Here is a 57,548-nt window from a genome sequence, read left to right as displayed (position 1 = left end):
TGTCGGGGCCGGTGTCCGCGTCCGCCAGTTCGACCGCGATCCGTTCGGTCACGTTCTGCAATTCACGCACGTTGCCCGGCCATGCGTAACGGCGCAATGGCTCGGCAAGCTCCGCAAGCGTGCGTCGAGCGGCCTCCGTATCGGGCAGGCGCGCCGCGAGCCTCGGTTCGCGCGCCGCGGCTTGCAGCAGCAGTTCGGCGGCGAGCGGCAGCAGGTCGGTGGGCCGCTCGCGCAGCGGCGGCAGCGCGATGCTCAGAATGTTGAGCCGGTAGTACAGGTCCGCGCGAAAACGGCCCGCCGCGATGCCCTCGGTCAACGCGCGATGCGTCGCCGCGACCACGCGAATGTCGACGCGCGTCGGCTCCGTCGAACCGAGCCGCACGACTTCGCGTTCCTGCAGCACGCGCAGCAGCCGGCTTTGCAACGACAACGGCATCTCGCCGATTTCATCGAGAAACAGCGTGCCGCGATGCGCGACTTCGATCAGTCCCGCCTTGCCGCCCTTGCGCGCGCCGGTGAACGCGCCTTCCTCGTAGCCGAACAATTCGCTTTCCAGCAAGGCCTCGGGAAACGCGCCGCAATTGATCGCGACGAACGCGAAGTCGCGCCGCGCGCTCAGTCGATGCATGCTCTGCGCGACCATTTCCTTGCCGGTGCCGCTCTCGCCGAGAATCAGCACGGTGGCGTCCGATCGCGCATAGCGCCGCACGAGCGAGCGCACCCGTTCGATCGATGCGGATGCGCCGACGATGTCGTCGAGCCGGTAGCGCGCGCTGAACTGCTGCACGCGTTGCCGCGAGCGCAGCGTGCGGTCGAGTTTTTCGACGGCGCGCGATTCCTGAAACGTCAGCACGGTGCCCGCCGCCGCGCCGCTGCTCGCCAGCGGTCCGCGATGCACGACGTAGCTCGCGCCGCGCACCGTGCAGAAGGAGTCGCCGTCCGAGTCCGGCAAGCTGCCCGCCAGGTCGGGCGCGAGTTCCCGTAGCGGGCGGCCCGCCGCCTTTGCCGCGTCGAGGCCGAGGACGTCGGCGAGGCGTTGATTCATCGCTTCGACGCGGCCTTGCGCATCGAGCGCGACCACGCCGTCGCGCAGATGTTGCAGCAGATTGTCGAGCCGTTGACGGCGAAGCGTTTCGCGGCGAGTGGCCTGCGCGACTTCGAGCGCGGTATCGAATGCGGCGCGCACCGACGCGCGCGAATAGAGAAACACCGCGCCCATGCCGGCGCTTGCGGCGAGATCGGTCACGAGTCCGGGGCCGACCACCACGTCGATGCCGCGATCGCGCAGATCGAGCACGACGCTCTCGGCGTCCTGCGCCGACTCATAGGAGGCGAACGTCACGTCGAGTTCGTAAGCGGCCGTGAAGCGGCGCACTTCGTCGGGCGTGTCGCCGTGCGTGACGAGCGCGACCCGCGCGCCGTCGCGGCGGGCCCGCGCGAGCGCATGCATCACGTCGAAGCCGGTCGGGTTGATCAGCACGACGGGAACCGCGACACGCGTTTTCAGATACGCGCCGCTGGAGCCGCCGGCGATCACGACATCGGGACGGCCCGCGCCCGCGGCGTCGATTTCGCGCACCGCATCCTCGAAGCCCTGCGCGACGATGCGCAGGTCCGCGATTTCGACATATTCGCCGGCGATGTCGAAAAACAGATCGCGCAAGCGGCTGATGCTGACGGCCCAGATGCGCGGGCGCTGGGGAGAGTCGAAATGGGGCGTGCTCAAGGTCGGACGGCTCCTGCGAGGCTGCTTACGGGTGCCGTCATTATGCGCGCATCGGTTTCTGATTTGAAATTTGAATTTCATTTGTGAAATTCGGCGCGGCGCGCGGCGGCCTGCTCTTTTTTGAGAAATCAGGCACTTAGCCCGCTCGGCGCCGCCTGGCCCGTTCTTTGCAATTTGGACTTCCATCCAAAACTTCCCCCATGCATCTGGAGACGAACTCATGAGCGAAGCAGACAACAGCACGCCGAACGCGGGCGCGTTCAAACCGAAAAAGTCCGTGGCGCTGTCCGGCGTGACCGCGGGGAATACGGCGCTGTGCACGGTCGGCAAGACCGGCAACGACCTGCACTACCGGGGTTACGACATTCTCGACCTCGCCGGCGCGTGCGAATTCGAGGAGATTGCGTATCTGCTGGTCCACGAGAAACTGCCGACCCAGGCCGAACTGGGCGCCTACAAGACGAAGCTCAAGGCGCTGCGCGGCCTGCCCGCGAACGTGAAGGCCGCGCTCGAATGGATTCCCGCCGCCGCGCATCCGATGGACGTGATGCGCACGGGCGTCTCGGTGCTCGGCACCGTGCTCCCGGAAAAGGACGATCACAACCTGCCGGGCGCGCGCGACATCGCCGACAAACTGATGGCCTCGCTCGGCTCGATGCTGCTCTACTGGTATCACTACTCGCACAACGGCAGGCGCATCGAGGTCGAAACCGACGACGACTCGATCGGCGGCCATTTCCTGCATCTGCTGCATGGCGTGGCGCCGTCGAAGTCGTGGGTCGACGCGATGCATGTGTCGCTGAACCTGTACGCGGAGCATGAGTTCAACGCGTCGACCTTCGCCGGCCGCGTGATCGCGGGCACGGGCTCGGACATCTATTCGGCGATCACCGGCGCGATCGGCGCGCTGCGCGGCCCGAAGCACGGCGGCGCGAACGAAGCCGCGTTCGAGATCCAGTCGCGCTACCCGACACCCGACGAAGCCGAGGCGGACATCCGCCGTCGCGTGGAGAACAAGGAAGTGGTGATCGGCTTCGGCCACCCGGTGTACACGATCTCCGATCCGCGCAACAAGGTGATCAAGGAAGTCGCGCGAAAACTCTCGAAGGAAGCGGGCAACACCAAGCTGTTCAGCATCGCGGAGCGACTTGAAACAGTGATGGCTGAAGTGAAAAAGATGTTTCCAAATCTCGACTGGTTCAGCGCGGTTTCGTACCACATGATGGGCGTGCCGACGGCGATGTTCACGCCGCTCTTCGTGATCTCGCGCACGGCAGGCTGGAGCGCGCACATCATCGAGCAGCGCATCGACAACAAGATCATCCGGCCGAGCGCGAATTACACCGGACCGGACGATTTGCCGTTCGTGCCGTTGGCGAAGCGGGTTTAAGGGCGTTTGAAAAACGCGCAAGCCGCGAACGTTGAACGCGTGAAAGCCTGGCTGCCAGCTTTGCTCCTCCATTGCGTCCAAAGAGCGCGACGCGATGAAGTTAAGCCTTGGTTCGCCCATACCCCGAGCCAAGGCTGTTTTTTGCAGCGCGTTCACGAAGCCGCCCGCAAACCTGCACGCTACGCGAGCTACACTCCACTTACTGTTTGACCGACCCGCCAGCGAAGCGCCGCGTTGAAAAGGCGTGGCGGATCGTGACCCACGGCCGCCGCCACCGTCCCCGAATCGATACTGTTTTTCTCAAGCCATGAATACTGCAAACCGCAAACGCCTTCCCGGCACCCGGCTCGATTTCTTCGACACGCGCGCCGCCGTCGACGCGATCCAGCCCGGCGCTTACGACACGCTGCCGTACACGTCCCGCGTGCTGGCCGAAAACCTGGTGCGCCGCTGCGATCCGGTGACGCTCGTCGCGTCGCTCAAGCAGATCATCGAACGCAAGCGCGAGCTGGATTTCCCGTGGTTTCCGGCGCGCGTGGTGTGTCATGACATTCTCGGTCAGACCGCGCTGGTCGACCTCGCCGGTCTGCGCGACGCAATCGCCGCGCAAGGCGGCGATCCGGCGCTGGTCAACCCGGTGGTCCCCACGCAACTCGTGGTGGATCATTCGCTCGCCGTCGAGTGCGGCGGCTTCGATCCCGACGCGTTCGCGAAGAACCGCGCGATCGAAGACCGTCGCAATGAAGACCGCTTCGATTTCATCAACTGGACCAAGCGCGCGTTCAGGAACGTCGACGTGATTCCGCCGGGCAACGGCATCCTGCATCAGATCAATCTGGAGCGCATGAGCCCGGTGGTGCAGGTGAGCGACGGCGTGGCCTTTCCCGATACGCTGGTGGGCACCGATTCGCATACGCCGATGGTCGACGCGCTCGGCGTGATCGCGATCGGCGTGGGCGGTCTCGAAGCCGAAAGCGTGATGCTGGGCCGCGCGTCGTATATGCGCCTGCCGGACATCGTCGGCGTGGAACTGACGGGCAAGCCGGGCGAGGGCATCACGGCGACCGACGTGGTGCTCTCGTTGACCGAATTCCTGCGCAACGAAAAAGTGGTCGGCGCGTATCTGGAGTTCTTCGGCGAAGGCACGGCGCGGCTGACCTTGGGCGACCGCGCGACCATCGCCAACATGGCGCCCGAATTCGGCGCCACCGCCGCGATGTTCTACATCGACGGGCAGACCATCAAGTACCTCAAGCTCACGGGCCGCGACGACGAACTGGTCAAGCTGGTCGAGACTTACGCGAAGGAAACCGGCCTGTGGGCGGATAGCCTGAAGAACGCCGACTACGAGCGCGTGCTGAAGTTCGATCTCTCCAGCGTGGTGCGCACGCTGGCCGGTCCGTCGAATCCGCATCGCCGCTTGCCGGTGTCCGAACTCGCCGCGCGCGGCATCAGCGGCAAGGTGGAGAACGAGCCGGGCCTGATGCCGGACGGCGCGGTGATCATCGCCGCGATCACGAGTTGCACGAATACCAACAACCCGCGCAACATGATCGCCGCCGGGCTGCTGGCGCGCAACGCGAACCGGCGCGGACTCACGCGCAAGCCGTGGGCGAAGACTTCGCTCGCGCCGGGCTCGAAGGCGGTCACGCTGTATCTGGAAGAAGCGGGGCTGCTGCCGGAACTGGAGCAACTCGGCTTCGGCGTGGTCGCGTATGCGTGCACGTCGTGCAACGGCATGTCGGGCGCGCTGGACCCGGCGATCCAGAAAGAAATCGTCGAGCGCGATCTGTATGCGACCGCCGTGCTGTCCGGCAACCGCAACTTCGACGGCCGTATTCATCCGTATGCGAAGCAGGCGTTTCTGGCTTCGCCGCCGCTGGTGGTGGCGTATGCGATCGCGGGGACGATCCGCTTCGACATCGAAAAGGACGTGCTCGGTATCGACGCCGACGGCCATGCCGTCACGCTGAAGGACATCTGGCCGTCGGATGAGGAGATCGACGCGGTGGTCGCGTCGAGCGTGAAGCCGGAACAGTTCCGCAAGGTGTACGAGCCGATGTTCGCGGTTTCCGTCGACACCGGCGAGAAAGCGAATCCGCTCTACGACTGGCGGCCGATGAGCACCTACATTCGCCGTCCGCCGTACTGGGAAGGCGCGCTCGCCGGCGAGCGCACGCTTAAGGGCATGCGCCCGCTCGCGGTGCTCGGCGACAACATCACCACCGACCACCTGTCGCCGTCCAACGCGATCCTGGCGGACAGCGCCTCGGGCGAATACCTCGCAAAAATGGGCTTGCCGGAAGAGGACTTCAATTCGTACGCGACGCATCGTGGCGACCACCTCACCGCGCAGCGCGCCACCTTCGCGAACCCGACGCTGAAGAACGAGATGGTGCTGGAAGACGGCAAGGTGAAGGCCGGCTCGCTGGCTCGCATCGAACCGGAGGGCAAGGTCACGCGCATGTGGGAAGCGATTGAAACCTACATGGAGCGCAAGCAGCCGCTGATCGTGATCGCCGGGGCCGACTACGGCCAGGGTTCGTCGCGCGACTGGGCGGCCAAGGGCGTGCGTCTTGCCGGCGCGGAAGCGATCGTCGCGGAAGGCTTCGAGCGCATTCACCGCACGAATCTGGTGGGCATGGGCGTGTTGCCGCTGGAGTTCAAGCCCGGCGTGAACCGCATCACGCTCGCCATCGACGGCACGGAAACCTTCGACGTGATCGGCGAGCGCAAGCCGCGCGCCGACCTCACGCTGGTGATTCATCGCAGGAACGGGGAGCGCGTGGATGTGCCGGTGACGTGCCGGCTCGATACCGCCGAGGAAGTCTCTATTTACGAAGCCGGCGGCGTGTTGCAGCGCTTCGCGCAGGACTTTCTCGAATCGTCGAAAGCGGCGGCTTGATCAACAAGACGCCAACCAGGACACCATCAACATGGCCCACCAGCCTCAGATCAAGATTCCGGCCACCTACATGCGTGGCGGCACCAGTAAAGGCGTGTTCTTTCGCCTGCAGGATTTGCCCGAAGCCGCGCAAGCGCCGGGCGCGGCGCGCGACGCGCTGCTGCTGCGCGTGATCGGCAGCCCCGACCCGTACGGCAAGCAGATCGACGGCATGGGCGGCGCGACGTCGAGCACCAGCAAGACGGTGATCATCGCCAAAAGCAGCAAGCCCGATCACGACGTGGATTACCTGTTCGGCCAGGTCTCGATCGACAAGGCGTTCGTCGACTGGAGCGGCAACTGCGGCAATCTCTCGGCCGCCGTGGGACCGTTCGCGATCGGCGCGGGCCTCGTCGACCCGAGCCGCGTTCCGCGCGACGGCGTGGCGGTCGTGCGCATCTGGCAGGCGAATATCGGCAAGACGATCATCGGCCACGTGCCGATGACCGACGGCGCGGTGCAGGAAACCGGCGACTTCGAACTCGACGGCGTCACGTTTCCCGCCGCCGAGGTGCAACTCGAATTCATGGACCCGGCCGCGGAAGAAGAAGGCGCGGGCGGCTCGATGTTCCCGACCGGCAATCTGGTCGACGACCTCGAAGTGCCGGGCGTCGGCACGCTGAAGGCGACGATGATCAACGCCGGCATTCCCACCATCTTCGTGGAGGCGGCAGCGATCGGCTATCGGGGCACCGAGTTGCAGGACGCCATCAACAGCGACGAAAAAGCGCTGGCGATGTTCGAGACGATCCGCGCGCACGGCGCGCTGCGCATGGGCCTCATCGAGCATCTCGATGAGATCGCGACGCGTCAGCACACGCCGAAAATCGCCTTCGTCGCCAAGCCCGCCGACTACGTGGCGTCGAGCGGCAAGCGCATCGGCGCGGGCGATGTGGATCTGCTGGTGCGGGCGATGTCGATGGGCAAGCTGCATCACGCGATGATGGGCACGGCCGCGGTGGCGATCGGCACGGCGGCCGCGATTCCGGGCACGCTCGTGAATCTCGCCGCCGGCGGCGGCGCGCGCGAGGCGGTGCGCTTCGGGCATCCGTCCGGCACGTTGCGCGTGGGAGCGCAAGCGAGCCGCAACGGCGACGAGTGGACCGTCACCAAGGCCATCATGAGCCGTAGCGCGCGGGTGCTGATGGAAGGGTGGGTGCGCGTGCCCCCGCCGGCTTGACGGACACGCGACGCCGCAACTGAGCCGGCTTGCACCGGCCAGCAGGTGCAAGCCGGCCGCGACGACACGATTCGCCGTCGCGTGGGGCACGCACTGTCCCGCTCAAATCACGTTGATGACCACGTCGATATTGCCGCGCGTCGCCTTCGAATACGGACACGTTTGATGCGCGGTGTTCGCGAGCGCTTGCGCGACCTCGCGGTCCAGACCCGGCAGGCTGACGTTCAAGCGCGCCCGCAGGAAGTAGGCGTTGTCCGCCACGACGAGATCCACTTCGGTGTCGACGGCGGTGTCCGCGGGAACGGCGACTTTCATTCGCGCAGCGGCCAATCCGATCGCGCCGAGGAAGCAGGCGGACCAGCCCGCCGCGAACAACTGCTCGGGATTGGTGCCGGCGCCCGACGCGCCCGGACTCGTGAGCTTGATGTCGAGACGGCCGTCGGAACTGCGCGATGCGCCGTCCCGGCCGCCGGTCGTGTGGGTCTTGCCTGTGTACAGCACTTTTTCTTGCGTCATGACGATGCCTTCGTGAAGTTGAGGGGCGACAGTCCCTGAACGGACTGACAAAAAAACGGAAATAAAACGCCCGGATAGCCGCGCCGCGCGTGGCGTTCGTCTGCTATCCGCCGTTGCCTGATTAAAGCGCGCCGAGGTATCCGGCTCGTGTCGGCCGGCTCGTGTCGGCATAACGGACTATTGCAAGGTTCTGTGTCCGTACAACCCGCCGATACGTTGCGATACGAATCCGCGCTCGAACCGCGCACGCGCGGTCACTTTTGCGCCAGCAATGCCTTGATCGCCGACTCGGTTTCGGCGTAATCGCCTTCGCCGAAGTGTGTGTAGACCACCCGTCCTTTCTTGTCGATCAGGTAGAGCGCGGGCCAATACTGGTTGTGATAGGCGCTCCACGTCGCGTACTCGTTGTCCTGCGCGACCGGGTACGTAATGCCGAAGCGCTTGATGGCGGTCTTGACGTTTTCCGTGCTGCGCTCGAACGGATACTCGGGCGTATGCACGCCGATCACCGCAAGACCCTGATCCTTGTATTTCTGATTCCAGCTTTTGACGTAAGGCAGCGTGTGAATGCAGTTGATGCAGGTGTAAGTCCAGAAGTCGACGAGCACGACCTTGCCGCGCAACTGCTGCAAGGTCAGCGGCTCGCTGTTGAGCCATGTGTCGATGCCGGTGAATTCCGGCGCGGGGAGGCTCGTGGCGGGCGTGTCGGCCAGCGCGGCGCCGCTGCTGGCCGCGGCGGCGGCCAACACGGCGGCGGCGGTCAATGTCTTGAGCGTGGTGACCATATCAAAGTCCTTAAAGTGCGCAAGGGTCGAAGGGAGTGGCATGGCTGCTATTGAAACGCCCGCACGTATCCGGCTTGTGTCGGCGAAACCCCGCCTGTGCAATGTTTTGTGTAGCGCGGCAGGCCGGATACATTGGGACACAATTCGCGCGTGACGCTCCGCTATAACGCAGTCATCGCTTATCGAGGGGAGCCGTATGAGTCACGAAAGCCACGAACCGCTGAAGGGAGCCTGTCATTGCGGCGCCGTCCGATTCGAAGTGCGCACCGCCGTCACGCCTGCCGCCCGCTGCAATTGCAGCCTGTGCCGGCGCAAGGGCGCGCTGATGACGCCGCCGTTCGCGGCGGGCGCGCTGAACATCCTGAGCGGTGAGGACGCGCTCACGCTGTATCAGTTCAATACGCGCGTCGCCCGGCATTACTTCTGCAAGCATTGCGGCATCTATCCGTTTCATCAGACGCGCAAGGACCCGCACCTGTGGCGTGCGAACATCGGTTGCCTTGAAGGCGTCGATCCGTATACGCTGGATGCCGGCGTCAACGACGGTGCGAGTCTGTCCGTCGTGGAGGACGCATGAAGCGGCTGCTTGCGATCCTCGCCTTCCTCGCGGGCGGCGTCGCGGCGGAAATGGCGCACCCCGTGCAGTGCGAACTGGTCAATGCGAGCCGGGTGCAGATGAAACGCAGGAGGCAATGAGCTGTCGATGGAAACCACCGACCACGTGCTGATCGTCGACGACGATCGCGGCATCCGCGAACTGCTCGCGGGCTATCTGGAGAAGAACGGCATGCGCGTTTCGCTGGCCGCCAACGGCCGGCAGATGCGCGCCGTGCTGGAGCACGGCGCGCCCGATCTGATCGTGCTCGACCTCATGATGCCAGGCGAGGATGGCCTCGTGCTGTGCCGCGAACTGCGCGCGGGCAAGTTCCGCGCGGTGCCGGTGCTGATGCTCACGGCGCGCAACGAGGAGGCGGACCGTATCGTCGGGCTCGAAATGGGCGCGGACGACTATCTGCCCAAGCCCTTCGCCGTGCGCGAACTGCTGGCGCGGATTCGCGCGGTGCTGCGCCGCGCGCGCATGCTGCCGCCCGGCATGGAGGTCACGGAATCGGCGCAGATGCTCGCTTTCGGCGACTGGCGGCTCGACACCACCGCGCGCCATCTGCTCGACGCCGAGAACACGATGGTCGCGTTGAGCGGCGCGGAGTACCGTCTGCTGCGCGTGTTCCTCGATCATCCGCAGCGCGTGCTCACGCGCGATCAGCTGCTCAATCTCACGCAAGGCCGCCAGGCCGATGCCTTCGACCGCTCCATCGACCTGCTGGTGAGCCGGCTGCGTCAGCGTTTGCGGGACGTGGCGCGCGAGCCGCGCTACATCAAGACGCTGCGCAGCGAAGGCTATGTGTTCAGCGCCGCCGTGACGCATATCGAAGGCCCGCAATGAACGCGCGTTCGCTGTTGCGCTGGCCGCGCAGCCTGTTCGCGAGGCTCGCGCTGATCCTGTTCGTCGGCCTCGCGCTCGCGCAGACGCTGTCGTTCTGGTTGACCATGACCGAGCGCGATCAGACCATGACCAATGTGATGATGGGCTATATCGAACGCGAGGTCGCCAGTTCGGTCGCGCTGCTCGATCATTTGCCGCCCGCCGAGCGCGACGCCTGGTTGCCGCGGCTCGCGCGGCGCAGTTACAGCTTCATGCTCGAGCCGGGCGTGGGCGGCGGCCCGCCCGATGCGCGGCTGTCGGCGCGCGCGGCGGAATCGATCGCCGAAGGCATCGGCAAGCGCTATGCGTTGACGGCCAACGCCGTGCCCGGCGAGGCCGAGCATCTGCAGGTGCACCTGAAGCTGAGCGACGGCGCGCCGCTCACCATCGACATGCACCCGATGTCCGGCGCGCCTTTGTCGCGCTGGCTGCCGCTGGTGCTGGCGCTGCAACTGGCGGTGCTCGCCGCGTGCTGCTGGCTGGCGGTGCGGCTCGCCACGCGTCCGCTCGAACGGCTGGCGCGGGCGGCCGATACGCTGGGCCCCGACCTGAAAGCGGAGCGCCTGCCGGAGAACGGACCGGACGAAGTGGCGCGCGCGGCAAGGGCGTTCAATGCGATGCAGGACCGCGTGGCGACCTACATGACCGAACGCATGCAGATTCTCGCGGCGATCTCGCACGATCTGCAAACGCCGATCACGCGCATGCGTTTGCGGGTCGACGTGATGGACAACAGCGCAGAGGGCGCGAGACTGCAGCAGGATTTGCAGGAGATGGAAACGCTGGTGAAGGAGGGCGTGACCTACGCGCGCACGCTGCACGGCGCGACCGAGGTGCCTTGCCGGATCGACCCCGACGCGCTGTTCGACAGCCTCGTGTGCGATTACGTCGACGCGGGGCAGGACGTGTCGCTGAACGGCCGCATTTCGACCGCGCTGGTCACGCGGCCGCAGGCGCTGCGCCGGATCGTCGGCAACCTGGTCGACAACGCGCTGAAGTTCGGCGGCGCGGCCGAGATCGGGCTGGCCGCGGCGGGGAACGGGCAGGTCACCGTGTCGGTGCTCGACCGCGGGCCGGGCATACCGGCTGAATCGCTGGAGGCGGTGTTCGAACCGTTCTACCGGCTCGAAGGGTCGCGTAACCGGCACACGGGCGGCACCGGGCTCGGCCTTGCGATTGCCCGCCAACTCGCGCTGGCGATGGATGCGACGCTGACCTTGCACAATCGTCCGGGCGGCGGGCTGGAAGCGCGGCTGGTGTTGAAGAACCTCGGGTAGTGGCGGGGGGCCAGGACGGTCGATGTCGGGACGGCGCGCGAAGGCGGCCCGGCTTTCTAACCGCGCTGGCCAAGCCCCGCGAAATCGACGCTCCTCGCTTCGCAAGCCTGGGTGAACACCGCGTCGTAGCTCGAGAAAAACACCGTGCGCGTTCGGGCGAGCATCCTGAACAGATCGACCAGCGCGGCGCGCGCGGCGGCGTCGAGCCCGCCGACCGGTTCGTCCGCGATGAGCACCCTGGTCTCGCCGAGCGCGGCTGCCGTGAGGAACATCTTTTTTCTCGTGCCGAACGACATCTGTTCGAAGCGTTTGTCGAGATGCGGCGTGAGACCGAAGCGCTCGGCCAGCGCCAGGATATCGCCGCCGACCGCCGCGTTTCTCGCCGAAGCCACCGCGTTCAGATACGCGCGACCGGTTTGATCGGGGTACGTCATGCAGTCTTCCGGCACATACGTCAGCAACGATTTCGCCGCGGCCGGCGCGGTGCGCAGCGAATGCCCGCCGATCCAGACTTCGCCCGCGTCGGGCTCGATCGTGCCGGCGATAATGCCGAGCAAGGTGGATTTGCCGCTGCCCGATTCGTCGTCGAGGGCCACGCAGCCGGACGTGCTGTCGTAGCGCAGTCCTTCGAAGAGGATGCGATCGCCATAGCGCTTGCTGAGGTTGTCGAATCGAAGCATGGGTTGGAGCGGGCTCGGCGAAGAATTGCGATGGTGCGCAGTGTAGCAGCGCGAGTTTTTCGCCTGCGGATCGGGCCGATCCAAGGGCGGCTAAAGTCGCGTGTTTCAAGACCGTTAATGCGGAGAGGCCGGCACGGAAGCCGGGTCTCTTCCGTCATCTTCCCGAACCCTTCGACAGACGCTTCAAGCGCCCCTCATGCACACTGCCGCCGGAAACACGGCTACGCCGTCCCGCGCCGAACTTCGACGTATCGTCACGGCGATCGTGATCGGCAACGGCTTCGTCGCCTACGACTTCACCGTCTACAGCTTTTCGGCCGTCATCATCGGCAATCTGTTCTTTCCGTCGGACGATCCCGGCTCGTCGCTGCTGCTCTCGCTCGCCACCTTCGGCGCGGGCTTCGTGATGCGCCCGCTCGGCGCGCTGATGATCGGTCACATTGCCGACAGCCACGGCCGCAAGGCCGGCCTCACCGTCTCGCTCGCGCTGATGACGCTCGGCACATGGCTGATCGCGTGCCTGCCCGGCTATGCGTCGATCGGCCCCGCCGCGAGCGTGCTGATGGTGCTCGCGCGCCTGATGCAGGGGCTCGCGGCGGGCGGCGAGATCGGCCCGGCGTCGGCCTCGCTGATGGAGTCGGCGGGCCGTGGGCGCCGCTGCTTCATGGCGAGCTGGCGCGGGGCCAGCCAGGGGGCGGCCGCCTTCGCCGCCGCGCTGGTCGGCGCCGGCACCACCGCGCTGCTGTCGCCCGCCGCCATGCACGACTGGGGATGGCGCATTCCGTTCGTGCTGGGCGGGCTGATCGGTCCGGTGGGCTGGTATTTGCGCCGCCGCATGCCGGCCGGCGCGCCGCCGCGCCGCGCACGGCTGAATCCGCGGCGCATGTTCGCCGAGCACACGCGCCCGCTCGTCTGCGGAATTCTGATGATGGCGGCGCCCTCGGTGAGCATCTACCTCACCGTGTTCTATATGCCGGCCTACCTCGTTCGCACGCTGCATCGGCCGCCGGTGGTCAGCCTGCTGACGGCGTGCCTGTCGGGCGTCGCGATTCTCGTGGCGACACCGCTCGTCGCACGCGCGGCCGACCGGCTCGCGAGCCGCAAGACGCTGCAATACGTGTCGCTGGCGGCGTCGCTCATCGCGGCCTGGCCGGTGTTCTGGGCGCTGACTCACGGCGTGAGCGATCTCGCCGCGCTGGTCATCATCACGGCCTACGTCGCGCTGGCGGTCAACAACGCGGGCGCGAGTTCGGTGCTGATGATGGAGGCGTTTCCCGCGCATCGGCGCGCTAGCGGCGTGTCGGTGATCTACAGCTTCGGCGTCGTGCTGTTCGGCGGATTTTCGCCGTTCCTCGTGACGTGGCTCATCAATCTGACGGGCGATCCGATGATTCCGGCGTGGTATCTGATGGGCGCGACGGCACTCGCGCTGGCCGCGCTGAAGCAGTTCCCCGAGAGCGCGGCGCCGCAGGCGCGCACCGCCTGCGCCGTGCCCCGGCCGCCGCTCTGATTGCTACGCCGGGGTGCCTGCTTGCAGGGCGAGTGCGCGCCCGCGCATGTCCTGCGGACTCATGTCGAAGGCGCGCCGGAACGCGCGCGTAAAGTCGGACGCGCTGTGAAAACCCAACCCATAGGCGATTTCCGCCACCTGCAACTGCGGGAAGCGAACCAGTTCGTCCGCGGCTTCCCGCAGCCGGCGATTGCGGATATAGGCGCCGAGTCCGCCCTCGTGCTCGAACCAGCGATAGATCGTCGCGCGTTTCAGTTGCAACGCCTGAACCACACGTGTGGGCGTGAGTTCGCCGTCGTGCAGATTGGCTTCGACGTAGCGGCGCACGCGGCCCATCAACGCCGCCTGTAGCGCGGCGCGGTCCGCGCCCGTCAGGCGCGCCTCCTGGCGAAACACGGCGGTCAGCAACTGCGCGCCGGCGTGCAGGGCCTCGCTCGCGCTACCCGCGTCGAGCCTGGGGATTTCCCTGGCAAGCGCGGCCAGATGATCCAGCGCGAGGCCGGCGAGCGGCGAGCCTTGCTGAACGATGCGGCCGTGAAGCGCCGCGCCGTCGCGCAATTCCTGGTGGATCATCGCGGCCGGTACGAACACGCTCAGCAGGCGGCACCGGGGGCGTTCGACGCGAAACGGCTGGTTCAGATCGAACGCGACGATGCCTTGCACGGAGCCCGGCGCACTGCGCTTCCTGTGCATGCCCTTGACGTGGCCGATTTCTCCTTCGAGAAAGAGCTGGAAGACGTAATCGCGCCGCGCGTCGGTGGAGACGCGGGCCACCGAGCGTTCGAGCAGCATCGGGTCGGTGCGGCAGTCGGTAAACACGATGCCGCCGACCGCATACAAATCGATTTCACCGCGAAATCCCCCGGCGATCTGCTCTTTCGACGGCGGGGCGTCGACCACATGGCCCACGCGCTGGCGCCAGGCCAGAAATTGCTCGCCGGGCGCGAGTTCGTGCGTGCTGAAACGGTTCACCGAGACGATGGAGCGCGAATCGGCCGTGGCGGCCGCGGCCAGATGTGGCGGCAAGGTGCGCTGGTTCATGGGTCCGATGCGGCAAGCGGGGGATGCGGCGGCGGGCCGTATTTCGGCTGCCGTCGCCGGAATTTGAGACGGATGGTAAAGCCTAACAAAAAACCTACGTTAATGTCACACGATTAGATGCAGATCGTTTTCGCCGACGGCGCGGCCGAAATCCACTGCCCGGTCACGTGAAATCGCAACTGCGCGCTCACAGAGCGTTGGTTCGCCGCGGCGCGGGGGCGAGGTCCACGCTCGGCCAATCTGGCAACTCACCGGGGCATGGAACGATGAACGGCACGAAGCGGCAACCGGGCGGGCGGTATCCGGCGAGCCTGGCGGACATACAGTTGGAGCATCTGGAGAACATGGTCGAGTACCTGTCGCGCGAGGGCGGCGCCGGCGTGACGCATCCGCTCGGCCAGGACTACTGGGAAAAGCGCATCCGCGCGCTCGAAGAGACGCATGAGCTGATTGGCAGCCAGCGGCAACGTCTCACCAGACTTCTGACGAGACTGGGCAACGAAGCGCCGGTCGCGAACCGTGGACGCGAAGGTTGAACAGCAGATTGACAGCGCGAGACCAGATCGATGCCGGCCTGCATCGAAAATAAAAACGAAGAGCCTGGGAGAGAAGCGGCGATGATGCGAACGGGCCCGAAGAGGCCCGTCGCTCATTGGTGCGGGCGTCGAACGCACGCCTTCGAATAAAGCGGCTTCGCGAGCGCGGCCAAGCAGCCGTTTTCCTCGATCCCAATCGACTCCAATCGAGTCTATGTGCCGTAAATCTGACCGCTTTTAAATAGGGCGCGGCTAATTGTAGGTATCCAAAGTACACAGCGAATAGAGGGCTGCTAAACTGTGCCCGGAGCAGCGTATCTCGTATTTCAACCGATCGCTCGTTCCCTAAAAATTCCGGCGGGCGCAAATCCCCGGATAGACGGTGGAAATGGGCTTTTTCCGTGATTTGGAAAGAGCGGCGCCACGGCATACTCACCTGCATGAGTGCCGCTAAAAGCGCGCAGGCCTGGGGCGCTCTTCAGGCTGCAGGGTGTCGCAGCAGTCGATCCCCACACATCTCTACTCCTCTGACTTTTACAAGTATTGGGGCTCGCTTTGAGCCCGTTTTTGGAAGTGACTCATGAAGCCGGGAAAGAACTCGCTTGGGAAAAGACGCGCACGCAAACTCGCGATTGCGGTAGGTGCGGCGCTCATCGCCGCGTTGCTCGCATTCAGCTTCTGGCATCACCAGCAGCGCAACGCGCAAGCCGCACCGGCGCTGACCGGCGTCGCACAGGACATGCGCCACGATCCGTCGGCGTGGACGCGCGAAGAGAAAGACGCGTCGCAAATGATGCGTGATGTGCGCGGCGCCAACGTCGCGGCGATCGGCGTGAGTCCGAACGCGATCCTGGTGTCGAGGCGCGACGGCTCGAAGTACTTCGTCACCGATAACAATGCGGCGTTCTCGCATGCGCTGCTGCTCGACGAACCCAAGTCCGGCGAGGCCGCGCCGTATCAACTCGTCTGGCTTCCCGATGCGGATATCCGCACCGGCGGCGCCACCTGGATTCGCGTATTCGAGCAGACCCGCGACGCGATCAGCGTGCTGCTGCCGCTGCTGCTGATCGGCGGCATGGTGTGGTTCATGCGCCGCGAGATGCGAGGCGGCGCGCAGTTGCTCAGCAAGGCGCCCACGCTGCGTTTCGACGACGTGATCGGCGCGGGCGAAGCGAAGGCCGCGCTCGCGGATATTCGCGGCTATTTGTCGGACCCGAAGCAATTCACGTCGATGGGCGTGCGCGCGCCGTGCGGCATTCTGATGGTGGGCGGTCCGGGCGTCGGCAAGACGCGGCTCGCGCAGGCGCTCGCGGGCGAGTGCGGCGCGAGCTTCATCTCGATCACGGGCAGCTACTTCAGCGCGAAGTACTACGGCGTCGGCATTCAGAAGGTCAAGAATCTGTTCGAACTCGCGCGCAAGAACGCGCCCACGGTGATCTTCATCGACGAGGCCGACGGTCTCGCCAAGCGCACGGATACCGGCGGCGGTCCGGTGGAGGCCGAGAGCAATCGCATCATCAATCAGCTGCTCGCGGAAATGGACGGCTTTGCTTCGAACGAAGGCGTCATCATCGTCGCGGCGACCAACCACCCCGACAATCTGGATGAAGCATTGCGCCGGCCGGGCCGTTTCGATCGCACCGTGCAGGTTCGTTTGCCCGACCGCGAGGACCGCGCGAAGATCTTCCGCTTCTACGCGGAAAAGCTGAAGTCGAAATCCGCCGACATCGACTACGATCAACTCGCTCGCCTCACCACGGGTCTGTCTCCGGCGACGGTCGCGATGGTGGTGAATCAGGCGGGGCTCGTCGCGCGCAAGGCCGGCGACACGGAGATCGCCTCGAAGCACTTCATGGAAGCGATCAAGATCGCGCGCATCGGCGACGTGAGCGGCGCCGAGCGCGCACTGAGCGAGGATGAACGCACGCGCATCGCCGTGCACGAAGCAGGGCACGGTCTCGTCGCGGCGCTGCTCGGCACCGGCGTGCTGGAAGAGGTCACGATTCTGCCGCGCGGCGGCGCATTGGGCGTGGCGCTCATCACCAAGGCGCAGGACAAGCATCTGTACCGCGAGACCGAGATTCGCAACGAAATCCAGGTGTTGCTCGGCGGGCGCAATGCCGAGATCCTCACCTTCTCCGAGGCATCGAGCGGCGCCGCGTCGGATTTGCAGGAGGCGTCGCGCATCAGCCTCGACATGGTGTCGAAATTCGGTTTCAACAGCGACGGCGACCTGTTCAGCCTCGCGGCGCTGCCCTCGCAGTACGCGGGTCTGCAGATGAAGAGCGCCATCGAGCACGCGAACGTGCTGCTCAAGGAGTTGAACGAACTCTGCTACGGTCTGCTGCACGCTTACGAACCGGTGCTGCGGGCCATCGCGGACGAATTGCTCGAACAGGAAACGGTGCCCGGAGAAACGGTCTATCGGTTGATCCGGGAACACAAGAACTCGCTCAAGATCGTCCACGAGCCGGCCGCCGCCTGAAGCGGATTTTGTAGCGCGCGGGTCTCACTCACGCGAAGTCGGAAGGGCCGGGCGGCGGCACGCCCGGCGGCGTTTCGGTTTCGCCTAACGGGTTGTGTTTGGCCTCGTCGTCGTGCGGCGGGGTTTCGCCTTTTTCCGGCAACGGCTGATCGAGGCCCGGCTCGACTGGCGTGGGAAATGCGTCGCCAACGGGCTTGGAGACCTCGGTGGGCGGGCCGCCGGGGTCTTCATCAGGCTTCTGCTCCTGTTCGTTCGGGGGATTGGGCATGTTTGCCATGACGAATCTCCGGTTGATGTGATGCCCTCATTCGTCAGCAACGCCTGTGCCACCCTCGCCGCATAGGCGGTTTTATCAAACGGCGTCCGAAGCGGCGCCGTCCTCCCTCAACGTGGGCTCATTGCGAGCCGCGCGCGCGATAGGTGCTTGCGCCGCAGCGGGATTTGTCGCGTCAGCCGGCGCACGCCGCGTCTTCAGGCGAAGGATCGGCTCTTCGATCAGCCGCCACGACAGCAGCGCTATCGCCAGCGAAATCGCAAACGACGCGATGATGCCCGCGACATGCGCCCACATCGGCACCGCGCCGCCGAAGAACGCCACCGCATGATGGTTGCGGGTCAGGTCGGGAATCAGGTTGTGATAAAGATAAAAACCGTAGCTGACACGCCCGAAGCTCACCAGCCAGCCGGTTTCGAGCAAGCCGATCACCACCGCGTTGCGGCAGCACGCAATCGAACAGACCAGCGCGGCAATGCAGAGGCCGTATAACGCGCTCACGGCGGTGAAGGCGAATGAACTGTCGAACTCGCTCCACGCCGGTTCGGTCGCGCAAAAACCCACGAGGCACAGACTCAACACGAACAGCGTCGCGCCGTGACCGAGCCAGGCGCGCAAGCGGCTCGCGTTGCCCGCGATCATCAAGCCGCCGATGCCGCCCAGCGCCAGCAGCCAGAAATTGGTCAACGGGTGCGTGTAGATCGTGATTTCCTGCCAGTGCGCCGCGCGCATCGCGAAGAGCGACACCAGTCCGGCCGCGACGATCGCGAGGCACACCGCGCGATGCCGCCGCGCCGCGAGCAGCAGCAATAGCGGCGCGAACACGAGATAGAACTGCTCCTCGATCGCGAGACTCCACAAGTGCGAGTAACGCCCCGGCCAGTAATGCAGCACGGAGCCGATCCAGAAGTTCGACAGATACGCGAAGTGAAACGGCATGCCGCTCGCCAGTTCGGGACTCGCGATGCCGAACGCCATTAGCACGCACATCACGATCAGCATCAGGTAGTAAATCGGAAAGATGCGCAGCGTGCGGCGGAACAGGAAACGCTTGAGCTCGGCGCCGAACCGGCTGGCGTTTTTCTCGATGCGCGCGCGCTGTGCGGAGAGGATGCCGATGATCAGAAAACCGCTCAGCGCAAAGAAGATCCATACGCCGAGATGGCCGATCTCGCCGATGTCGCCGAACAGGCGGTGCTGAAAAAATACCATCAGGACCGCGATTGCGCGCAGTCCGTCGAAGCCGGCAATTCTGTTGTTCATGTGGTCTTCTTCCAGAGCGAAGGCGGCGCGCGCGGCGCTGCGCTTCAGGGCGGTAGTGGAAGGACCGGCGCGCATCGGTGACGGCAAAGTCAGCGGCGGCGAATAGAAGGCGTCGCAATGACGCTCGGCGAGCCGGCTGATCGCGGATCAGCGGCAGCGTGTCCGGTCCACATGAGTGGCCGCCGTCGAAGGGTGGCATCGCTCGCACTGCGCGATGTCCGACGGGCGTGCGTGAATTCATCCTACGATGAAAAAAAGCGAAAAAAATCGCATAGGCGGTTCAGGGATTTTTTTTTGCGGCTATTAGCGGCGGCATTGGCGTTTTGAACGTCGAAAGCCGCAAATCTTTCCGCAAACCGGGTGCGTGAAGCCCCACTCTTACCGCACGCCGACAGTTGAATTTCAACTCGCCGCCACGCGGTTCGACGTGTCAGGCGAGTTGTCAGCGAGCGCCGCGACGCTGCACGGCGCCGGCGGAAACGTTCTATTCTGGTCGCTTCGTATGACAAACAGCGAGCGACATGTGCGGCTCTCACGGCGCGCCGCATGCGCGCGCGATCCAGCGAGAACCCGAATGGAAACACGCCACGGGCGCCCCGAAGGAAGTCCCCGAACGGGACGTTCGATCGAAGTGGATTTCTTCCGCGGCATCGTCCTGCTCGTGATCGTGCTGGATCACATTCCCGGCAGCACGCTGTCGCATCTGATGTTGCACGCCTACGCGTTGTGCGACTCCGCCGAAGTGTTCGTGTTTCTCGGCGGCTATGCATCGGCGGCGGCGTATACGGCGGTGCTCGCGGGTCGCGGTGAGAGCGCGGCGAGAATGCGCTTCGTCAAACGCTGCTGGGAAATCTATCGCGCCTATCTGTTGACGGCGGTATTGACGCTGCTCTCCGGCGCGGTGCTCGCGCTGCTGCGCCTGAATCAGCCGATGGTCGAGCTCACCCATTGGCAGCCGTTCGCGGCCCAGCCGCTGCGCGAAGCGTTCGATATCGCGTTGCTGCGGCGTCAGCCGTATCTGTCGAGCGTGTTGCCCATGTATATGCTCTACGCGCTCTGCGTGCCGTTCGCGGTGCCGCTCGCGCGCCGCTCCGCGCTCCTGGCGCTGGCCTCGAGCGCGGCGATCTGGGCGCTCGCACGGCCGCTCGCCGCGCTCTTCGCCATTGACGACATGGCCGAGTGGGCTTTTAATCCGTTTGCGTGGCAGTTGGTGTTCGTACTCGGAATCCTGTGCCGCGTGCAGCCGATCAGCGAGCGCTTTCACGCAGGCGGCACCGCGCGCTGGTTCACGCGCGTCGCGGTGATCGCGGTGCTGGCGTTCGCTATCATCCAACTCTTCGTGCTGACGCAACCGCTGCCCGGCGCCTTTAAACAGAACCTGTCCATCTACCGCGTGATCAACTTCATCGTCATTGCCTGGCTTGCCGCGCAGTTCGTGCGCATGGGCAGCATCGCGCGGCTCGCACGGCGGCTGCCCGCCGTGGTGGCGGTCGGCCGCACCGGGCTCGTGTGTTTCGTCATGGGCACGCTGGTGTCGTTGGTCGTCGATACGGCCACGCCGCATGCGTTGCACGGTTTTCGCGGCGTGCTGATCGGACTCGGCGGCGATCTGGTCGCGATCGGCGCACTCCTGATGATCGCGCGTGGCTGGAGCGGCTGGAAAGGGCAGCATGCGCGGGCGGTCGCCAGCGGCGCGGGTTGCGGATGAGCGCGTATCGGCGCGGTGCGCGCGGTAGGCGGGATTCGCGCACGGCCCGCTGGGTCGTCGGCGCGCTGTCGTGGCTGAGCCTGAGCTTGAGCCTGGGCGTGCAGCCCGCGCTGGCCGCGTCGACGGAAGCGCCGCTCGCGCTGCGTTGCGCTGGATTCGCGGGCGCGGTGCTGCCGGCCGAACTGATCGCATTGCCGACCGCCGGCGCGCTGATCGAGAGCGCGGTGATGGTCGGCGCCACCGCGCCCGGCAATCAGCAAGGCGGCGAGTTTTGCCGCATCACCGGCCGCATCAAGGGGCTGAAGGCCGACACGCCCGATATCCGTTTCGATCTGAATCTGCCGCGCCGCTGGAACGGCCGCGCGCTGCAAATCGGCGGCGGCGGCTACAACGGCGTAGTGGTGAGCGGCACCGGCGTGATGCCGTTTTCGCCGGATCGCGCGCCGCTCGCCCAAGGCTATGCGACTTTCGGCGACGACTCGGGGCACGTCGGCGATTCGTCGCTCGCGGTGTTCGGCCTCGTCGACGAAGCCGTGACGAACTTCGGCTACGCGCACCTGAAGAAAACGCACGACGTGGCGGTTGCATTGATCGCGCGCGCGTACGGTCAGCCGCCGCAGCGCATGTACTTCGCGGGCGGCTCGACCGGCGGGCGCGAAGGCTACACGGTCATGCAGCGCTTTCCCGACGACTACGACGGGGTGATCGCCAATTCCCCCGCGCTCAATTTTTCCGGCGTGCGGCTGCTCGGCGTGAAGCTCGGCCATGCGGAATACGCGACGCCGGGCGGCTTCATTCCACCGTTGCTGCTCGAACGCGTGTATCAACGAACGATCGCGGCTTGCGACCGGCTCGACGGCGCGGCGGACGCCATCGTCAGCGACGTCGCCGCTTGCCGCGCGCACGAAGCGGAGATCATCGCGTCGTTGCGCTGCGCGGGCCGCGCGCCCGCGACCGACGAATGCCTCACGGACGCGCAACTCGCCACCTTGCTCGTGATGCGCGACGGCCTTTCGCTGCCGTACCGGCTGGCGTGGGACGTGACCGGCTATCGCGGCTACAACATTTTTCAGGGCACGCGTTTGAACGGCACGCTCGGGCTCGGACATCAGGCGGCGCGTTTGCCGGTGCCGACGTTCCTCGCCAACGGCTACCTGTTCGCGCAAGGCGACGGCTACGTCCGCTATTTCGTCGCGCGGGACGCCGGCTTCGATTCACTCAGGTTCGATCCGCAAGCTCCGGGCAAGTATCGCCAGCAACTGGTCGCCTTGTCGCAGACCATCGGCTCGATGAACCACGACCTCGCCCGCTACATTGCGCGCGGCGGCAAGCTCATCACGCTGCAAGGCCTCGCCGACGAAGTCATCAGCCCCAATCAGACGATCGCCTACTACGACGCATTGGTCGAGCGCTTCGGCATCGACCAGGTCAACGGGTTCATGCGGCTCTACATGGTGCCGGGTTTTCAGCACGGCGGCGGCGCGTTCATTCCCTCGGTGGATCTGTTGGGCGCGCTCGACAATTGGGTCACGCGCGGCGCGGCGCCCGAAACCTTGACGGCGACCGACATCGCCGCGGCCACCAATGGACGCTCGCGTCCGTTGTGCCGCTATCCGCTGTTTCCGCGCTACGCCGGCAAGGGCAACGTGAATCTCGCCGCCAGTTTCGTGTGCGCGGAACCGTGATGCGTCTCACGCGTAGTGCTTGAAAAAACCACAAGGGCGTTGAAAGGGAAAACCCGTCGCGGTTGCCGGCGCCGACCGTTCGTTTGCGCCTCGACGAAAGAGGGCGGCGACGCCCGTTTTAGGCGCCGCCGCCCCGGTTGCACGGGATCGGCTCGATAGAGCGTCGCTTGCGGTTACTGGCTGCCTTGCGTCGCGCCGCTCGTCCCGCGATTCATGTCGTCGCTGGTGCCGCTGCGCGTACCGTTCTTCATGCCTTTGTGCATGCCGCTGTTCGAACGGTCCGTCGGCAGGCTGTTGGGCGTGGCGCCGGTGCCGGTGCCCATGCCGCCGCCGGTGCCGGTCACGCCCGGCGAGCCATAGCCCGAATCGCTCGGGCTCTTCATCGTGCCGGGGCCGACGCCAGGTGTCGCGGTGCCGCCCGCTCCGCCCGTCGTGCCGCCGCCCGCGCCCACGCCGGTGCCGCCGCTGCCGGTCCCGCCCGCACCGCCGCCGGCCTGTGCATACACGCCGCCCGACAGCGCCATCACGAGCGCCGAAGCAAGGATTGTCCTGGTCATGTGTTTCATGGTTCACCTCCATGGAGTCGGATTGATGCCACGCAAGCGCATGTCGCTCGCATGGACGAACTGCCGCAAGCGATGTGCCCCGGACCGAACGGTGCGTCGCGGACAACGCGGCGGCGCGGCCCCGCACGCGCCGCTTGCGCGGGTTCGAATCGAATCCGGGGCTGCGCGGCAGCGTGTCTTGAATCGAGCATGGCGCGTTCCCGAAACGGTGCTTCGGAAGCCATTGAACCGCTGTGGCAGGCGCGTGGCCGCGACGTGTTCCGGCACCAGAGAGCGCTTTTCGGGCGCGCCGCGATGTCGCGCTGCACGCTTTGCCACTTTCCATTACATTGCGGGTGCGGTCGCGTGCTCGCGACGCTTTTTCCAATCAAATTACGGTGTCTGCCATCATCGAATCCATGCAGCCAATCGTCTCGGTCACCAATCTGTCGAAAACCTATGCCAGCGGTTTTCATGCACTGAAGAACATCGATCTGGCCATCAACCGAGGGGAAATTTTCGCCTTGCTCGGGCCGAACGGCGCGGGCAAAACCACGCTCATCAGCATCATCTGCGGCATCGTGAATGCGAGCGAAGGCCGCGTGACGGTGGACGGCCGCGACATCGCGGCGGACTATCGCGGCGCGCGTTCGCTGATCGGCCTCGTGCCGCAGGAACTCACCACCGACTCGTTCGAAACCGTCTGGGCCACCGTCTCGTTCAGCCGCGGACTGTTCGGCAAGCCGAAAAACCCCGCTCACATCGAGAAGGTGTTGCGCGACCTGTCGCTGTGGGAAAAGCGCGATAGCAAGATCATCACGCTGTCGGGCGGCATGAAGCGCCGCGTGCTGATCGCCAAGGCGCTCTCGCACGAACCGCGCGTGCTGTTCCTCGACGAACCCACCGCCGGCGTGGACGTGGAGTTGCGGCGCGATATGTGGAAGCTGGTGCGCTCGCTCGCCGCGAGCGGCGTGACGATCATCCTCACCACGCACTACATCGACGAAGCGGAGGAGATGGCCGACCGCATCGGCGTGATCAACGCGGGCGAGATCATGCTGGTCGAGGAAAAGACGGAGTTGATGCGCAAGCTCGGCAAGAAGCAGCTCACGCTGCAACTCGAGAGTCCGCTCCACGAGTTGCCGCCCGCGCTGGCCGGCTACGGGCTCGATGTCGCGAAGGGCGGCAACGAGCTGATCTACACCTACGAGGGCGATGGCGGGCGCACCGACATCATCGCGCTGCTCAAGGCGCTCGACGACGCCCGCATCCGCTTCAAGGACCTGCATACGACGCAAAGCTCGCTCGAAGACATCTTCGTCAGTCTGCTCCGGGGTAATCAATGAACATTCATGCAATTCGCGCGATCTACAAGTTCGAAATGGCGCGCACCTGGCGCACGCTGATGCAGAGCATCATCGCGCCGGTGATTTCCACGTCGCTTTACTTCGTCGTGTTCGGCGCGGCGATCGGCTCGCGCATCAAGGAAGTGGACGGCATCAGCTACGGCGCGTTCATCGTGCCGGGCTTGATCATGTTGTCGCTGCTGTCGCAAAGCATTTCGAACGCGTCGTTCGGGATTTACTTTCCGCGCTTTACCGGCACGATCTACGAGTTGTTGTCGGCGCCGGTCTCGTATCTGGAGATCGTCGTGAGCTACGTGGGCGCGGCGGCCACCAAGTCGATTCTGCTCGGGCTGATCATTCTCGCTACCGCGGGTCTGTTCGTGCCGCTGCAAGTGCAGCACCCGTTCTGGATGATCCTCTTCCTGGTGCTCACCGCGGTCACGTTCAGTCTGCTCGGCTTCATCATCGGCATCTGGGCGGACAGCTTCGAGAAGCTGCAACTCGTGCCGCTGCTGATCATCACGCCGCTCACGTTTCTCGGCGGCAGTTTCTATGCGGTCAATATGCTGCCGCCGTTCTGGCGCGCCGTGACGCTGCTCAATCCGATCGTTTATCTGGTGAGCGGATTTCGCTGGAGCTTCTATGGACTCGCCGATGTGAACGTCGAGGTGAGTCTCGGCATGACCGCGCTGTTTCTGGCGGTGTTTCTGGCGATCGTCGCGTGGATCTTCAAGACCGGTTATCGGCTCAAGAGTTGACGTGGGAGCGGGCGGACGTGACGGCGCTTGCCGTCACGTCACTTCGCGTCACTTCGCGTCACGTCCATCGGCTATGACACGTAGGCCTGCGCGACGTTGATCAACTGCACGCGGTTGCGCACCTTGAACAGTTGCCGCAAACGCCGCAGATGGTAGTCGACGTTATGCGGCGACAAGCCGAGGAAATAGGCGATTTCCTTGTCGCGCTGGCCCTGTACGACCGCCTTCAGCACCGCATGCTGCAAGTCGCTCAGCGCGACGCGCGGCGGCTGCGCCGGCGCGATGCCGATCACGCTCCTCGCGTGCGTCCAGATGAATTCGTGAATCGTGTGCGCGAACATCAATGTTTCGGCAACGATCGATTCGGTCATCCAGCGCGGATTGCCGATTTCCGAATTGAAGCACAGGCTTGCGCTCAGTTCCGGCTCGGGCAGCGGCATCTGCGTGAGGATCCCGCTCTTGCGCCCGTTCGCCTCCAGCATGTCGATCAGGCCGCCGAGCCGCTCGCTGCGCAGTTGCGCGCGCGGCAGGTCGGCACGCATGTCGGCCGTGCTCCACAGAAGCGGCATGCCGGTCGGGGAGGCGAGCGCCACGCGCGGGTCGAGCTCGAAATAACGCTCGCGGAAATAACGCGTGAGCCACGCCTGCGACTCGTAGCTGGTCAGCACGAACATCGTCTTGTGATGCGCGGTGGTGCGCGTGGCCGAATAGCTGAACGACTCGAAGCCGAGCTGCTTGATGCGCCGCCGCACGAACTCGATGCGGTCCTGCGCGCTGCCGAAACGCACCAGCGGACTGATGACCGGCGCCCGCCGCGCGGCGGGCGAGGGAGCGAGCGACGGCGTGCCGATCTCCTCTTCGGTGAAGAGCGTCAGAAAACCCGCGGGCGCCATGCCTGCGGTGCGGTTGGGTGTCCTGGATGCTTCAGCCGCGTGGGCCGATTTCTCGCGTTGCCGCGTGCCGGCCGGGTAAGCCGGTTGCGCGGTCAGCGCCGAGTTGTATGCCGCCGATGCCTGCCCGGCTTCGCCTTGCGGCGAGCCGGTCAGCCAGTGCGGCAGCGTATCGCATTCGTGTTCCATGAAACGGTAGCTCCGGCGTTCAGAACGCATGAAGGAAGACAAGCTGAATGATTAGCTATTTCCAAAAATTACGGTAGCCGGTTCCTTGCTATCATTTTTGGGATCTTGCGCTGACAGCAGGCCGGCAATGCGGCTGTGACAGGTTTTCTCATCTGCATACGGCACCTCCCTCGTAATGGACGACGTGATGGCACGAATTCCGAAGCTGACAACGACGCTCGCCTACGACCGCTACATGGCGGGCCAGAAACTGGTGTCGAGCGTGGAGCGCCCGTGGCGGCACCTGGTACTGCGCTCCTATCTCGAACCGGTCGAGCAGGAACTGCTGGAGGCGCCCGGCTTGCAGGACCTCACGCTGATGACGCTCGGCAGCGGCGCCGAACATCTCGAGCGCAACCTGAACGGGCGCTGGGAGAGCGCCGAGCTGCGCGTGGGCGACGTGTGGTTCGTGCCGCCCGCGCCGATCTCGTGGCGCTGGCGGTCGACCAGCGATGAGCCGCTGTCGACCGTCCATTTGCATATCGAGCGTGGCCTGATCGACAGCGTCGCCGATCAGATGGAACTCGACGGCTCGCGCGAGCTGTCGCTTGGCGACGCAATGCAGTTCAAGGATCCGCTGGTCGCCGCGATGATCGACGCGTTGCACCGCGCCGCGGCCGATCCGGCCGACTCGCGTCTCTATGTGGACGCGCTGGTTCACGCGCTCGCCGCGCATCTTCTGCAGCATTACTCGCGCGGCCGGCAAGCGCGGGGTGCCATGCCTGCACAGCGGCCCGACAGGCTGGTGCCGCGCCGCATCCGCCGCGTGACCGACTATATCCGCGCGAATCTGGCCGCCGATCTGGCGATCAGCGAACTGGCCGCGCAGGCCGGGTTAAGCAGTTTTCATTTTGCGCGCGTGTTTCGCCGCGAGACCGGAGAAACACCCCATCAGTTCGTCACGCGCTTGAGGCTCGAGCAAGCAGCGAGGCTTTTGCGCGCCACCCGGCAGACGGTGCTGCAGATTGCGATTGCAGTTGGTTTCGAGAGTGCCAGTCATTTCTCCGTGCAGTTCAAGCGTGGCTACGGCGTGACGCCGCTTGCCTACCGGCTGCGCGGCTGAAGTACGGATTGCGCGGCTGGAAGTGGCCGGTTGCCCGGCAGGCGATGTCTGAGCGGCGAGCCGCCGGTGGGTGCGGGACATGGACCCCGCCAATGTCTTTTTCCAGGGCCGGCGACGCTGCTCGGCCGCACGACCCCACCGCAGGCGCTGCGGCTGGTGGCCGGCTATGTTTTGCCATCAAGGCGCAAAGCGCGCAAAGTGCAACGCGCCGCCTTGCTGGAAACCACGTACGTTGCACAGTGTGCTGCGCATTGCGCGGCTTGCAAACTACGAACTTTCGTGACAGTGCAGCGGCCGGACCTGGCATGGCCGTGCCGTGCCGGGGTTACGGCCGTCTTTCGCGCGTGGCCTTGCTGCCTGGTGCAACTGGCCTGACGGCATGGACGGGAACTGTATCTGTCGAAGCCTTGCATCGGACGACAGAATAGCGGGCTTGCCCCAAAGCGCATGGCACGCGGGCGCGGCAGGTTCCAACGGGCGTCTTTCCGATCATTCCGTTCCACGGCCACGCCGCCACACCAGGATATCTAGCGATGCCCCGACTCCGAATCACTTCCTGCGGTTATGTGTTTATCGCCGAAACGCATCCCGACGCGCCGCAAACCGTGGCCGCCTTTCTGAAGCTGCTGCCGTACCGTCAGAAGATCATTCACGTGCGCTGGAGCGGCGAAGGCTGCTGGGTGCCGCTCGGCGACTTCAAGCTCGAGAACGACGGCGCCGCGGTCGGCTTCGAGAATCACACGAGCCATCCGTCGGTTGGTGACATTCTGTTTTATCCGGGCGGCTTCAGCGAAACCGAGATTTTGATTGCGTACGGATCGTGCTGCTTCGCGAGCAAGATGGGGCAACTCGCGGGCAATCACTTTCTGACCATCGTCGAGGGTAAGGACAAGCTGCGCGAACTCGGCACCAAGGTGTTGTGGGAAGGCGCGCAGGACGTGGTGTTCGAAAAGATCTAAAACGCTGGCGGCGTCGGCGGGCGCGGGCGGCATCGAGACCGCGCTCGCGAACCGTCGGGCCGCCGGTATGAAAGCGCGGGTCGACGACCTGTTCGAATACTCGATGGCGCCTGGGCGGCAAAACATCCGCTCGCGTTGGTCTCGCCCTCCGCCCGGTCCGGGCGCTGCTCCCATCTCGCCGTCGAGAAAACGGCTGACGATCTGACTCCGTTCCCACCACGAACAACTTCTCCCTGAGCGCGAGTGACGGGCCCTCGGGGGTGACCGTGACGGCTGCGCTTACGTTAAAGAATTTCACCGCGCGCGAATTGGCGCTTTCTGCGGTTGTCATTTGAGACAAATTAAGCTTTCTCTTGTATTTGCCTAATTGCATTTAGTTTGAATTAAGAGGTTTGGCATTTTCCGTCTTAAATCCATTATGCCGTTTTTGCTAATTAAAGCTAAAAATTAGCTTTTAGGATTAATCGTATTCGCGATATTGCGCCGTGACGGCAGACTGCCTCCATCGCCTTTATCGGCCGAGTGAAAGCGCGATGCGATCTTGGTTTCCTTTTGTTTTATAGCGTGGAATTGAGATTGCATAAGAAAAATCTCGGTAAATGAACTTTCGATTAAAAGATTGGGAGGAATGTTGAACCGGACTTATAAAACCGTATGGAATAGCGCCACTCGCACCTACGTCGCGGCTTCTGAAATGACGAAGAGCAGGGGCGCGAAAGGCGCGTCCGCATGCACGACACTGATGGCCGCTGGTGGAGGGCTTTTGAGCGCGTTGGCGTTCTCGCTGCCGGCCGGCGCCGCGGAATGCGAGTCGCCGGCGCAGTACTGTTCGAGCGCCGCGGAGGCGCTTGCGGCTCAAACCGGAGACGGGGTCACGCCGCCCGCCAACGATGCGGCCACCCCCGCGGAGTTGACTGCCGCGATCAATAACGCAAGCGTATTCGCCAGCAATCCGATCGTTGCGCCGGCCACCCAGCCGGCGGTTGCCGCGTCGAGCCTGGCTGCCATGCCCGCGCCGCTCGCAAGCGCGCCGGTGACCGACTATATTGCCGTCAGCCCGAATGTGGTCGGTGGCACCAGCACCAGCACGACGAGCTCGCTGAACGCAATGGCGATCGGGCCCGCCGCGGCGGCGAGCGGCATCAACGCGCTGACAGTCGGCGCCGGTTCCGGCGCCGCCAAGGACGGGACCACGGCGGTGGGCTCGGGCGCATTCGCGGTGTCGGCGAACGCGACCGTGATCGGTGCGTATTCGTCGGTGGCAGCCAACGCGGATAATTCGGTGTCGATCGGGTACTCATCCCGTTCGAGCAAGGTCAATGCGACGTCCATTGGCTCCTTCGCTAGCGCCGCCGCAAACGGTGCCGTCGCCATCGGCTACAAAACATTTATCCCGTCTTCCGGGGCGGATTCAGTGGTGCTGGGTTCCTATTCCTCGGCCACCGCAACGGGTTCGGTGGCGCTCGGCACGGGCGCGGTGGCAGACCGCGTCAACGTGGTGTCCGTGGGCAACCTCGCGCAAGGCCGGCAGATCGCCTATGTCGCGGCAGGCACGTTGCCTACGGATGCCGCCAACGTCGGCCAACTCTCGGGCGTGACCGGGGCGCTCGGCGGCGGCGCGGTCATCGACCCGGCAAACGGCGCGGTCGTCGCACCGGTCTATACGATCGGCGGCGCGACCTACAACGATGTCGGCGCCGCCCTGGCGGCGGTCGCATCGGGCAACGCGCTCGAAAGCGCGGATTCGCTGCGCTACGACACCGCGAACCATGACGTGGCGACGCTGGGCAACCCCGGCATGCCCGTCAAACTGACGAACGTCGCGGACGCCGCGCTGAACGCGGATAGTTCCGACGCCGTCACCGGCGCGCAGCTTTACGGCACCAATCAGGCAGTCGCGCAAAATACCGCCGACATCACCAACATCAGTAACGGTAGCGCTGGCCTGCTGCGGCAAAATCCGACCTCGCGCGACCTGACCGTCGCAAAGGACACGGACGGCAAGCATGTCGACTTCACGGGCACCGCGGGGCCGCGTGAACTGCTCGGCGTGGCCGCGGGTACGACCGCAAGCTCCGCGATCAATCTGGGCCAGCTCAGCCCGGCTGTCGCATCGCTTGGCGGCGGCGCAACCGTCAGTGCCAGCGGTTCGGTAACCGGCCCGACGTATCGCGTGCAAGCCGGCACGCAAACCACGGTGGGCGGCGCGCTCAGCTCGCTCGACACGGGCCTGACGTCGCTGGAAACCCGAATCAATAGCGGCACCATCGGTCTGGTCACGCACAATCCGAGTACTCGCGACATTCTGGTTGGCGCGGCAATGTTCGGAACCCGCGTCGACTTCGCCGGCGCGAGCGGCACCCGCGTGTTGGACGGCGTGGCGGCCGGCGCGGTCAACGACGCCAGCAGCGAAGCGGTGAACGGCGCGCAACTTCAGGCGAACACCGCGAGCACGGCTGCGGCGCTAGGCGGCGGCGCCCGCGTCGCCGCGGACGGAACGGTCACGCGCCCCGTCTACGACGTCGGCGGAAAGACATACGGCGACGTGGGTTCCGCACTTGCGGCGGTGGTCTCGGGCAGCACGGAGGCTGGAGCCGATGCGGTTCGATACGATTCGGCCGAGCACGCTTCGGTGACATTGGGCGGCACTGCGCCGGTACAGGTGACGAACGTGCGCGCCGCCACGCTCGACGCCGGCAGTCTCGATGCCGTCAACGGCGCGCAACTGTACGAGACCAACGAGGCCGTCGCGCGGAACACGGATGGCATCACGAACCTCGGCCAGCGCGTCACCGACAACACCACGAATATCACCCACCTCGACGCGCGCACCACGACGATCGAAGGGAATGTGAGCCACATCGCGAACCAGATCACGAACGGTGAGCTCGGGCTCTTGCGGCAGGATCAGGAGTCGCGCGATCTCACCGTCGCGAAAGACACGGACGGCGCTCGCGTCGACTTCGGCGGCACTGCCGGCTCCCGGGAGTTGATCGGGATTGCGGCGGGCACCACGGATACGTCGGCGATCAATCTGGGCCAGTTCAAGCCGATGGTGACCGCGCTTGGCGGCGGCGCGCAGATCAACGCCGACGGTTCGGTGACCGGCCCCACGTACTAGGTTCAGGGCGCCACGCAAACCACCGTCGGCGACGCGCTCGGCTCGCTCGACACCAGCCTCACCACGTTGCGGCAGAACATGGAGACCGGCGGCATCGGCATCGTCACGCAAGATAGTCTGTCGCGCGTGATCAACGTCGGCGCGACGACGGACGGCAATCTGATCGACATGGCCGGCACGGCAGGCAATCGGGTCGTCACCGGCATGGCGCGAGGCGCGGTCAGCGCGAGCAGCAACGATGCGGTCAACGGTTCCCAACTGCACGCGCAGGCAGCGAGTACGGCTGTCGCGCTCGGCGGCGGCGCAACCGTGAATGAGGATGGATCGGTGACGGCGCCGTCGTACAGCGTGGGCGGTGCGGTCGTGAGCAATGTGGGCAGCGCCATCACCAACCTGGACGGCCGCGTGACGCAGAACAGCAGCGACATCATGAATCTGCAAACCTCCGTCGGCAGCATCAGCGGGACGGTGGCGAATGCGGTGCAGTACGACAGTTCGGCTCATGACAAGGTCACGCTCGGAGGCACCGCTGCCGACGCGCAGAAGGTCCAGCTAACCAACCTGAAGGACGGCGATATATCAGCCACGAGCAGCGATGCGGTGACGGGTGCGCAGCTCTGGAGCACCAACCAGCGGATCGGCAATCTCGATCAGACGGTGCGGAATAGCCAGCAGAACGGCAGCGCCTATCTCGCCACCAATAGCTCCGGTAACGCGGCGCAGGCGATCGGCAACGGTTCGGCGGCGATCGGCGGAGGCGCGATAGCATCGGCGCCCAACGCAGTGGCGATCGGCGAGGGTTCGGTGGCCGATCAGACGAACACGGTGTCGATAGGTTCAGCCGGTAACGAGCGCCGCATCACCAACGTCGCGGCGGGACAGGCGCCCACCGACGCCGTGAACATGCAGCAGTTCCAGGGCAGCATGAGCGACATGGCGCGTAACGCGTATTCGGGAACGGCGTCGGCTATCGCGCTGGGCATGGTCCCCGAAGTCGACGCGAACAAGAACCTCGCGGTCGGTGTCGGCACGGCCGGCTACAAAGGCTATCAGGCGGTGGCGGTTGGCTTGTCGGCGCGCGTCACGCAGAGTCTGAAGCTGAAACTCGGCGCGGGCATCAGTTCAGCCGCGACAACCGTCGGCGCCGGTGCGGCGTATCAGTGGTAGGAGAGAGGCGGAAGTCGGACGCGCCTTGACCGGCGCGGGTGCTCCGCAGTGAGTCAGCGGCAGTGAGTCAGCGGCAATGAGTCAGCGGCAGTGAGTCAGCGTGAGCGACTCAGCGGCAGCAAGCCGGGCCGGCGGCGAGTCAAACTCCCGCCGGCACCCCGCGCGTTTTCACGACGCGCGGGGTGCTACCGCACTTACCTGAACAGCTTCATCGCTTGCGAAAGCGTATTGAACACGCCCCACGCCAACGGGAGCGTCACATACAGCCAGAAGACGGCGAGCTTGACCTTGTTGGTCGGATGCACGGCTTGAATCGTCGACATGCGGGTCTCCTTAGGCGCCTTTGGCGAGTTGAGCGTCGGTCATGTGATGCTTGTCGTCCACCCGCTTGACCAGCAGATTGCAGACGAAGCCGATCACCAGCAGCACGACCATGATGTGAATCGTCATCGTGTAGGCGTCCGCCTTCGCCACGCCTTGCGACACCTGGTACGCGCGGATGTAATTCACCAGCACCGGCCCGGCAACGCCCGCCGCGGCCCATGCGGTCAACAGACGGCCGTGAATGCCGCCGACGAACGCGGTGCCGAACATGTCCGCGAGATAGGCGGGCACGGTCGAGAACCCGCCGCCGTACATCGAGAGGATCACGCAGTAGGCGAGCACGAAGAGGGCGATCTGGCCTGAAGCCGCGAAGCCGGGCACGAGGTAGTACAGCACGGCGCCGAGCGCGAAGAAGATGAAGTAGGTGTTCTTGCGGCCGATCCAGTCGGAAGCGGAGGCCCACACGAAACGGCCGCCCATGTTGAACAGCGAGAGCAGACCGACGAAACCGGCTGCCGCGGCCGGCGTCACCGTGTCCTTGAAGCTCTCCTGGATCATCACCGAAGCCTGGCCGAGAATGCCGATGCCGGCCGTCACGTTCAGGAACAGCACGAGCCAGATCAGATAGAACTGCGGCGTCTTCAACGCCTGATCGATATGCACGTGGTTGTGCGAAATCATCTTCTTCTGCTGGGCTGCGGGCGGCGTCCAGCCGGCCGGCTTCCAGTCGGCGGGCGGCACGCGGATCGCGAGCGCACCGATCGACATCGAGATGAAATACGCAATGCCGAGCACGATGAACGTCTCGGCCACGCCGATGCTCGTTGCGCTGCGGAAATGGTTCATCAGGGCCACCGACAAAGGCGCGGCAATCATCGCGCCGCCGCCGAAGCCCATGATCGCCATGCCGGTCGCCATGCCGCGGCGATCCGGGAACCAGCGGATCAGCGTCGACACCGGCGATACATAGCCGAGGCCGAGTCCGATTCCGCCGATCACGCCATAGCCGAGATATAGCAGCACGATCTGATGCAGATACACCCCGAGCGCGGAAATCAGAAAGCCGCCGCCGAAGCAGCATGCCGCGGTGAACATCGTGCGGCGCGGGCCGACGTGCTCGAGCCACTTGCCGGCAAAGGCCGCCGACAAGCCCAGGAACACGATCGCCAGCGAAAAGATCCAGCCGAGGGAAGTGAGCGACCAGTCGTCAGCGGCGGATTGCGTGATGCCGATAACCTTGGTCAGCGGGCCGTTGAATACGGAGAACGCGTACGCCTGGCCGATACAGAGGTGGACGGCGAGGGCCGCGGGCGGAACCATCCAGCGTGAAAAGCCCGGCTTGGCAACGGTGGCTTCTTTGGAAAAGAAGGATGCGGAGCCTGAATTCCCGCTCGGCTCGGTGATGCTGCTCATTGGTCGGTCTCCGGTGTGACAAATGCTTTGTTATCGGCGTTTAGCGCAAATGCTTTAGGGGCCATGCCTAAAAACCGGCAGGTTTGCGCGCCGCTGATATATGTTTTTTTGTTTCATATCGCGGGCGCGGACTCGGGCTGAGACCTGCAGGGTCGAACGATAGGGCGCGCGGTTGGCCTTGGCAATATGAGATGGAAATGCATAAGGTATTGACCTGACGAAACGTCGCCGGACGGATCGAATTGGGGCGAAGCGGTAAGAAAAAGAAACGCCGCGCCCAAACAAAACGGGCCGGCCGTGGCAGCTTCGCCACGGCCGGCCCGTCGTCGTCAACGAGGGTTTGCCGGAGAATCAGGCGATCGTGCGCCCGGTTTTCATCTTTGCCGCCACGAGCACGGAGATCAGGCAGCCGATCGCCAGATAAGCGGCGACCGGGTGCCACGAGCCGCCGGCAAGACTGACCAGCGCCACCGCGATAAACGGCGTGAAACCGCCGCCGACCACGCTCGCCACCTGATAGCCCACCCCCGCGCCGCTATAGCGATACTCGGTGCCGAACAGTTCGGTGAACATCGGCTGCTGAACGCTCACGACCATGTCGTGCGCGATATTGGCGAGCATTACCGCGAAGACCACGATCCATACGGTGGAGCGTGCTTCGAGCGCGAGAAAGAAGGGCACCGCGCTGAACATGCCGACCAGCGCGCCGACGATGTACACGCGGCGGCGGCCGAAGCGGTCCGCGAGCCAGGCAAAGCACGGAATCGTCACGCAACTCACGCCGCCCACCAGCAAGCCGATCGTGAGAAAGAACTCGCGCGGCATGTGCAGATTGGCCGTCGAGTAGTTCAGCGCGAACGCCGTCACGATGTACATGGTGAACAGTTCGGCGAGCCGCAGCGCGATGATCAGCAGGAACGCCTTCGGATGCCGCAGCAGTGCTTCCACGATCGGCAGGCGCACGCTGCGCTCGCCATGCTCTCCGACTTTTTCGACGAATTCCGTCGACTCCTCCATGCTCGAGCGGATCCACAGCGCGATCAGCACCAGCACCACGCTGAACAGGAAGGGCAGACGCCAGCCCCAGCTCAGGAACGACGCGTTGTCCATCGAACGGCTAATCAGCGTGACGAGCCCCGTCGACAATACCAGGCCCACGCCGTAGCCGACCTGCACGCCGCTGCTGTAGAACGCTTTTTTCTTCTCCGGCGCGCTTTCGACCGCCATCAAAGCCGCGCCGCCCCATTCACCGCCGACCGCGAAGCCCTGGATCGCGCGCAACGTCACGAGCAGCACCGGCGCCCACCAGCCGATGGTGGCAAAGGCCGGCAGCAGACCGATCGCGGCGGTCGAGAGGCCCATCATCATCACCGTGAGGACCAGCATGCGCTTGCGTCCGAGGCGGTCGCCGTAATGTCCGAACACGAAGCCGCCAAGCGGCCTGAACAGAAAGCCGACGCCGAAGGTGGCGAACGCCGCGAGCGTGCCCATCGCCGGGCTGACCTTCGGGAAAAACTCCGAGTTGAAGACGAGCGCGGCGACGATGCCGTACAGCAGAAAGTCATACCAGTCGACTACCGCGCCGACGAAGCTGCCGAGCGCCGCCTTGCGTGCCTGGCTGCGCGTCTTGCGGTTGTCGGCCATTGCGGATGGCTGGATGGTGGTGCTCATGACGGTGTCTCCTTTTAACCTTTGGCTGCTGGGTGGCTCGGGTGGTAGGTCCCGGCGCACTGGCCGTCGCCGGCCCCTTGCAGGATTTCCGGAAGGTTAGTGAGACGAGACGGATCGCACAATCGGCATTCGGGCGAAACTGCGCGATAATCGGACGCGAGTGCGCGAATAGCGCGCGTTTTGCGCGTTTACACCGACCGCTACCGCATTTCCGCGACGGGGGAAGCATCCGGAGCGCGCCCGTGCTACCTTGGTGACGTCGTCTGAAAAACAACAACTACTGATATACTGAATACAGAATATTGACTTATGCGGCGTTGCAGCATATGATTGAGTCATTCCTTCACTCAATCATTCGGAGTTACAAATGGAACTTGTTCCTCTCGCCCTGCTCGCCGCTGCCTTCGTAGGCTTAGGGTCTGCCGCCACTGTCCTGTTGACTCGCTGGATTCCCCAGCCGGTCGCGCAACTCGCAGCGCAACATGGCCGATTCGTAGGTTTGGGCGAACAGCGCGTCGGGGTAGCGGCAGCACGATATCGTTCACATGTTCAACATGAGGCGATGAATGTCGTCAGAACTTCAAACTGAAGCAGTGTCAACACCATTAACGTTGTCATTACAGCCGATCGGCGCAAGCGCGAGCTTGCGCGATCAGGCGTATGCGATGCTCCGCCAGGCGATTGCCGACGCGGACATCTACCAGTCCCGCGAGGAAATTCGTCTCGACGAGCGCGTGCTGAGCGAATCGCTCGGCGTGAGCCGCACGCCGGTGCGCGAGGCGATGACGCTACTGGAGCAGGAAGGTTTTCTGCGCATGGTGCCGCGGCGCGGCATTTATATCGTGCGCAAGAGCAAGCGCGAAATCGTCGAAATGATCCAGATGTGGGCCGCGCTCGAAAGCATGGCCGCGCGCCTTGCGACGCTGCACGCCACGGACGAGGAAATCGCCCGGCTGCGCCACATGTTCGACCATTTCCGCGACGCCACGCCGGCTGAACACATCGCCGAATACTCGGATGCGAATATCGCGTTTCACCAGGCGATCGTCGAATTGTCGAAGTCGCGGATCATTCTCGACACGATCAAGAACATCTTCATCCACGTGCGCGCGATCCGGCGCATGACCATTTCACAGAGCGACCGCGCGTCGCGCTCGATCGTCGACCATCTGCGCATTATCGAGGCGCTTGAACAGCGTGATACCGAACTGGCCGAGCGGCTCACGCGTCAGCATTCGCTGGATCTCGCTGCGTTTGTCGAAGCGAATTGCGACTTTCTGGATTGATGCGCTCGAGCGCTCCAATGGCTTAGCGAATAAAAAGTCCGCGGTGATCAAAACACCGCGGACTTTTTCGTTTGGCTGCGGCCTTCATCCGCGGCTCATCACCCTTCGCCGCCCACACGCCTGCCTCAGTGCCGCCCGGCTAAGCCAGCCCGGTTGTCGCCACCGTGCCCTAGGCCCATGATTCCCGCCTTCATCCGTTGCATTCCCTACCTTCTAGCATGACTGTCCCGCCGAGGCGTTCGGTATAAAACCTCGGTTGACGCAAACTCGAATTTGGTATGTGATATATCAAATATCGCGAGCGCATTCGTGACCAGGCGAGAACAGGACGGTACTCAGGAGACAACATGGGCAAAGCACTCGACGGCGTGCGCATTCTCGATTTCACGCACGTGCAATCGGGACCGACCTGCACGCAGTTGCTCGCATGGTTCGGCGCGGACGTGATCAAGGTGGAGAGGGCCGGCGTCGGCGATATCACGCGCGAACAGCTGCGAGACATTCCCGACGCGGACAGCTTGTACTTCACGATGCTCAATCACAACAAGCGCTCGGTCACCGTCGATACGAAGAACCCGGAAGGCAAGCAGGTTCTCGAGGCGCTGATTCAGACATGCGACGTCCTGGTGGAGAACTTCGCTCCGGGCGCGCTCGACCGGATGGGCTTCACGTGGGAGCGAATTCAGGAGCTGAATCCGCGCATGATCGTCGCTTCGGTGAAGGGCTTCGGCCCCGGGCCCTATGAGCATTGCAAGGTCTATGAGAACGTCGCGCAATGCGCGGGCGGTGCGGCTTCAACCACCGGCTTCGACGACGGCCCGCCGGTCGTAAGCGGCGCGCAGATCGGCGACAGCGGCACGGGTTTGCATCTGGCGCTGGGCATTGTCACCGCGCTCTATCAGCGCACGCACACCGGGCGCGGCCAAAAGGTGCTTGCAGCGATGCAGGACAGCGTGCTCAACCTGTGCCGCGTGAAGCTGCGCGACCAGCAGCGGCTCGAGCGCACCGGGGTCATGAAGGAGTATCCGCAATATCCGAACAGTACGTTCGGTGAAGCGGTGCCGCGTGCGGGCAACGCATCGGGCGGCGGCCAGCCGGGCTGGATTCTCAAATGCAAGGGATGGGAGACCGACCCGAACGCATACATCTATTTCATCACGCAGGCGCCGGTGTGGGTGAAGATCTGCAACGTGATCGGCAAGGAGGAGTGGGCCACCGATCCCGACTATGCGACGCCCGCCGCACGCCTGCCGCGTCTGAAGGAAATCTTCGCCGAGATCGAGCGCTGGACCATGACGAAGACCAAGTTCGAGGCGATGGAAATCCTCAACCGGTACGACATTCCGTGCGGGCCGATTCTGTCGATGAAGGAAATCGCCGAGGAGCCCTCGTTGCGCGAAACGGGCACGATCGTCGAAGTGGATCATCCGACGCGCGGCAAGTATTTGACGGTTGGCAATCCCATCAAACTGTCCGATAGCCCGACCGAAGTGCAGCGCTCGCCGCTGCTTGGCGAACACACCGACGAGGTCATGACCGAGCTCGGCTATTCGCGCGAGCAGATCAGCGCGTTACGTGCGGTCGGGGCGATCTAGGCCTACCGAGGTCTGGGTGCGTGCCGCCCCGGCTCGCGGGGCGGAGCTAGTGGGAAGCGTTCGATTAGCGACGACAAGCATCGCCTGACGGGCGGACCCGCTTCTGGTCCCTCTGCCTGACGCGATGAAAGCGCAACACGGAGGAGCACACATGCCGCAACCTTCCGACAGTGCCGAATGGCTCGACATGTCGTGTTTGCTTGCCGCTGTGCTCGGCATTCTGCTGGGTGTTGCGCTTGCCGCGCTCGGACAACTGCCGCTTGCGTGGCGATCGCGACGTCAGCCTGCGTGGCGCGCTGGCGCATTGGCCGCGGTACAGGTGGCGCTTTTCGCGGCGGGCACTGGCGGTGGCTGTAGTGTGGTCGCTGCCGCCGTAGTGGGCGCCGCGTTCGGCGCATGGCGCGTGCGCAAACGCGATCTGACACGGCGGCCGCTGCTCGTCGCGTTGGCCGGCATCGCCACGGGACTCGCTGTCATGACGGGCGGATTCGCGCGCTATCTGTTCTCCGCCGCGCAGGCGAATGCCGAGCGTATCGAACGTATCGAACTTTATGCCGCGGTATTCATGGGTGCGTTGATCTTCGCCGCGTCGGCGATCGCATTCTGCAAACTGCTCGGTGTGTTGCAGGCGAGCGCGGCGGCGCGTCCGGGTCACCGCATCGTCAATCTGTTTGCGCTGTTGCTATGCGGATGGCTCGGCTATGGCTTCGTCACCGAGCAGGCGCAGCCGTTCGGTTTCGCCGCGCTGCTCGCGATGAGCGCGCTGGCTTGTGCGATGGGCGTGCATCTGATGACGAGCCGCGAATACTCAAACGACCACGCGAGTAATCACGGCTCGCATGCACATGCGTTCGCTGCCCGTCGCGATGGGCTCATCGCGGGACAGTCAGGGCTGCTGGCGCGCATCGAATGGCGCGGTGGCGAAGAGCAGGCCTGGGCGTGGCGAGAGATCGCGCCGGGCAGGGTGCGTGCGGCATCCAGGCACCGTCGCGGTTGGCATGACAGCAGGAATCTGGATGGGCAAAAGCGTCGCTGTGTTCGCGATTCGGGCAGTCATTCCGCGATGCGCCGTCAAATATGAAGGCGCGTTTTTTTTGCGGCAATGGCGGCGCGCCTGGCGAGATTGCGATCCCGCCAAAGCCCTCAGTCGCCCGCCGATGCGAACTCGCTGTAGTAATGGGCCTTCCTTTGCAGGATCAGTTGCGCAAGAAAGTCGGCATCGTACGCGCGATGGAGATGGGCGTGAAAGCGCTCGATATAGGCGGTGATACGCGCCGCTTCACCGTTGAATTCCTTGAGCACCTCGAGCATCGCATGGTCCCAGCGAAAACGCAGACCGAGATCGCTGAAGGCGGCGTTGTAGGCGCTCAGATGCGCGTCGTCGGAACTGCCGGCGGCAGTACGGCCAGTGCGCGTGCTGGCGAAAGACTCAACCGAAGCGTAGGTCATGATCGGCCTCCTGGGCTGACGAGTAATCAAACCAGCTCGCAGCATAAAAGCGCCGACGAATTTCCAATAGTTAAAGTTTTATTGGGTACCCATAGCCTAGCGTTTATATACGCTCAGTTCCCGCACTCGCGTGATCTTTTCGATCAGGTTCGCGCCTTCTTCCATCAGAAAACGTTTGAAGGCGACCGCGACCGGCGGCAGGCGTTTGTTCTTCCGATGCACGACGTACCAGTTCAACATCAGAGGAAAGCTCTCGACGTCGAGCACGACGAGGTGGCCCAATTGCAATTCGAGGCTGATCGTATGTGCGGACAGGAATGCGATTCCCATGCCGGCAATCACGGCCTGCTTGATCGTCTCGGTGCTTTTGATCTCCATGGCGATCTTGAGATTGGCGAGACGTCCGGCGAAGCCTTCTTCCATCGAATTCCAGGTATCCGAGCCGCGCTCGCGCACGATGAAGGCCTCGCTCGCCAATTGGCTCATCTTGATGTTGCGTTTGTTGGCGAGCGGATGCGTGGGCGCGGCCACGATCACATACGGGTGAGGCGCGAACGGCTCGTTGGTCGCGTCCGTTTCATGCGGAGGGCGCACCATTACCGCGAGGTCGGTTTGGTTGCTCGCGAGCTGATGCAGCAATTCGTCGCGATTGTGCACCGCGAGATTGAGCACGACGCCGGAGTAGCGGCGCGTGAATTCGGCCAGCACGCGCGGAAAGAAGTAATCGCCCGCACTGATCACCGCGACATTCAGCTTGCCGCCCGAAACGCCCTTGAGTTGCCCCATGGCTTCGTCGACTTCGTGGAACTGCTGAATGATCGCGCGGCTGTAGTGGAGCATTTCGGTGCCGGCCGGCGTCAGGTAGATCTTTTTGCCGAGCTGTTCGAACAGCGGCAGCCCCGCGTGCTCCTCGAGTTGGCGCACTTGCGTGGAGACGGCGGGCTGTGTGAGATGCAATTCCTCCGCCGCACGCGAGAAGCTCAGATGGCGCGCCACCGTTTCGAAAACCTTCAATTGCCGCAGCGTGGCATTGCGCATCGTCATGACCGATGTATAAGCAAATGTGAATCAACATAATAACAAACTTTAATTATTAGTAATTCAGCAATCACCCTAGCATGGCTCTCACATCGAAGTGGAATGGCCCGCTGCTGTACTCGGGTTAACGCTTGGAGTTGGTGGCTAGGCGCACGAAGCGGCGAAGGTTTGTGTTGCAGCGCGGATGTTAATCGATCGGGATAAGTAAGCTTACAACCACGACGATTAAGCGCCGAAGTTCTTCCCCGAAAAACAAGCTTTCGGGTCGTAACGATAAGGTGGACAGGACACGGCACGCTGGGCCGGCTGAACCAGATAAATAGCGGAGACAAGGCACATGGACAACATCACTCGCCGGAAGACGGCCAGGGCGTTTTGAGCGAACCGTTGGTGGCAGCTCGTCATCGGCATGGTGTGCATGGCATTGGTGGCGAATCCGCGATACGCATGGACGCTGTTCGTCACACCGATGAATGCACGACATCAGATCCTCGCGGCTTAGCCACTGGCCCGAGCAAACGGGGAATAGCATGAAGCGCCGCGCCGCAGGTAAGTCATGAACGTCTCGCTGCAGCAGCTCAAGGTATTCGTCGCCGTCGCCCGTGAGCGCAGTTTCACGCGCGCCGCGCGTCAATTCGATCTGACGCAATCGGCGGTGAGCCGCTGTGTACGCGAGCTCGAGGACTCGCTCGAACTGAAACTATTCGACCGCACTACGCGTCAGGTGGCACTGACGAATGCGGGCGCCAGTCTCGAGCGAAGAATCGGCCGCCTGCTCGACGAAATCGAGCTGACATTGCGTGAGGAACGCGCCGCTTACGATGGCCATACCGGCGTCGTGGCGCTGGCCAGCAATCCGGTGTTGTCGTCGAGTTGGGTCGCGCAGGGACTCGCGCGTTGCACGGCGGCTTTTCCCGAACTGATCGTATCCGTGGAGGACCAGCCGCAAAGCGGCGTGCTCGCGAGTGTCGAGCAAGGCGAGGCGGATTTCGGCGTCGTCTCCACGGCTGAACCTCTCGCGGGTGATTTGTTGCACGCGCAAGTGGTCTTCACGACGCCGCTGCATGCGGTCATGCCGCCCACGCATCCGCTGGCGTGCGAGACGAGCGTTGCGTGGAGCACGTTGCAGGAATGGGCGCTCGTCACGTTGAATGCGGATGCGGGCGTGCGCGCGGCGGTTGAACTCGCTTTCAGCGCGAATGGACTGAAACGGCGCACGGTGCAGGAATTCGGGCACGTCGCGGCGGTATTGCGCATGGTCGAACTCGGGCTTGGCGTCGGCGTGTTACCCGTCGACGCGCATTGGCCGCCGTTGGCCGCATCGCTAGTAAGCCGGCCGCTCTTGCCCGAGATGAATCTCGCGACGCTGCTCGTGCATCGTCGCAACCGCTCGCTCAGACCGAACGCCGCGGCGGCCTGGGCGCAGTTCGCGGCGCTGGCCGCGACGCCTTTGGCGGCCGTTGAGGCCGCGCCCTCCGCTTCTTCTCACGGATTCGTGTGGCCGGAGGTGGCGCGAAGCGGTGCCGTACTGCACGAGCCTTAGGCTTGGCATCGCGAAGCGCAGACCGCAGCCAATGGCTTCGTCCCTGGCGAGATTGTCGCGATCGAAAGTTCACCCGGTTGAAGGCGGTGTAGTTGCAATCGATCAATTGACCGGAGTATCCCGGCGTCAAAAAAGGATCGAACGCATTGCGCGTCCGATCCGTTTCCTCGCCAGCTTCAAGAGTACACGGTGGCGTTCAATCGCCCTGCAATGCCATCTTCTCGCGCAGTTTGACGAGCGCCAGCACCACGTCGATGGTCGGCGTGGGTTCGCCGACGAGACGACCCATCTCCTGCACCACCGTCAGTAGCGGATCGATCTCCATGGGTCTCCGATTCTCCAGATCGACCAGCGTGGAAGTTTTATGCGCGCCGACCGCACCCGCACCGTCGATACGTTTTTCCACATCAACGCGAAAATGCACGCCGAATTGATCCGCGATGCGCTTGGCCTCGAGCATCATCGTGCGTGATACCGCGCGCGTGCCGGGGTCGCTCGTGAGGATATCGAGCGTGGCGTGAGTCAATGCGCTAATCGGATTGAAGCACAGGTTGCCCCACAACTTGAGCCAGATTTCGTCGCGGATATTGTCGCGAACCGGCGCGTCGAAACCGGCCGCCTGCATGATTTCTTGCAACTGCTGAATGCGCGGCGTGCGCTCGCCGCTCGGCTCGCCGATCGGGAATTTCTTGCCGTACACATGCTTGATCACGCCGGGTTCGACGATCTCCGCTGCGGGATACAGCACGCAGCCGATCGCGCGTTCGGGGCCGAGCTTGGTCCATTGCGCGCCGTCGGGATCGATGCTCGCGAGGCGCGTGCCGGCGAACTTGCCGCCGTGCTGATGGAAGTACCAATACGGAATGCCGTTTACGCCGGTGACGATCGCCGTGTGCTTGCCCAATAGCGGCTGCATTGCGTCAACCACGCCGGGCAGCGAGTGCGCTTTCAGCGTGATGATCACGAAGTCCTGCACGCCGAGTTCGCGTGGATCGGACGTGCAGCGTACCGGCGCGCTGAACGTCTCGCCATCCATGATCAGACGCGCGCCGTGTTCGCGCATTGCCGCGAGATGCGCGCCGCGCGCGACGAAACTCACGTCAGCGCCGGCGCGTGCCAACTGCACGCCCATCATGCCGCCAATCGCTCCCGCTCCGAAGATGCAAATCTTCATGATGCCGTCTCCTGTGACTATGTAAATCTTTTGCCCGATGCCACCTTTCACCGATGCAAGGCGGCGGGCCACTAATCGAGCATACGGGCGCCGCGCAATCACAGATAGTTAAAGTTTCTCGATCGATGCATTAGCAATTGATTATGAAAGGAGCGCGGCGCGAACTGCTCTCAAGAGATGCGGAATTCATCGGACGCGGATTGGAAAGCGATCCATTGGACCGGCTAAAGCGGCGGCCATTTGGGAAATTTCGCACTCTACGGCGATGCCAGCCAGAGCAGAATGCGCCTTCTTTAAGAATTGACCCATTGAGGCGGAACCGTGAACAAACACGCTGCAAGTGATGCCGCGAATAAGAACGTTGATTTGGCGCGTTTGGCTGAATTGCCGTCTCTCGTACCGGTGCGAGGTTTGCCGCGTGTCGAAACCGGTTCTCGGCGTTGCTGCCTGGCTGGATGCTAGAGCCAAGCACGATGCCGATCGTGATTCGTCAAGCCGGTACGCGTAACTTCGTCGATAAAGAGGGCGTGCTGGCGCGCCTGCTCGATGTGATGCTGATCCCGCTGGGCGCGGCTCTGGCGTCGCATTTCTTCATGCCGGACTCGGGGCACTTGATTGTCGAGGGTGCGTTTGTCGCATTCGATATGGCGCTCGGCATTCTGCTCTTGCCGTTGTTCGGTGTTTACGACTCATGGCGCGGCCGCTCCAAATGGCATCTGAGTCTGAACATTGTGTTCGGCTGGATCATCGTGCAGGTCTGCGGCCTTGCCTTGATGTTTCTGCTTCATCGCACAGCATCGATCTCGCGAATCTGGTGCGTGAGTTGGACCGTGATGACGGCAACGGGTCTGGTGGCGTCGCGGCTGCTCGTGCATGCAGTGCTTCAGCGAATGAGGCGCGCCGGGCGCAATTTGCGCACGGTCGCCGTGGTCGGCGCGGGCGCGCATCGCGACAGCGTGATCGCCAACATTGTGAAGTCGCCTGGCGCGGGTTTCCGAGCGGTCGGGGCGTTCAACACGCGACGGGGTAGCGAGCCGGACGTTCCGGGCTTGCCGTCGTTTGCGCACTTGCGTGAATTCGCGGATTGGGTGCGCCGCGAAAGGATCGAGGAAGTATGGATTGCGCTGCCGATGTCCGAAGAGCGCACCGTATTGCGGATCATCGACGAGTTCAGCGGCGACCTCGTCAATTTGCGCTTTATTCCCGACGTACGCGGCCTTGCGATGTTCGACCGGAACGTCGTGGACCTGATCGGCGCGCCCGCTATCAATTTGATGGCTTCGCCGATGACTCCCTACGCCCTGATTCAGAAAGCGATTTTCGATCGGCTGTTTGCCGCGGCGGTCCTGATTGCATTGTTACCGCTGATGTCGGCGATTGCGGTGGCCGTCAAGTCGACATCGAAAGGACCGGTTCTGTTTACCCAGCGGCGCAAGGGGGCGGACGGGCGTGTCTTTCGCATCTACAAGTTCCGTTCGATGAGCGCGCATGCGGAGCAGCCCGGGGTGGTTCGCCAGGCTACACGCGGAGATCCGCGCATCACTCGCGTCGGCGCTTTCTTGCGCCGTACGAGTCTTGACGAGTTGCCGCAATTCTTGAATGTGCTGCGTGGCGAAATGTCGGTGGTCGGACCCAGGCCGCACGCAATAGAACACGACGACCAATACCGGTCCATCGTCGACGGCTATATCCATCGTTACAGGATTAAGCCGGGCATCACCGGGTGGGCTCAAGTGAACGGATTTCGCGGAGAAACCGACCGGATAGAAAAGATGCAGGGGCGTGTGGAACACGATCTGTATTACCTGCGGAACTGGTCGTTCGGGTTGGATATGCGCATCGTTCTTGCGACGGTGGTGAAGGGGTTGGTGCATCGGAATGCGTATTGATGTCCGCGCATTTTCTCCGGCGTGCGGTGACGCGTCCGGCGATGTGTATCTCAATGAAACACGAATGACGTCTGCCCGAACTCGGGCAGCGAGGGCAAAGCTACGGCTTGCTCGCTTGAATAGGTTGAACACGATGTTAGCGGTAATTCAGTCGCGGCCGGTGTATCGGCTTGGGGCACTTATGGCGGCCGTCACGCTGCTGACCAGCGCGTGCGCGGTGGCGCCGGGTATGCGGATGGAAACCTCTCGAGTGCAGGATGCATCGAGCAATTCGAATGCCGCCGGCGCAGTCGGCGCAGACGTGATTCAGGAAAAAGCCAATGCGACGCCAGGCACGCCTGACATCGCGATCACTAAGGTTGATGCAGCGCTCATCTCGAGCCTCGCTCAAACCCGCAAGCAACAGCAACTGGAGCTTTCGCAGCTACTTTCGGAAGCGCCGCAGGCCTATGCCGTCGGGCCCGGTGATGTGCTGCAGATCGTTGTCTGGGATCACCCCGAATTCGCAGCCGCGCTCGGTACTTCGCAAACGCAGTCCTCGCCGCGACCTGGTGATCCTCTTGCCGGTTTCATTATCGATCAGAACGGCACTCTGACTTTTCCGTATGCAGGCACGTTGGATGTGGCAGGGCTGCGTACCGAGGAGATACAACGGCGCCTGACCGCGGCGCTCGCGAAGTACTTCGTCAAACCACAGGTCACTGTGCGAATGGCTTCTTGCCGTGCGCGTCAGATCTATGTCGACGGAGAGGTGCATAGCCCCGGCGCGCTGGCTGTCAATGACGTGCCCATGACGCTTTATGAAGCAATCGGTCGTGCCGGCGGCTTCAATGAACACGCTGATCAGAGTGACCTCGTGCTGGTACGCGACGGCCAATCGCATCGCCTCAACATGACGCAATTGCTGGCCCAAGGAGTGAGCCCGTCACGACTTTATCTGAAACACGGTGATTTGCTGCGTGTCGTGTCCCGAGACGAAAACGATGTGTACGTGATGGGCGAGGTGAACAAACCCGTATCAGCGATTCCGCGTCGAACCGGACGCATCACGCTCGCGGACGCATTGTCGCAGGCCGGTAGCGTCAACGCATCGACTGCCGATGCCGCGCAGATGTTCGTGGTTCGTGGTTCGTTGAGCGGGACGCCCGAAGTATTTCACCTCGATGGCCGCTCGCCGGTCGCGATGCTGCTGGCCAAGGATTTCGATCTGCAACCGAAAGACGTCGTGTATGTGGATGGCAGCGGTCTCGTTCGCTTCAATCGTGTGCTGAGTCTGTTGATGCCGTTGATTAGCACGGGGTTGACCGCGGGAGTTATTGCGAAATGATTGAACGCGTGCTGGCCGTATGCGCCGGCAATATCTGCCGCAGTCCTATGGCGGCGGCTCTCCTCTCGCGGCGCCTTAAGTCCGTAACTGTGGAGTCCGCCGGTATTACGGCGCTGATCGGCCGTGAAGCGGATCCTCATGCCATAAGCCTGATGCGCGAACACCGTCTCGATATCCGTGCGCACCGTGCCCGGCAGTTGGTGGGGTGGATGGCGGCATCCGCCGATCTTGTCCTTGTCATGAGCCATCGGCAGAGGCAGTACCTCGAGCGTCGATTCCCGTTTTTGTCTGGACGCGTATATCGACTCGGCGACTTCTCGAATCCCCCGGGGGATTCCCTGGCAGGATTCGACATTCCGGACCCATACGGCAGGGACCGGGCGACATTCGAAGAAAGTCTGAGCCTCATCGAGGCCGGCGTCGAAGGCTGGTCCCTCCGCATCGCGGGCGTATCCGGTACAGCCGTTATGCCGGTTTCGCGTACCGACAAGACTTTGCCTTGACACTCCCTCAAAACACCCACCTTTGTTCACAATGAAATCGTTGCAGTCGCCTGAGAACGAGGCGTTAAAACATGACGATGAGCTAGATCTCATCGGGGTACTGGACGTACTGGTCGAGTACCGAAGTGCCATTCTCAAGATTTGCCTCACTTGCGCCGCACTTGCGACCGCTTTCGCTTTTCTGTTTCCGCCACGCTATCAGGCGGACATCTCGGTTCAGGTTGAGGACGGCAACGGTATGGCTGCTGCCCAGAGCCTGCTGGGCGACGTGTCGTCGTTGTTCAACTACAACTCGCCGACTTCCGCCGAGCAGCAGATCATGGCCTCGCGGCTCGTCGTGACCAGCGTTGTCGACGAACTGCATAGCTATATCACGGTGCACCCGAGCCGTTTCCCGCTGATCGGCGATTTTGTGGCACGCGTCAGTGACACGGCAATGCGCCCAGGTATTTTTGGTATCGGTGGCTGGGCGTGGGGCGCGGAACACGCCGACATTATTCAGTTCGACGTCCCGACGCGCGTGGAGGGTGACCGATTCTCGCTTACCGTGCTTTCTACGGGCCGCTATAGCCTATCCGGTCGGATTCTTGAGAATCCGTTTGTTGGCCGGGTTGGCCGGGTCGAGGTGATTCAGACCAGCCATGGGCCGATGACGCTGTTCGTGAGGTCGTTCAATGCGGCACCAGGCACCAAGTTCGAACTGTCCCGGAAATCTCGCCTTGGCACAATCACGGAAATGCAGAGCCGTCTTGACGTCAAGGAGAAGATCAAATCGTCGGGCGTGCTCATTGCAACCCTGAGGGGAACTGATCCCGTCATGATTCGGGACCAGATGCAGGCGGTCGGCCGTTACTACCTGAAGCAGAACATCGAACGCAAGGTGGCCGACGCTGCGCAATCTCTAGCATTTCTGGATGCGCAAGTCCCGGTGCTCAAGAAGCAACTTGAGGATGCCGAGGTCCGCTACACGCTGTTGCGTAATAAGCGGGGTCCGTCGATTTGACGGAGGAAGCCAAAATCGCACTTCAGCAGACGGCGGATGCAAAGACGCGCATGCTCGAACTGCAACAGAAGCGCGACGAACTCTCCTCCCGGTTTACCGGTTCACATCCTGAAGTGATTGCGCTCAACGCGCAGATCGCCACACTTCGCGCCCAGGAGAGCGTATTCGCCCAGCAGATAGAGCGCTTGCCCGATGTTCAGCAGGATGCTGTGCGTCTGATGCTGGATGTAAAAGTCAATACGGATCTCTACGCGGCGCTGCTGAATAACGTTCAGCAACTGAAACTGGTCAAGGCGGGCAAGACAGGAAGCGTGCGCCTCGTCGATTCACCGGTAGTTCCTGAAAAAATCGCCTTTCTAACCGCCCGGTGACGATCGCTATCGGCACGTTGCTCGGGCTGTTACTGGGTGTTGGTTTTGCTTTTGTTCACAACTACCTGTTCGCCGGAATTGCCGAGGCGGAGGAGATCGAGAGCCACGCCGGCCTGACCGTGTATGCAACGATTCCGGAGTCGCGCTATCAACAGCAACTCAATAAGGAGCGTAACACTCACCCGTTGGACGTCCGTCTGCTGGTGCAAGCCTATCCGCACGAACCTGCGGTCGAAAGTCTTCGAAGCTTGCGAACGGCACTTCAGTTCGCGATGCTGAACGCGAAAAATAACGTGGTCCTCATTTCCGGCCCTACGCCCGACGTTGGGAAATCATTCGTGTCGGCGAATTTCGCAGCGCTGCTGGCCGCAAGTGGCAAGCGCGTATTGGTCATCGACGGGGATATTCGCAGGGGCCATCTCCATCAATACTTCGGTCGGCAGCGCGAGCGTGGCTTTACGGACGTCGTTGCACGGAAGCTTGCGCTGGATCAGGTCATTCATCGCGACGTGGTCCCGCATCTGGACTTTATTGCCACGGGCGGGCTGCCAGGTAGCGCAGCGGAGGTGCTCATCCAGGAACGCGTGGGGCAGATTCTCGATGCGAGCGCACGTAACTACGACGTAGTGCTCGTCGACTCGCCGCCGGTTCTGGCCGTAACCGACGCGATGGTATTGGCAGACCACTGCGCGACGGTGTTGCTCGTTGCACGAGCCGGCCGCACTCGCGTGGCGGAACTCTCGGAATCGGTCAAGCGATTTGCGCACTCTGGTATTTCAGTGGCTGGTGCACTTCTTAACGGCCTCGATCCAAAATCCGGAAGGCGAAGCTACGGCCGAAAAACCGGAGCCTATCGGTACGTGCAGTACCGGTACGAAGAGGCGCAGCCGGCACTAGTATCTCGCTGGCGTCAGATATTGGTGCGTCTTGGACTGGGGCGGTGATGCGAGTCAATACAGCAGTTGCCGCTGAACGATCGCAATCAGTTGTCGCCCACGGTAGTCGGACTGCCCTGCGAGATCGTCGGAACTCGCGGGAGCCCGCATTACGTGTGGCGCTCGTGGTCGAAGCGGCGGGTGGCGGCGTAGCCGTCCATATCGCTGATATGGTACGCGGCTTGCGCGCCCGCGGGGGCTTCGAGGTTCACCTGGTGATTCCCATCGGAGCTCGTTTTGACGGCGTAATTCTGCGGACGATGTTCTCGCACAGTGTGATACGGTTCATCGGCTGCCGATGGTCCGCTCGATCAGCAGTTCCGATACGATCGCCTTCGCTCATTTATTCAAATGTCTGCAAAAGATCAAGCCAGACATCGTTCACAGTCACAGCTCAAAGGCGGGTGCGCTCGCCCGTCTGTGCTTAGGCCCGTGGAAACAGGTCTACACCCCACATGCCGTTTACACGCTCAATCCGTATCTGCCGCGTGCGCAACGCCGTTTCTATGGACTGGTCGAAGGATTTCTCGGTCGCATGCGCAGCGACCGAATTATCGCTGTTTCGCTCGATGAAGCGGAACATTTGCGGCAGGTATTGCGCATACCCGCGGACAAGATCGAGACGATCTTCAACGGCGTACCAACCCCTATGCTGCTTCCAGCCGTCGAAGCCCGCGCGGTGTTGGACTTGCCGAGCAACGCGGTCGTTGTCGGATTCGTGGGGCGGCTGGATTTCCAGAAGGGTGTCGACCGGCTGGTACGGGTTGCCCAAAGCCTGCTCGACCGTGGAATCGATAACGTCATTTTCGCGGTGATGGGGCCGGGGGACTTCGTTGCCGCGTCGGGTGTGAGCGCCGACGCCATTCCGCGCAACATGCGTGTGTTGGGGCTGTTCCCGGAGGCGCGTCGCTACTTCTCCGCCTTCGACATCTTCGCACTATCCAGCCGTTATGAAGGCTTCCCTTATGTCGTCCTCGAGGCAATGGCAGCGCACGTCCCAATCGTTGCCACGCGGGTCTCCGGCGCGGCCGAACTGGTTGACGCGGAACAGATGGGATTCGTGGTTCCCAATGCAGACGACATGACGGTGTTCACGGACGCCATAGCCGCGCTCGCCCAAGATCCGATGATGCGCGAACACATGGGCCGCAATTGCGAACGGGCCGTTGAGCGTTTTTCCGCTAACGCCATGATCGACCGCACGGTGGACCTCTACAGGCGTTTGCTCAAGGAGAGCAATTGATGGCAACCCAAACGCACGTGGTTCTCCTTCACGCTTACAGCTCAAGGAATTCGGGCGATGGACTGCTCGTCGACCTCTCGGTCACTCTGCTGAACGAGGCTTTGGGCGAGGGGACGCGCGTATCGATCGTCGCGGCCGATCCCGGTTCGTTCCCCCAGTACCCCGATGTCTATCCGGCGCCAGTTCTTGCGGACAGTGGCATGACCCGTCTTGGGGCCGGCGCGGCCGGTCTTATGTTTCCCATTGACAGCAACGGCCGGATGCGCGCGTTGTTGCAGCTTCTGAAGTCGGCCGATCTCGTCGTCGGCGTGGGAGGCGGATACCTGCGCGCGCGCAACTGCATCGAGGCGCTCAAGCTCGAAGCGGGCCATCTGCTGCAGATGCGCGCGGCACGTCTCGCTGACAAACCGACCGTGTATCTGCCGCAAAGCATCGGACCGACTATGCCAGCGGAACCGCTGCGCTCGCATCTGTCGGGCATGCTCAGCGGGTTTTCATCCGTGTTCGTTCGCGACAACCGCTCATTGGCCTTTCTCGAGCGCAATGCGAACACCCTGCGGGCTCCCGATCTCGCGGTGCTCGATTTCGAACGGCGCAGCGAGCAGATCATGACGCGCGCACGGAAGGCCCGTCCTGCCGTCAGCCATGTAGCGTTCGTGCTACGGCGGGCGCCGGGTTGGAGTGCGCAGCAGCGCGGGCGCTACGAGAGCGCCACGCGAACGTTGATCCATCAGCTGGGCGAAACGTGCCGGATCAGCTTTGCCGTGCAAAGTAGGGGCCGCGGCAACGACGACCTTGCATACTACCGAAGCATCGGCATCGACGGCGAACCGACGACGCTGAAAGACTTGCTCGTGAAGGACACGCCAGACGTCGTGGTATCGGTGCGCCTGCATGGCGTTCTCGAGTCGGTGCTGAATGGCGTGCCGTCCTATCACCTCAGCTATGAGCGCAAGGGTTTCGGTGCGTATGCTGATCTCGGTTTGCACGACTGGGTGGCCAACGCGGCCGACTTCGATGCCGGGAAGGTTGCCGCGACGATCATGGCGCCGGATGCGATTCGCGCTTTCTGGGCGAACGCCTCGTCGGGTTTCGAGCGGATCCGCAGCGGACGGGACAGCATTCTCGCCGCGCTGCGCACCGCGAGAAACGCATAGCGCGGTATTGTCATGCACCTGCTCATTCGCCTGACGCTTCGCATCGCATCGCTGGCGCTGAAATTCGTGCTGACGATCGTCGTCGCACGCACGCTCGGATTCGCAGCCGTGGCCGATTATGGTCTGGCGCTCGCCGTATCGGTCGTATCGTCCAAATTACTCGGTCTGGGATTCAGCACCGAGATCAACCGGCGACTGAGCAGCGTGAACCCGGTGGGCGCGATCCGCGACGCGCGCCGTTTGCTCCTGCTCTATTGCGTCGTGTACGCGGTGATTGCCGCCATCGTCGCGTTTCTGTACGACAGCGCGGGTTTGGGTGCATTTCATCGCATCACGCCTGGCATTCTCTGGGGCGTGGTGCTCGTGGCGTTCTCCGAGCATCTGGGGCTTGAGACGACCTCGTACGTCTTTTCGCTGCATCGCCCGAGGCTGGGGTCGGCGCTGCTTTTCATCCGTACCGGCGCATGGGCGGGTGTGGCGATTGTCGGCCTGCTCGCCGGCGGGGTCCGTTCCGTCGAGATGATTTTCACATTGTGGTGCGGGACGAACGTCATCGCCGCGGTCGCGGCGTGCTGGTGCGTGTGGCGTTCAGGGCATGCAGGGCACGAGGCGGGATTGCAGCGGGAAACACCTGCCACCGACGGCGCGCGAAGCGTCCGCTCGGTGTGGATCGCCGGTTTGCCATTTTTCGTCGCGACGACCGTGCTATCCGGTCTGCAATACGGTGAGCGGTTTCTCGCGAGTGGTGTCGTGACGGCGGACAAACTCGGGCGTTATGTTTTCGCGTGGTCGATCGCAAACTCGATCCAGACGATCGCCTACGCGACGATCGTCGTGACGGCGGGACCACGGCTGGTGCGCGCGCTGAGTGCGGTCGACGGTGACTTCTGGACGGTGCTGCGAGCCTCGGCGCGATCGAGCGCCTGCATTTCGATCCTTGCCGTCGCTGGGATTCTATTCGCCAGCCAGCCGATCTTTCGGCTCGCTGGCGAACCCGCTGACGGCCCGGCACTCATGATGCTGCTCACGCTGCTCGTCTCGTTCGTTCTGAGGTCCATCGCGGACGTTTTCTGGAGTGGCGCGGTCGCGCTGCGCCTCGGGAAGCCGGTTGTCATTGCGATTTCGGTTGTGGCGGTCGTAAGTATTCCGCTCGAATGGATGCTGGTCACGCGGCTGGGCGCAATCGGCGCGGCATTGGCGCACCTGACGGCGAGTGTGGGGATCGTGGCGATACTGGTGCTGATCGTCATGCGTGCCCGCGAGACTCCCGTCGTCGTGGACAGCAATAAGGAAGCGTTTTATGTTTCGTAAGGCACTTAACGCCGGTCCGCGGCTCAGCGTGGGTGTCATCCGGCTCATCGCCAGTCTATCCATCCTGCTGTATCTGATGATGTACGCGAAGGCGGGCGTGTTTTTGCCCGAGTTCGTGTTCCGCGATTCGGAGAAGATCCAGTCGCAGATCGGTGGCTCGAACACGTATCAAGATACGTCTTTCGACGCAGTTGCGAAGTTTTATGCTTCGCTCGGTGATCTCGGTACCAATGTCTTTGTGGTGAGTATCGGTGCGCTATTTATCTGGCTGATGGTTGGAAGCTCGAAGCGCCTCGGCGGCCTGCTGATGAATATGGTGCTGATCGCGCCATGCGTGTTCTTCAATCTGTTCGTGGCCAGCAAGGACACGCTCGTCGTCCTGATATCGGTGGTGCTGGTTCTGATCGCCCGAAGGTGGAGTGTGGTGCATGTCGCGCTCGCCGCAGCGGTGCTTTATCTCGGATACGCGTTAACGGTTCGTATCTATTTCGTGATGATTCTCGCGGTTGCCGCGGGCGCATGGATATTCCGCTCAGCATCGCTGCGACTAAAGACGTTTCTGGTTCTCGCGGGCGTGGCGGGGCTGTACCTGCTGCCGGATGCCACCTACTACGTACTGTTGCATCCGCGCGATATGGCAGTCGACTATCTGGTCGCGGGCTCGCCCTACGGCGCGCGCACCGGCTTCTACAACCTGCTGGAGCCGACCTCGTTCGCAGCATTCTGCGCAGACTATTTCTACGCGATCCTCAGACTGAACGTTCCCGTGCTGTTTTCCCCTGAGCCCAAGGAGTTCGTGATGCTGATCTTCGTATGGATCGCAATCGGCGCCGTGTTCGGCCGCAAGAGCGGCCTCGCGGCGGGCATCGACACACGCGCGATGGATGTGCTCGCCAGCCTTGTCATCGGGCACATGGCCGTATCGATGCTGTTCGAGCCGGATCTGGGTAGCTACACACGGCACCTTTCCAGCGTCGCGCTCTTTTGTGCATGGCGGCTCAGCGCTCTGGCTGTCCGCTCGCGGGCCCCGAATGGCCAAACGCCGGCGGGTTATCCGCCGGTCGATTCTCAACCACAGTCATCGGCAGCTCAACAGCGATATGGCTCAACCGAAGAGGCGTTTAACCCATGAGCACGATAATTGACCGGCCGCGAGTTTATGACAACGTGCAGGGCGCACGCGCGCTCGCCGCGCTTGTAGTCGTCGCCTATCACCTCGGTGTATTGCCGTTCGGACAATGCGGCGTCGACATATTCTTCGTAATCAGTGGCTTCATCATGTCGCTCGTCGCGCCGGGCGAGGGGCGCGACTTTCTGCGCAAGCGCCTCATCCGCATTCTGCCGCTCTATTGGCTGTCGACTATCGGCGTATACATCATTGCAACGATCAGGCCGCACTGGTTGAACACGACGACTGCAGACGCCATATACCTAGTGAAGTCGCTCCTATTCATCCCTTACGTAAAGGACAACGGTCATTGGGGACCGCTCAACCTCAATGGGTGGACGCTCGAATACGAGCTGCTTTTCTATCTTGTCATCGCAGTCGCGATCAGCGTGGTACGTCCGCGCTTCGCTACGGCGGTTGCAGCTGCCGCGCTTGCTTTATATAGCTTGCTCAATGCGCTGGTCAAACCATCGAATCTCATCGTCGACTACCTCGGGCAACCATTTCTGCTGGAATTCTGCCTAGGGGTCCTCGCGTACTGGACCGTGCAATTGGCGAGAGTCGAGCGTATTTCGCGGTGGTTCTGGCTGGTCAGCGCTGTAGCGAGCCTTGCAGCGATGCCTGCGTATTTCATGTTGTATGGCGCACCAAGCGGATTTATGCGCACGGCGGTGTATGGCGTGCCGGCGTTCGCGTTCATCACGTCCCTGATCGCAATGGAAACGGGAGGCTGGAGCACGCGGAGCAGGCTTGTTGCTCGCCTTGGGGCTGCCAGCTACGCGATCTATCTGTTGCATCCCTATGTCGTCGGCTTTCTGCGAAAGGTGTTGACGATGCAGACGAATCTGAACTCGTGGAACGGCGCGGCGACGGTCTTCATCGTGATCGCTGTGGTGTGCGCGGCCAGTGACGTGTGTCACCGTCGGATTGAGAAACCCGTGCTTGCGTGGCTGAATCGCTGGTTTGGACGACGGGAACCTCTTGGAGTGACTATCAGGTGATTTCATTTCAACGTTTATCGAAAGTAGGCGTGATCGCGTTTTGCATGTGCAGCGCCGCCATGCAAGTGCAGGCGAAGAAGCAAGACTGGATTTCAGATCACGAAGGCGCCTCCAAGGTTGGCGTTCAGGTAAAGATCGAGCGGTTTACGCCGACCACGGCGAAACAGATCAAAGCCACCGGATTTAGCTTCGTTCGCTTTGGGGTGTGGACGAATTCAATGCAGACAGCGGAATACCAAAAGAAGGTGACTGACGCGTTTAACGCTGCTCAAGCGGCAGATTTACCCGTCCTTCTGACGGTGCGTTCGACGATCCCGCTCGCGAGGTCTTCGAACGATGAGGCGGCGCGCAATGCGCAACTGCGCGACTCAGCGAAGCAACTGATCAACGTAGTGGGCAGCCTGGCTGGCGCAAATGGTAGCGATCTGCTCGCCGTTGAACTCTGGAACGAACCGGAGTTGCCCACGTTCTGGCCAACTGGCGATGTCGATTCCACATTTCCAGTTTATATGCAGGCGGTGTGCAGCGGGTTGAGGGCCGTTCTCGGCACGACTCCTGTCATCGGATTCGGTTTTGCGACGGTTCCTGCCTCCGGGTCCCACTCCGATAAGCTATTGCAAAGCATTCAATCGCCGTCGAGCCATTGCATCGACGCGGTTTCATATCACGCGTACGGCATGAGCGAATCGCAGATTCGAGAAGCATCCGTGTACGTGCGTTCCCGATATGGACTACCGGCGGTTATCACAGAGTGGGGCGTTTCCTCCGGGCGCAATGGGGGTATCGCCGGTCAGGCGGCAGACATCAAGTCGTTTCTCCTAAAGCGCAATTCGATGAGGACGCCGCTGATTTCAATCTACGAATGGCAGGATACAGCGCATGGCAAAAATGCACGCGAGCGCAATTTTGGCTTGGTGGATGCGTCCGATACCCAAAAACCGGCGCTACGCGCGGCGTTGACTGTCTTTGGCAAGCAATGACGGAGGCTTAACGCGGCGGCTGCGATTTTCTGATGCTTCCGGCCAGCTTGCATGCGAGCGCGGTCAATAACATGACGCAGACCAGCGTCTCGCCAAGAGCGAAGGCGAGTGCCGTAGCGATGTAACGTTTAATCCGGTTCATTCGTTCGGAGCGTTGTTTGGCAAGGACTTTATTATCCCGCGTAACGGTGATTTAAGACAAACCTGCGCCCCTTCAACGCCTCACCCCCGCCGAACCAACAAAAAACTCACCCCAACCCCCGCCAGAAACGCTCCGCAGCAACGATTAAGAAGCTGTTGCGAAATTAGTTAAACCAAGGCTTGAGGCGCGTCCAGCAAATCAAGGCGCAAGCTAACGAGAGGAAAGCCTCGTGGATATGGGCGTAGCGTTCATAGCGAATCTTCAGGCGTCGAAACGAGTGAAGCCAGGCAATCGAGCGCTCGACTTGCCAACGCGTTTTGCCGAGTCCGCTGCCATGGGGCGAGCCAATTTTTGCGAGCACGGGCGTGATGCCACGTTCGCGCAAGCGCTGCCGATGTGGCTCGGAACTGTAGCCCCGGTCGCCCTGAACGATTTGCGGCTTGTGCAGGGGACGTCCCCGTTTGC

At 63.1% G+C, this 57,548-nt stretch carries 46 protein-coding genes and 3 pseudogenes (1 of these 49 running past the window's edge); 33 read left to right on the top strand and 16 right to left on the bottom strand.

Annotated features, from left to right (window positions below):
• Positions 1-1,726, bottom strand: the 5' portion of a protein-coding gene (prpR, locus tag BUE39_RS10190) for a propionate catabolism operon regulatory protein PrpR (RefSeq protein WP_073428534.1). 254 nt of this gene lie to the left of the window's left edge; only the first 1,726 of its 1,980 coding nucleotides appear in the window; its start codon is at positions 1,724-1,726; the stop codon falls past the left edge of the window.
• A 220-nt stretch (positions 1,727-1,946) separates the two neighbouring features.
• Here prpR and prpC point away from each other — a divergent pair, with 220 nt between their 5' ends.
• The 3 genes from prpC to prpF all read left to right on the top strand — a co-directional run bounded on the left by prpC (position 1,947) and on the right by prpF (position 7,240).
• The gene (prpC, locus tag BUE39_RS10185; RefSeq protein WP_073428533.1) at positions 1,947-3,116 is read left to right on the top strand and encodes a bifunctional 2-methylcitrate synthase/citrate synthase; all 1,170 of its coding nucleotides are present in this window, start codon (positions 1,947-1,949) and stop codon (positions 3,114-3,116) included.
• A gap of 307 nt (positions 3,117-3,423) precedes the next feature.
• A complete protein-coding gene (gene acnD, locus BUE39_RS10180) occupies positions 3,424-6,021 on the top strand; it encodes a Fe/S-dependent 2-methylisocitrate dehydratase AcnD (protein ID WP_073428532.1) in 2,598 nt (865 codons plus the stop codon).
• Between the two features lie 31 nt (positions 6,022-6,052).
• Positions 6,053-7,240, top strand: a complete 1,188-nt coding sequence (gene prpF / locus BUE39_RS10175; RefSeq protein WP_073428531.1) for a 2-methylaconitate cis-trans isomerase PrpF — start codon at positions 6,053-6,055, stop codon at positions 7,238-7,240.
• A 102-nt stretch (positions 7,241-7,342) separates the two neighbouring features.
• Here the strand turns inward: prpF and BUE39_RS10170 are convergent, their stop codons facing one another.
• Both BUE39_RS10170 and BUE39_RS10165 read right to left on the bottom strand, forming a co-directional pair.
• Positions 7,343-7,756 carry an organic hydroperoxide resistance protein gene (locus BUE39_RS10170; RefSeq protein WP_073428530.1) on the bottom strand — a complete coding sequence of 138 codons (414 nt, stop codon included), beginning with the start codon at positions 7,754-7,756 and terminating at the stop codon, positions 7,343-7,345.
• Between the two features lie 254 nt (positions 7,757-8,010).
• Positions 8,011-8,541: a thioredoxin family protein gene (locus tag BUE39_RS10165; protein ID WP_073428529.1), complete on the bottom strand. Its 531-nt coding sequence runs from the start codon at positions 8,539-8,541 to the stop codon at positions 8,011-8,013.
• 196 nt (positions 8,542-8,737) lie between these two features.
• On the opposite strand from BUE39_RS10165, the gene BUE39_RS10160 reads away from it, so the two are divergent.
• From BUE39_RS10160 to BUE39_RS10150, 4 genes are read left to right on the top strand one after another with little or no spacing between them, the layout of a single operon-like run.
• Positions 8,738-9,118, top strand: a complete 381-nt coding sequence (locus tag BUE39_RS10160) for a GFA family protein (protein WP_073428528.1) — start codon at positions 8,738-8,740, stop codon at positions 9,116-9,118.
• Complete coding sequence (locus BUE39_RS35885) at positions 9,115-9,237, top strand: hypothetical protein (RefSeq protein WP_268801990.1); 123 nt, start codon at positions 9,115-9,117, stop codon at positions 9,235-9,237. Before BUE39_RS10160 ends, BUE39_RS35885 begins: the two co-directional genes overlap by 4 nt.
• Before the next feature lie 7 nt (positions 9,238-9,244).
• Positions 9,245-9,985, top strand: coding sequence for a response regulator (locus BUE39_RS10155; RefSeq protein ID WP_073428527.1), 741 nt, complete (start codon positions 9,245-9,247; stop codon positions 9,983-9,985).
• Positions 9,982-11,301 carry a sensor histidine kinase gene (locus BUE39_RS10150; RefSeq protein WP_073428526.1) on the top strand — a complete coding sequence of 440 codons (1,320 nt, stop codon included), beginning with the start codon at positions 9,982-9,984 and terminating at the stop codon, positions 11,299-11,301. The genes BUE39_RS10155 and BUE39_RS10150 overlap by 4 nt, the downstream gene beginning before the upstream one ends.
• A gap of 56 nt (positions 11,302-11,357) precedes the next feature.
• Here the strand turns inward: BUE39_RS10150 and BUE39_RS10145 are convergent, their stop codons facing one another.
• Complete coding sequence (locus BUE39_RS10145) at positions 11,358-11,981, bottom strand: ABC transporter ATP-binding protein (protein ID WP_073428652.1); 624 nt, start codon at positions 11,979-11,981, stop codon at positions 11,358-11,360.
• 196 nt (positions 11,982-12,177) lie between these two features.
• Here BUE39_RS10145 and BUE39_RS10140 point away from each other — a divergent pair, with 196 nt between their 5' ends.
• The gene (locus BUE39_RS10140) at positions 12,178-13,491 is read left to right on the top strand and encodes an MFS transporter (RefSeq protein ID WP_073428525.1); all 1,314 of its coding nucleotides are present in this window, start codon (positions 12,178-12,180) and stop codon (positions 13,489-13,491) included.
• Between the two features lie 3 nt (positions 13,492-13,494).
• Here the strand turns inward: BUE39_RS10140 and BUE39_RS10135 are convergent, their stop codons facing one another.
• Positions 13,495-14,532, bottom strand: coding sequence for a helix-turn-helix transcriptional regulator (locus tag BUE39_RS10135; protein WP_073428524.1), 1,038 nt, complete (start codon positions 14,530-14,532; stop codon positions 13,495-13,497).
• Positions 14,533-14,798: 266 nt separating this feature from the next.
• Here BUE39_RS10135 and BUE39_RS10130 point away from each other — a divergent pair, with 266 nt between their 5' ends.
• On the top strand, positions 14,799-15,068 hold the full coding sequence (locus BUE39_RS10130) for a hypothetical protein (protein ID WP_073428523.1): 270 nt from the start codon (positions 14,799-14,801) through the stop codon (positions 15,066-15,068).
• Positions 15,069-15,648: 580 nt separating this feature from the next.
• Entirely contained in the window at positions 15,649-17,553 is a 1,905-nt protein-coding gene (locus BUE39_RS10125) for an ATP-dependent metallopeptidase FtsH/Yme1/Tma family protein (protein ID WP_073428522.1), read from the top strand.
• Positions 17,554-17,581: 28 nt separating this feature from the next.
• On the opposite strand, the gene BUE39_RS10120 is transcribed toward BUE39_RS10125, so the two are convergent.
• A complete protein-coding gene (locus BUE39_RS10120; RefSeq protein WP_073428521.1) occupies positions 17,582-17,830 on the bottom strand; it encodes a hypothetical protein in 249 nt (82 codons plus the stop codon).
• A gap of 75 nt (positions 17,831-17,905) precedes the next feature.
• Entirely contained in the window at positions 17,906-19,090 is a 1,185-nt protein-coding gene (locus BUE39_RS10115; RefSeq protein ID WP_073428651.1) for an acyltransferase family protein, read from the bottom strand.
• A gap of 574 nt (positions 19,091-19,664) precedes the next feature.
• On the opposite strand from BUE39_RS10115, the gene BUE39_RS10110 reads away from it, so the two are divergent.
• Positions 19,665-20,798 carry an OpgC domain-containing protein gene (locus BUE39_RS10110; protein WP_073428520.1) on the top strand — a complete coding sequence of 378 codons (1,134 nt, stop codon included), beginning with the start codon at positions 19,665-19,667 and terminating at the stop codon, positions 20,796-20,798.
• Positions 20,795-22,483: a tannase/feruloyl esterase family alpha/beta hydrolase gene (locus BUE39_RS10105; protein WP_073428519.1), complete on the top strand. Its 1,689-nt coding sequence runs from the start codon at positions 20,795-20,797 to the stop codon at positions 22,481-22,483. Before BUE39_RS10110 ends, BUE39_RS10105 begins: the two co-directional genes overlap by 4 nt.
• A gap of 173 nt (positions 22,484-22,656) precedes the next feature.
• Here the strand turns inward: BUE39_RS10105 and BUE39_RS10100 are convergent, their stop codons facing one another.
• A complete protein-coding gene (locus BUE39_RS10100; protein ID WP_073428518.1) occupies positions 22,657-23,049 on the bottom strand; it encodes a hypothetical protein in 393 nt (130 codons plus the stop codon).
• A gap of 398 nt (positions 23,050-23,447) precedes the next feature.
• Between BUE39_RS10100 and BUE39_RS10095 the strand changes: the two genes are divergently transcribed.
• Complete coding sequence (locus tag BUE39_RS10095; RefSeq protein WP_073428517.1) at positions 23,448-24,374, top strand: ABC transporter ATP-binding protein; 927 nt, start codon at positions 23,448-23,450, stop codon at positions 24,372-24,374.
• Positions 24,371-25,132 carry an ABC transporter permease gene (locus BUE39_RS10090; protein WP_073428516.1) on the top strand — a complete coding sequence of 254 codons (762 nt, stop codon included), beginning with the start codon at positions 24,371-24,373 and terminating at the stop codon, positions 25,130-25,132. The genes BUE39_RS10095 and BUE39_RS10090 overlap by 4 nt, the downstream gene beginning before the upstream one ends.
• Before the next feature lie 71 nt (positions 25,133-25,203).
• Here the strand turns inward: BUE39_RS10090 and BUE39_RS10085 are convergent, their stop codons facing one another.
• Positions 25,204-26,211, bottom strand: coding sequence for a helix-turn-helix transcriptional regulator (locus BUE39_RS10085; RefSeq protein WP_073428515.1), 1,008 nt, complete (start codon positions 26,209-26,211; stop codon positions 25,204-25,206).
• Between the two features lie 187 nt (positions 26,212-26,398).
• Between BUE39_RS10085 and BUE39_RS10080 the strand changes: the two genes are divergently transcribed.
• The 3 genes and pseudogenes from BUE39_RS10080 (at position 26,399) to BUE39_RS10070 (ending at position 32,560) form a co-directional block, all read left to right on the top strand.
• Positions 26,399-27,313: a helix-turn-helix domain-containing protein gene (locus BUE39_RS10080; protein WP_073428650.1), complete on the top strand. Its 915-nt coding sequence runs from the start codon at positions 26,399-26,401 to the stop codon at positions 27,311-27,313.
• Between the two features lie 533 nt (positions 27,314-27,846).
• Complete coding sequence (locus BUE39_RS10075) at positions 27,847-28,272, top strand: DUF3830 family protein (protein ID WP_073428514.1); 426 nt, start codon at positions 27,847-27,849, stop codon at positions 28,270-28,272.
• A gap of 628 nt (positions 28,273-28,900) precedes the next feature.
• Positions 28,901-32,560, top strand: a pseudogene (locus BUE39_RS10070) (YadA-like family protein).
• Positions 32,561-32,754: 194 nt separating this feature from the next.
• Here BUE39_RS10070 and BUE39_RS10065 read toward each other — a convergent pair.
• The 3 genes from BUE39_RS10065 to shiA all read right to left on the bottom strand — a co-directional run bounded on the left by BUE39_RS10065 (position 32,755) and on the right by shiA (position 35,968).
• The gene (locus BUE39_RS10065) at positions 32,755-32,883 is read right to left on the bottom strand and encodes an MFS transporter small subunit (RefSeq protein ID WP_073428513.1); all 129 of its coding nucleotides are present in this window, start codon (positions 32,881-32,883) and stop codon (positions 32,755-32,757) included.
• Between the two features lie 10 nt (positions 32,884-32,893).
• Complete coding sequence (locus tag BUE39_RS10060; RefSeq protein WP_073428512.1) at positions 32,894-34,297, bottom strand: L-lactate MFS transporter; 1,404 nt, start codon at positions 34,295-34,297, stop codon at positions 32,894-32,896.
• 351 nt (positions 34,298-34,648) lie between these two features.
• Positions 34,649-35,968: a shikimate transporter gene (gene shiA / locus BUE39_RS10055; RefSeq protein ID WP_073428511.1), complete on the bottom strand. Its 1,320-nt coding sequence runs from the start codon at positions 35,966-35,968 to the stop codon at positions 34,649-34,651.
• Positions 35,969-36,335: 367 nt separating this feature from the next.
• Here shiA and BUE39_RS36005 point away from each other — a divergent pair, with 367 nt between their 5' ends.
• The 4 genes from BUE39_RS36005 (at position 36,336) to BUE39_RS10035 (ending at position 39,930) form a co-directional block, all read left to right on the top strand.
• A complete protein-coding gene (locus BUE39_RS36005) occupies positions 36,336-36,557 on the top strand; it encodes a hypothetical protein (protein WP_073428510.1) in 222 nt (73 codons plus the stop codon).
• Positions 36,535-37,254, top strand: coding sequence for a GntR family transcriptional regulator (locus BUE39_RS10045; protein ID WP_073428509.1), 720 nt, complete (start codon positions 36,535-36,537; stop codon positions 37,252-37,254). Before BUE39_RS36005 ends, BUE39_RS10045 begins: the two co-directional genes overlap by 23 nt.
• Before the next feature lie 347 nt (positions 37,255-37,601).
• The gene (frc, locus tag BUE39_RS10040) at positions 37,602-38,849 is read left to right on the top strand and encodes a formyl-CoA transferase (RefSeq protein WP_073428508.1); all 1,248 of its coding nucleotides are present in this window, start codon (positions 37,602-37,604) and stop codon (positions 38,847-38,849) included.
• Positions 38,850-39,000: 151 nt separating this feature from the next.
• Positions 39,001-39,930, top strand: a complete 930-nt coding sequence (locus tag BUE39_RS10035) for an NAD(P)(+) transhydrogenase (Re/Si-specific) subunit beta (protein WP_073428507.1) — start codon at positions 39,001-39,003, stop codon at positions 39,928-39,930.
• Positions 39,931-39,992: 62 nt separating this feature from the next.
• On the opposite strand, the gene BUE39_RS10030 is transcribed toward BUE39_RS10035, so the two are convergent.
• Together BUE39_RS10030 and BUE39_RS10025 are read right to left on the bottom strand one after the other, a co-directional pair.
• Entirely contained in the window at positions 39,993-40,298 is a 306-nt protein-coding gene (locus BUE39_RS10030; RefSeq protein ID WP_073428506.1) for an HAD family hydrolase, read from the bottom strand.
• A 96-nt stretch (positions 40,299-40,394) separates the two neighbouring features.
• A complete protein-coding gene (locus tag BUE39_RS10025) occupies positions 40,395-41,342 on the bottom strand; it encodes a LysR family transcriptional regulator (RefSeq protein WP_073428505.1) in 948 nt (315 codons plus the stop codon).
• Between the two features lie 331 nt (positions 41,343-41,673).
• On the opposite strand from BUE39_RS10025, the pseudogene BUE39_RS35400 reads away from it, so the two are divergent.
• Positions 41,674-41,820: pseudogene (locus BUE39_RS35400) on the top strand (oxalate/formate MFS antiporter); the annotation flags it as partial.
• 72 nt (positions 41,821-41,892) lie between these two features.
• Complete coding sequence (locus BUE39_RS10020) at positions 41,893-42,879, top strand: LysR family transcriptional regulator (protein ID WP_073428504.1); 987 nt, start codon at positions 41,893-41,895, stop codon at positions 42,877-42,879.
• Positions 42,880-43,075: 196 nt separating this feature from the next.
• Here BUE39_RS10020 and BUE39_RS10015 read toward each other — a convergent pair whose 3' ends face one another.
• Positions 43,076-44,053: a 2-dehydropantoate 2-reductase gene (locus BUE39_RS10015; RefSeq protein WP_073428503.1), complete on the bottom strand. Its 978-nt coding sequence runs from the start codon at positions 44,051-44,053 to the stop codon at positions 43,076-43,078.
• Between the two features lie 473 nt (positions 44,054-44,526).
• On the opposite strand from BUE39_RS10015, the gene BUE39_RS10010 reads away from it, so the two are divergent.
• The 10 genes and pseudogenes from BUE39_RS10010 (at position 44,527) to BUE39_RS09965 (ending at position 56,941) form a co-directional block, all read left to right on the top strand.
• Positions 44,527-45,942 (top strand): undecaprenyl-phosphate glucose phosphotransferase, encoded by a 1,416-nt coding sequence (locus BUE39_RS10010; protein WP_073428502.1) that lies wholly within the window; start codon positions 44,527-44,529, stop codon positions 45,940-45,942.
• 181 nt (positions 45,943-46,123) lie between these two features.
• Positions 46,124-47,269: a polysaccharide biosynthesis/export family protein gene (locus BUE39_RS10005; protein WP_084561388.1), complete on the top strand. Its 1,146-nt coding sequence runs from the start codon at positions 46,124-46,126 to the stop codon at positions 47,267-47,269.
• Positions 47,266-47,772 carry a low molecular weight protein-tyrosine-phosphatase gene (locus BUE39_RS10000; RefSeq protein ID WP_073428501.1) on the top strand — a complete coding sequence of 169 codons (507 nt, stop codon included), beginning with the start codon at positions 47,266-47,268 and terminating at the stop codon, positions 47,770-47,772. Before BUE39_RS10005 ends, BUE39_RS10000 begins: the two co-directional genes overlap by 4 nt.
• A 31-nt stretch (positions 47,773-47,803) precedes the next feature.
• Positions 47,804-50,090, top strand: a pseudogene (locus tag BUE39_RS09995) (polysaccharide biosynthesis tyrosine autokinase).
• Between the two features lie 289 nt (positions 50,091-50,379).
• A complete protein-coding gene (locus tag BUE39_RS36045) occupies positions 50,380-51,324 on the top strand; it encodes a glycosyltransferase (protein ID WP_073428500.1) in 945 nt (314 codons plus the stop codon).
• Positions 51,324-52,481 (top strand): polysaccharide pyruvyl transferase family protein, encoded by a 1,158-nt coding sequence (locus tag BUE39_RS09985; protein WP_073428499.1) that lies wholly within the window; start codon positions 51,324-51,326, stop codon positions 52,479-52,481. Before BUE39_RS36045 ends, BUE39_RS09985 begins: the two co-directional genes overlap by 1 nt.
• A gap of 12 nt (positions 52,482-52,493) precedes the next feature.
• Positions 52,494-53,792: a lipopolysaccharide biosynthesis protein gene (locus BUE39_RS09980; RefSeq protein ID WP_073428498.1), complete on the top strand. Its 1,299-nt coding sequence runs from the start codon at positions 52,494-52,496 to the stop codon at positions 53,790-53,792.
• On the top strand, positions 53,782-54,924 hold the full coding sequence (locus BUE39_RS09975; RefSeq protein WP_073428497.1) for a hypothetical protein: 1,143 nt from the start codon (positions 53,782-53,784) through the stop codon (positions 54,922-54,924). Before BUE39_RS09980 ends, BUE39_RS09975 begins: the two co-directional genes overlap by 11 nt.
• The gene (locus BUE39_RS09970; protein ID WP_073428496.1) at positions 54,921-55,961 is read left to right on the top strand and encodes an acyltransferase family protein; all 1,041 of its coding nucleotides are present in this window, start codon (positions 54,921-54,923) and stop codon (positions 55,959-55,961) included. The genes BUE39_RS09975 and BUE39_RS09970 overlap by 4 nt, the downstream gene beginning before the upstream one ends.
• A complete protein-coding gene (locus tag BUE39_RS09965) occupies positions 55,958-56,941 on the top strand; it encodes a cellulase family glycosylhydrolase (protein ID WP_152035383.1) in 984 nt (327 codons plus the stop codon). Before BUE39_RS09970 ends, BUE39_RS09965 begins: the two co-directional genes overlap by 4 nt.
• A 305-nt stretch (positions 56,942-57,246) precedes the next feature.
• Here BUE39_RS09965 and BUE39_RS09960 read toward each other — a convergent pair.
• Positions 57,247-57,548: transposase (locus BUE39_RS09960; RefSeq protein ID WP_143169500.1), on the bottom strand; the 302-nt coding region annotated here is incomplete at its 5' end.

The sequence above is a fragment of the Paraburkholderia terricola genome (genome assembly GCF_900142195.1).
Taxonomy (GTDB): Bacteria; Pseudomonadota; Gammaproteobacteria; order Burkholderiales; family Burkholderiaceae; genus Paraburkholderia; species Paraburkholderia terricola.
This window is presented reverse-complemented; position numbering and strand designations above follow the sequence as displayed.

What these genes read in the sequence shown, in the direction of transcription:
- prpC (WP_073428533.1), top strand. Translation starts at nt 1,947, where the DNA reads ATGAGCGAAGCAGACAACAGCACGCCGAACGCGGGCGCGTTCAAACCG.
- acnD (WP_073428532.1), top strand. Translation starts at nt 3,424, where the DNA reads ATGAATACTGCAAACCGCAAACGCCTTCCCGGCACCCGGCTCGATTTC.
- prpF (WP_073428531.1), top strand. Translation starts at nt 6,053, where the DNA reads ATGGCCCACCAGCCTCAGATCAAGATTCCGGCCACCTACATGCGTGGC.
- BUE39_RS10170 (WP_073428530.1), bottom strand. Translation starts at nt 7,756, where the DNA reads ATGACGCAAGAAAAAGTGCTGTACACAGGCAAGACCCACACGACCGGC.
- BUE39_RS10165 (WP_073428529.1), bottom strand. Translation starts at nt 8,541, where the DNA reads ATGGTCACCACGCTCAAGACATTGACCGCCGCCGCCGTGTTGGCCGCC.
- BUE39_RS10160 (WP_073428528.1), top strand. Translation starts at nt 8,738, where the DNA reads ATGAGTCACGAAAGCCACGAACCGCTGAAGGGAGCCTGTCATTGCGGC.
- BUE39_RS35885 (WP_268801990.1), top strand. Translation starts at nt 9,115, where the DNA reads ATGAAGCGGCTGCTTGCGATCCTCGCCTTCCTCGCGGGCGGCGTCGCG.
- BUE39_RS10155 (WP_073428527.1), top strand. Translation starts at nt 9,245, where the DNA reads ATGGAAACCACCGACCACGTGCTGATCGTCGACGACGATCGCGGCATC.
- BUE39_RS10150 (WP_073428526.1), top strand. Translation starts at nt 9,982, where the DNA reads ATGAACGCGCGTTCGCTGTTGCGCTGGCCGCGCAGCCTGTTCGCGAGG.
- BUE39_RS10145 (WP_073428652.1), bottom strand. Translation starts at nt 11,981, where the DNA reads ATGCTTCGATTCGACAACCTCAGCAAGCGCTATGGCGATCGCATCCTC.
- BUE39_RS10140 (WP_073428525.1), top strand. Translation starts at nt 12,178, where the DNA reads ATGCACACTGCCGCCGGAAACACGGCTACGCCGTCCCGCGCCGAACTT.
- BUE39_RS10135 (WP_073428524.1), bottom strand. Translation starts at nt 14,532, where the DNA reads ATGAACCAGCGCACCTTGCCGCCACATCTGGCCGCGGCCGCCACGGCC.
- BUE39_RS10130 (WP_073428523.1), top strand. Translation starts at nt 14,799, where the DNA reads ATGAACGGCACGAAGCGGCAACCGGGCGGGCGGTATCCGGCGAGCCTG.
- BUE39_RS10125 (WP_073428522.1), top strand. Translation starts at nt 15,649, where the DNA reads ATGAAGCCGGGAAAGAACTCGCTTGGGAAAAGACGCGCACGCAAACTC.
- BUE39_RS10120 (WP_073428521.1), bottom strand. Translation starts at nt 17,830, where the DNA reads ATGGCAAACATGCCCAATCCCCCGAACGAACAGGAGCAGAAGCCTGAT.
- BUE39_RS10115 (WP_073428651.1), bottom strand. Translation starts at nt 19,090, where the DNA reads ATGAACAACAGAATTGCCGGCTTCGACGGACTGCGCGCAATCGCGGTC.
- BUE39_RS10110 (WP_073428520.1), top strand. Translation starts at nt 19,665, where the DNA reads ATGGAAACACGCCACGGGCGCCCCGAAGGAAGTCCCCGAACGGGACGT.
- BUE39_RS10105 (WP_073428519.1), top strand. Translation starts at nt 20,795, where the DNA reads ATGAGCGCGTATCGGCGCGGTGCGCGCGGTAGGCGGGATTCGCGCACG.
- BUE39_RS10100 (WP_073428518.1), bottom strand. Translation starts at nt 23,049, where the DNA reads ATGAAACACATGACCAGGACAATCCTTGCTTCGGCGCTCGTGATGGCG.
- BUE39_RS10095 (WP_073428517.1), top strand. Translation starts at nt 23,448, where the DNA reads ATGCAGCCAATCGTCTCGGTCACCAATCTGTCGAAAACCTATGCCAGC.
- BUE39_RS10090 (WP_073428516.1), top strand. Translation starts at nt 24,371, where the DNA reads ATGAACATTCATGCAATTCGCGCGATCTACAAGTTCGAAATGGCGCGC.
- BUE39_RS10085 (WP_073428515.1), bottom strand. Translation starts at nt 26,211, where the DNA reads ATGGAACACGAATGCGATACGCTGCCGCACTGGCTGACCGGCTCGCCG.
- BUE39_RS10080 (WP_073428650.1), top strand. Translation starts at nt 26,399, where the DNA reads ATGGCACGAATTCCGAAGCTGACAACGACGCTCGCCTACGACCGCTAC.
- BUE39_RS10075 (WP_073428514.1), top strand. Translation starts at nt 27,847, where the DNA reads ATGCCCCGACTCCGAATCACTTCCTGCGGTTATGTGTTTATCGCCGAA.
- BUE39_RS10065 (WP_073428513.1), bottom strand. Translation starts at nt 32,883, where the DNA reads ATGTCGACGATTCAAGCCGTGCATCCGACCAACAAGGTCAAGCTCGCC.
- BUE39_RS10060 (WP_073428512.1), bottom strand. Translation starts at nt 34,297, where the DNA reads ATGAGCAGCATCACCGAGCCGAGCGGGAATTCAGGCTCCGCATCCTTC.
- shiA (WP_073428511.1), bottom strand. Translation starts at nt 35,968, where the DNA reads ATGAGCACCACCATCCAGCCATCCGCAATGGCCGACAACCGCAAGACG.
- BUE39_RS36005 (WP_073428510.1), top strand. Translation starts at nt 36,336, where the DNA reads ATGGAACTTGTTCCTCTCGCCCTGCTCGCCGCTGCCTTCGTAGGCTTA.
- BUE39_RS10045 (WP_073428509.1), top strand. Translation starts at nt 36,535, where the DNA reads ATGTCGTCAGAACTTCAAACTGAAGCAGTGTCAACACCATTAACGTTG.
- frc (WP_073428508.1), top strand. Translation starts at nt 37,602, where the DNA reads ATGGGCAAAGCACTCGACGGCGTGCGCATTCTCGATTTCACGCACGTG.
- BUE39_RS10035 (WP_073428507.1), top strand. Translation starts at nt 39,001, where the DNA reads ATGCCGCAACCTTCCGACAGTGCCGAATGGCTCGACATGTCGTGTTTG.
- BUE39_RS10030 (WP_073428506.1), bottom strand. Translation starts at nt 40,298, where the DNA reads ATGACCTACGCTTCGGTTGAGTCTTTCGCCAGCACGCGCACTGGCCGT.
- BUE39_RS10025 (WP_073428505.1), bottom strand. Translation starts at nt 41,342, where the DNA reads ATGACGATGCGCAATGCCACGCTGCGGCAATTGAAGGTTTTCGAAACG.
- BUE39_RS10020 (WP_073428504.1), top strand. Translation starts at nt 41,893, where the DNA reads ATGAACGTCTCGCTGCAGCAGCTCAAGGTATTCGTCGCCGTCGCCCGT.
- BUE39_RS10015 (WP_073428503.1), bottom strand. Translation starts at nt 44,053, where the DNA reads ATGAAGATTTGCATCTTCGGAGCGGGAGCGATTGGCGGCATGATGGGC.
- BUE39_RS10010 (WP_073428502.1), top strand. Translation starts at nt 44,527, where the DNA reads ATGCCGATCGTGATTCGTCAAGCCGGTACGCGTAACTTCGTCGATAAA.
- BUE39_RS10005 (WP_084561388.1), top strand. Translation starts at nt 46,124, where the DNA reads ATGGCGGCCGTCACGCTGCTGACCAGCGCGTGCGCGGTGGCGCCGGGT.
- BUE39_RS10000 (WP_073428501.1), top strand. Translation starts at nt 47,266, where the DNA reads ATGATTGAACGCGTGCTGGCCGTATGCGCCGGCAATATCTGCCGCAGT.
- BUE39_RS36045 (WP_073428500.1), top strand. Translation starts at nt 50,380, where the DNA reads ATGGTCCGCTCGATCAGCAGTTCCGATACGATCGCCTTCGCTCATTTA.
- BUE39_RS09985 (WP_073428499.1), top strand. Translation starts at nt 51,324, where the DNA reads ATGGCAACCCAAACGCACGTGGTTCTCCTTCACGCTTACAGCTCAAGG.
- BUE39_RS09980 (WP_073428498.1), top strand. Translation starts at nt 52,494, where the DNA reads ATGCACCTGCTCATTCGCCTGACGCTTCGCATCGCATCGCTGGCGCTG.
- BUE39_RS09975 (WP_073428497.1), top strand. Translation starts at nt 53,782, where the DNA reads ATGTTTCGTAAGGCACTTAACGCCGGTCCGCGGCTCAGCGTGGGTGTC.
- BUE39_RS09970 (WP_073428496.1), top strand. Translation starts at nt 54,921, where the DNA reads ATGAGCACGATAATTGACCGGCCGCGAGTTTATGACAACGTGCAGGGC.